Source organism: Oceanimonas sp. AH20CE76 (assembly GCF_039654065.1).
In the GTDB taxonomy this organism is placed as follows: Bacteria; Pseudomonadota; Gammaproteobacteria; order Enterobacterales; family Aeromonadaceae; genus Oceanimonas; species Oceanimonas smirnovii.
The window spans coordinates 75001-132671 of record NZ_CP155481.1 but is presented as its reverse complement, the minus strand read 5'-3'; the positions used below and the strand labels follow the sequence as shown (position 1 = coordinate 132671).

Below are 57671 nucleotides of genomic sequence, written 5' to 3'. Positions count from 1 at the left end.
GAAGAAATGAAGCTGAAATGGCAGGAGGCGCTGTCGGAATATCTGCAGCAACGGGACAGCCTCAAGGGGCTGGTGGTGCTGATGGATATTCGCCATCCGCTGAAAGACATCGATCAGCAGCTGCTGCAATGGGCCAGCGACTGCGAGCTGCCGGTACTGGCGCTGCTGACCAAGTGCGACAAGCTGAAATCCGGTGCCCGCAAGGCAGAAGTGCTCAGAGTGCGCGAAGCCGTGGCCATCTTTGGTGGCAGCATTCGGGTTGAAGCCTTCAGCTCGCTCAAGGGGCTGGGCGTGGATCAGGCCAAGGAAGTGCTCACCGAGTGGCTGACGCAGGATGATGACAACACCACTGAAGAAGAACCCGCCTGATGCGCCTGGATCGCTTTTTGTGTGAGGCCACCGGTCTGACCCGCTCTTTAGCCAAAAAAGCGCTGGCCCGGGGCGAGGTCACGGTGAACGGCGAGCTGGTTAAAAAGGGCGATATTAAAATCGACGCTCAGCAGGTGCACCTGGATGGCCGCCTGCTGAGCCTGCGGCCGCCCCGCTACCTTATGCTGCACAAGCCTGAGGGCTATATCAGCGCCACTCAGGACGAGGTACACCCCTGTGTGCTGCAGCTGCTGCCCCCTGAGCTGACCTCAGGCCTGCAATGCGCCGGCCGGCTGGACCTGGACACCACCGGCCTGCTGCTGCTGACCGATGACGGCCAGTGGTCTCACCGGCTGCGCTCGCCCAAACGGGCCTGCCACAAAACCTACCGGGCAGAGCTGGCCGAGCCCCTGGCCGCCGATGCTGCTGCACGCTTTGCCGAAGGCCTGCTGCTGCACGGTGAAGACAAGGCAACCCTGCCTGCCACCCTTGAAATCATCTCGTCCACCCAAGTGCTGCTGACCATACAGGAAGGCAAATACCATCAGGTAAAGCGCATGTTCGCCGCCGTTGGCAACCGGGTTACTTCCTTGCACCGGCTGCAAATTGGCGATATTAAGCTGGATGCCGCCCTCGCCGAGGGAGAGTGGCGGCACCTGACCGCCGAGGAAGTGGCGTCCGTCTAAAAGCAGCCGGAAGCTTTAAGCCTCCTAATACAACGTAATGCGAAGCATCAGTGCGGTTGCGCTCCGCCGACACGCTTCGAGCCCATCCATGGGACGCTCGGCAAATGTCATCCCTGACATTTGACGGTCGGCTTTGGCAATCCCCACTGGTGCTTCGAGCAGCATCGACGTTGTCTGTGGACTGGCCCGAGAAAAGTAGACACCTTCATTTAATGAGAAGGTGTTATGAAATACAAACCCCGCCGTCGCTTTAGCGACACATTCAAACGTGAGGCCGTCGAGGCCTCGCTGTCTACCACCGAGACACAAGCTCAGTTTGCTGACAAACTTGGTGTCCATCCATCCCAATTACAGCGCTGGCGTAGAGAGTGGATCATGGCCAAAAAAGCATCTGATAAAGCAGTTGAAAACACCGGACCAGAAAAAAGCTTGCAGGAGCTGGAGCGTGAAAATGCTCGACTGAAGAAGCTGCTTGAACGAAAAGAGCTGGAGAACGAAATCCTAAAAAAGGCGCAAGAGTACTTCGCCAAGCACAGCAAGTAAGGTTTGCCTTTATCGAGGCCCAACGAAGTCAACGCTGGCGGGTCTCGATAATGTGTGAAGTACTCAATGTGTCACGAGCGGGATATTATCGTTGGCGAGCACGTCAGCATACTCCGGGAGAGCGTGCCATCAAGCGACAAACTCTGAAAACCTTCCTGCTCGAGCGAGCCAGGCAACTGAAGAATGTGCCGGGATATCGGAAGCTATGGCTGGACGCGCGGGATGCCGGATTCTGTTGTGGTAAAAATCAGGTGCAGCGGTTGCTACGAGACGCTGGTTATCGTTCATGCACGGCTCCTAAAGCAGGATATCAAAAGCCAGCATCATCCTTGCCTGTGTTGCCGAATCTGCTGAATCGCCAGTTCTCGGTGGGGTCAGCGAACCGAGTTTGGGTATCAGATATCACCCAAATCCGGTGCAGTGAAGGCTGACTCTACATTGCTGCAGTCCTGGACCTGGGCACACGCCGCGTGGTGGGCCGAGCCATGGGTGCGATCAATAGCGCTCAGCTGGTGTTGGAGGCCCTTGAGCAGGCATGGCAACATCAGCTACCAGATGGGACACAGCTGTTGTTTCACTCGGACCAGGGGAGTCAGTATCGGAGCGAAGAGGTGATGAGATGGCTCAATACACGGGGAATCACCATCAGCATGTCACGCCGAGGTAACTGCTGGGACAACGCCTGTTCGGAAAGCTTCTTCGCGCTGCTCAAGAAGGAGTGGACTCGCCCTCTGGGAATGCTCGGAAGAGACGAAATGGCAGATGAAGTCCGGTATTATACGGACGAGTATTACCCGAAAGTGCGGCGCCACATGGCGCTGGGAGGAATAACTCCCAATGCCTACGCAGCTGCCGCTTAACTTAAGTGTCTACTTTATCGGGGCCACTCCACACTCCAACGATGCCACTTACAGCTTACGGCTTAAAGCTTTGTGTTACGGGGATTTCCAGCCAGAAGCAGGCACCTTCGCCTTCCGTTGAGTCAAACCCAACGTCGCCGTTCATGCGCTGCATCAGCTCACGGGTAATGGCCAGGCCCAGGCCGGTGCCACCTTTTTTGCGGGTGTCGGAGCTGTCAGCCTGAGCAAATTTTTCAAAAATACGCGGCTTAAACGCTTCCGGCACACCTTCGCCCTGGTCCTGCACTCGCAAACGAACCCGCTCATGGCCCGCCGGTATAATATCAATACTTACCTCGCCACCATCCGGAGAAAACTTCACTGCATTAGACAGTAAATTAGCCAGAGCCTGAAACAGTCTGTCTCTGTCTGCCAGTACGGTCACCTCTTGCGCCGGAGTGGTAAATACCAGTTGCACCCCCCGGCTCTGGCCCAGAGGTTTATGACTTTCCAGCGCGTCATGCACCAGCGCCACCAAAGCCACTGGCTGCAGCTCAAAATGCATTTTGCCCGCCACCAGCTTTTCCATATCCAGCAGATCGTTAATCAGCAGATTAAGCCGCCGGCTGTTGTTGTAGGCCACTGTTATCAGTTTGCTGATCTGCGGAGTCAGCTCGCCCATGGCCCCCTGTGCCAGCAACCCGAGCGATCCGGTAATGGCTGTCAGCGGAGTGCGCAGTTCGTGACTGACCACAGACACAAATTCCTTTTGCAGCTGCGCCACCTTTTTCAGCTCGGTAATATCTTCGGTCAGGGTCCAGCACAGTGAACGGCCACTGGCATCCTGCAACAACATAGCTTGCTGGCGCACCGGAAAACGGCTGCCGTCGCGCCGCTGCAGCTCTTTTTCAAAAGCGGTGCTGCGCCCCTGTGCCTGCAGCTGCTGCCGGGCCTGCTGATCGGCAGCGGCATGCTCCGCTGGCGTCAGTGCCGTCAGCGGCATTTGCTGCAGTTCGGCCTTGCTGTAGCCGGTGGCCTCCAGAAAAGCCGGATTAGCATCCAGAATATCGCCGCTGCCGGCATCACTTAACGTAATGCCGATGAAAGACAGCTCAAACAGCCCGCGCAGCCGTTGCTCGCTGGCGGCCAGCGCCAGCTCTGCCTGCTTCTCGTGCTCAATATTAGTGAGATAGCCATGCCAGATGGTGCTGCCGTCTTCCAGACGCTCCGGCCGAGCCCGATTTTCTACCCAATGAGTGCTGCCATCATGCTGCAATACGCGATATTGGGCGTGCCATTCCGACAGTGCCTGCTCGGAGCGGGTGATGCTGCGAACGACTTTTGGCAGGTCATCAGCATAAATGCGATCAAAAATAATGCCGGCGTCTTCCCGCACCACCTCGGGAGATACCCGGTAAATATGCTCAATACCGGCACTGCTGTAGGGAAAAGCACTGTGGCCGTCAGGCCAGCGGCGATACTGATAAATCATGCCCGGCAGCTGGTTGGCCAGCTTGTTCAGCCGCTCCTGATGTCGCTGCCGGCCCAGCAAGTCGCCAAGCCAGTGTGCCATCAATGACAGGAACATACGGTCGGTGTCATCAAACGGCCGGACTCGCGGCGTGACGGAAGAAAAGTTGAGCGTACCGCACAGCTCACCGTCCACCATCAGCCGGGTGGCAATGTAAGCTTCCAGCCCCATGGCCCGGTAGCAGTCGGCGTCGGCATAGTGCGACTGACCCATATGGTCAATGGCCAGCACGCCCCTTTGCTCCAGCATCAGCCGGCAATACGTCTGTGCCACTTCAAATTTCAGCCCGGGTGCTATGCCCGCCTCCACCGGGGCCGACACCCAGCGCACCACATAGACATTACCGATAATCTCGCTGGCAATGCCCTGGTCCAGCTGCAAAAACTCCTTACCCAGAGCCAGTGCCTGCGTAATACGTTCATGCACGGTGCCTTCCAGCTTAAATGCCATCTGGTTGAGCAGCGTCAGCGCCTGATTACGCCGTTCCAGCTGCTCCAGTGTTTCACGCTCATGGCTGATATCAATATGAGTGCCGTAAATCACATCGGGCCGTGTATCAAACTCGCCATTTAACCGCCGGCCCTGCGTGTGCACCCAAATCCAGTGGCCCGATTTATGACGCATTCTTACCCGGCATTCATATACCGGCTCCAGCCCCTTGATGTGCCGGTCAAGCATGGTTTCGGCCATGACCAGGTCTTCCGGGTGCACCAGGCTCTGCCAGGTAGCCAGGCTGGTGTTACCCAGCTCGCTAAGCTGATAACCCAGCATGCCCGCCCAGTTTTCGTTAAAGTGGCAGCGGCCTGTTTTAAGCTCACACTGCCAGGTACCGATGTTAGCGGCCTCAATCAGCATCTGTGCTCTGTACTCACTCTCTGCCAGACTGTTACGTAACCGCTCCTGCCGCTGATAGCCCAGCAGCTCTTCTACACAGTCAGCCAGCTCCCGCAGCAGGCTCTGCTGCTGCACGTCAAATTGCCGGGGCTGGCTATCAATCACGCACAGCGTGCCAATACGGTAGCCATCTTCAGTATGCAGTGGCGCGCCGGCATAAAAGCGTATATGTGGCTCGCCGGTGACCAGCGGATTATCGGCAAAGCGTTCATCTTCCAGGGCATTACTTACCACCAGTACACTGTTATCCAGAATGGCATGGCCACAGAAGGAAATATCTCTGCCGGTTTCACACACACCCAGCCCCTGAGCCGACTTGAACCACTGCCGGCTGTCATCCACCAGAGAGACCAGAGCGATATCTACCCTGAATAATCGCTGTGCCATGCCGGTAAGCCGGTCAAAACGGGCTTCTGCCGGTGTATCCAGCAAACCGGTATCCAGCAGCGCCTGCAGCCGCTGCAACTCATTAAATGGCAGAGGGGGTATTTTCATGGTTGTTCTCTCGTTGCAGATAGCCGGCCCTGACGGTTACATTAAACGAATGCTGGTTGTATAGCTGTTCACCATAGTGCGGCAAGACGTTATGAGCCGTGACCAGCACAATAAACGAGGTACCGGCAAACGTAAGCAGCGCCATTCGCTCTTTTCAGAGCAAGAACCCTGTCACGGATACCTTGCAGTTATGGCAACAAAACGACGACATAGACTTAAATAAAGCATTATCAGTATATGCCGGTCATGACATAACAAAAGCAAGATAAGCGCCTGGAGCCGAATATGTCCGAAACAACACAGCTCAATCAACAACTGGTGATGCTGCGGGAGCGCTTTATCAGCCGCACTGCCGGTGAGCTGACGGCAATACTGAACCGGCTTGATGCCCAACAGCAGGATGACTTGTTGCAGGACTGCCAGCAGCTGCTGCACCGGCTGGCCGGTTCATCAGGCACTTTTGGCCTGCGCACTCTGGGTGAGCAGGCCGCCCTGGCAGAGCAATGGCTGAAACAACAGCAGGCCGCCGGGCTGCCGTTCACCGCCCTGCAGGCAAAGCTCCGTGAACAGCTGTTGCAACTGACACAACATCTTACTCCCGAAGAGATGCCTGGCACTGCCGTTACCGTGCCGGCCCAGGCTCAGTGCGAGCTGCTGGTGGCAGGGCATGAACTGGCCGCTCTTGCCGAGGCACTCTCACACTACGGTTTTAAACTGCACCATGTAAATGAATGCACCAATCTGCCCGCCGGATTCTGGCATCCACAGCTGATGATATTGACCAGTGCCGGCCAGCTTGCCGCGGCCATCAGCTGGAATAAGGACTCGGCCGGCGATGCCCAGACCGCCACCCTGCTGTGTGCCACAACAGAAACCCGCTTTGAGCAACAATATCAGCTGGCAGAACAGGGAGTTGACGGCGTATTCACCCTGCCTGCAGATGTGCCTGAGCTGGCTGAACATATCGAGCGGCTGCGCAGTGAGCATCAGCAGATCAGCAAAGCCCGGGTACTTTTGCTGGACGATGATGAAGCACTGGCAGAGCACTACCGGCTGGTGCTGGCTGCTGCCGGCATACAGACGAAAGTGCTGATCCAACCCGATACCCTGATGGCCGCGCTGACCGAGTTCAGACCCGATATTCTGCTGATGGATATTCATATGCCGCCCTGGTCCGGCACCATTATTGCGCGTATGGTGCGGTTTCACCCTCAGTGGCTCAGTCTGCCCATTATTTATCTGTCATCAGAACAGGATCAGGATCGTCAGCTCAACGCTCTGGCACAGGGCGCGGATGAATTTATCTGTAAGCCCATTTCCGATGCCCGGCTGGTGCGTACCGTTGGCATTTTGTGCCGGCGGGCCCGCCAGTTATCACGGCTGGTTTCCAGTGACGGTCTGACCGGCCTGCTGAATCATCCTCATATCAAACAGGCACTGATTCATGAACACGGCATCTCCCGCCGGCTGGGCCATCAGGCCATGGTGGCCATGCTGGATCTGGATCACTTCAAAGCAGTGAATGATACCCATGGCCATGCCAGTGGCGATCAGGTGATCCGCACGCTTGCCCATTTGCTGAAACGACGACTGCGCAACACCGATTCGCTGGGCCGTTATGGCGGTGAGGAATTTGTCGTCGTGCTGCCGGGCTGTGACGCCGGCAAGGCAAGGGCTCTTTTTCAGAAACTGTGTCAGGACTTTGCCGAGCTCGATTTTCACGGCCCCTGTCGCACCTTCAGAGTGACGGTGAGTATCGGGCTGGCCACGCTCAATGAATTTGACCATGCAGAGCAGGCTCTCTATGCCGCAGACACGGCTCTTTATGCTCAGAAACAACGCGGACGAAACGGTGTCACTGACTATGCTGAACTCAGCTCGCCGGAAACAGACACACAGGTGACCGATTGAAGGTATTACTGCTTGAAGATGATGAACTGGTCGCCAGTCTGATAGAAGCCGTTCTCACCGGACTGGCGGCGGACATTCATGTCCACCATGCTGCCACTCTGACCGCTGCCCGTCATATCTGGCAGCGCCAGGGGGCCGATCTGGTATTGTGCGACTGGAACCTGCCCGACGGCTATGGCCTGGATCTGGTGCGAACCATTCGGCAGTCCAGCGAGCACACCCCAGTGATTATTGTCAGTGCCAGCTCCGATCGGGATAACGTAAAACGGGCGCTGCACCTGGGCGTGATCGACTTTATTGCCAAGCCTTTTGATGTCAGTACCCTGCACCAGCGATTATTGCCGGTGTTTGAACGCATTAATGCCGCCGAACTGTCTGACAGTCCCTCATTACCCCTTCTGGACTACTGGCTGGAGCAGGCACTGGGAGCAAAGCTGCAGCTGCCCGGCGAGCTTGGCGCAGAGACAATTACGCCACTGTTGAATCAGCCAGCCCCCTTAACGCCCACCGAACTGGCTGCCCGCTGGAAAAATGAAACAGCCCTTGTCACCCGGTTGCTGCAGCTGGCCAACAATATTTCCCTCAAGCGCAGCGGCAACGCCATCTCCCGGCCGGCAGACGCCATTTCCATTCTGGGGGTGGCCATGTCACTGAACTGTGCCATGGCCATGGCCCTGAACAGTGCCCGGGGGCTGAGCCATCCGGTGCTGAAGCAGCAGGCAGCCCTGTATCAGGCCCATGCCGAGCAGGTGGCGGCCATTGCCCGGGCCATGGCGCTGAGCATTGAGCTGGACGGTGCCAGCTGCCATGCCGCCGGCCTGCTGTGCCGCTGCGGTGAGCTGGCGCTGTTGCGCACGCTGCAGGACTATCTTGATCAGGGCGGCAAGATCGACGACCACAAGATTGAAGACATACTCAAACGGTGGGGGCCGCGCTATGGCAACCGGCTTAAAATTCAGTGGCAGTTGCCCATACCGCTAAGAGAGCTGATTGGCGCTGTCCATGTGCCGCCCACCCAGACTACCCGCAAGGCGCTGCTGGTGATGCATCTGGCAGGTCTGCGGGTTTCCTCCCGACTCCATGGTCCGGAAGCGGAGCGGTTATTGCGCCGGGCCGGACTGAATCCCGACAAATGGCTGAACAAAGCCTGACGCTTATCAGGAAGATCAATGAAAAATACAGGGATACTTGAACGCATCTTATATGTCGAAGACGACGAGGACATTGGCGACATTGCCCGGCTGACGCTGGAAATGGTGGGCGGTTTTACGGTGCTGCTGTGTGCCTCGGGTGAGCAGGCACTGGCCGAGGCTGCCGCTTTTGCGCCGGACATGATACTGCTGGATGTCATGATGCCGGGCATGGACGGCCCCGGCACCCTGGCGGCCCTGCGCCGGCAACCTGCGCTGGCACAGGTTCCCGCCGTTTTTATGACCGCCAAAATGCAGCCTCAGGAAATTGCCGCCTACAAGGCACTGGGTGCCGTTGATGTAATTGCCAAACCCTTTGATCCCATGGCACTGCCAGAGCAGATTCGGGCTATCTGGCGCGCTGCCGGGGCATAGATAACGGGCTAGTCGTCGTGCTTGCGCGCCGAGCTGCCGAGCTTGTGGGTTTTCAGATCGTAGCGCTCTTTAATCACGTCTTTTACCGTGCCTTCCCATAGTCTGATGCCCACAAAATAACCGGCCCGGGCCAGCACATGGGCGGCTACCGGAGCGGTCATAATCACAAACACCACCACCGCCAGCGCCCGCACCACCAGGCTGGCCTGAGGAAAATAGACCGCAAAGGCACAGGCCATCAGGCCCGCGCCCAGCGCACCGGCCTTACTGGTAGCATGCATGCGGGTAAGCAGATCGGGCATGCGCATGATGCCCACCCCCGCCAGCAGCATCAGAAAGGATCCCAGCAACAGCAAGGCACCGGTCATTATCTCAGTCATCATCACGCTGGCCTCCCCGCTCCAGATATCGTGCAAAGCCTACTGCCGCCATAAAGGAGGTCAGCGCCAGCACGATCACCACATCAATCAATACCGGCTCATCAAAGGCCACACTGTACAGCAGAATAAAACCAATGGTCATGGAAGCAATGACCTCCAGCGCCACCACCCGATCCGGCAGTGTGGGGCCAATCAGCAGTCGTGCCGTGGCCAGTACCAGACCCAGACTCAAAAACACAAACGACAGGGTAAGAGCAAGTTCAAACATGGCTTATCCCAGCAAATCAATAACACGGGCCTCAAGGGCCTTGAACTCCGCCAGCTGGCGGGACTCATCTTCCAGATACATCAGATGCACATACAGCACTCGGCGGTCACTGGAGACATCCAGCGCCAGCGAGCCCGGCGTGGCGGTGATCAGGTTGGCCAGAATGGTAATGCCCCCTTCATCTTTCAGATCCAGCGGAATGGCAATCACGCCCGGGCGCATTAAGTGGGTGGGCGTCAGCACATCGTAAGCCACGCGGGCGTTAGACTTTATCAGGTCCCAGATAAAGAAAAGCGCAAAGCTGATAATGCGTGGTGCCTTGCCGAAATAGCGGGCAAAGGTGGGTTTGTCCCGGCCCACATAGGCCAGCACCAGATAGCTGAGCAGCACTCCGATCACCAGATTGCTGATGGTGTAGTTACCGGACAGCGCAACCCAGGCCAGCGCCAGCAGCATATTCCATCCAAAGGCTTTCATTGGCTTCCTCCCAGCACGGCATTGATATAGACCGACGGTGACGTCAGTTGCTCCGCCGTGGCCATGGCCAGCTGCACAAACCACTCGGCACCAAAACCGATGGTCAGGGTCATCAGCGCCAGCACGGCAACAGGCGCATACAGCACATACAGATGCGGATCCCGCTCACCACGCAGTGGCTTGGCGTCATCGGGCAGTTTTTTCCAGAACGCTTCAGCCCAGATCTTGATCATGGAATACAGCGTCAGCAGACCCACTATCAGCGCCATGGTCACCATCAGCCAGTGGCCTTCAATCACACCGGCCTTGATCACGGTAAACTTGGCAAAAAAGCCCGACAGCGGCGGCAGCCCCGCCAGTGACATGGCCGGTACCAGAAACAGCGCCGCCAGCCAGGGAGCCGAGCGATACAGGCCCCCCAGATGAGCCAGATCATAACTGCCGTGATAGCGATACATAATGCCGCTGATCAGAAACAGATTGGTCTTCACTATGATGTGGTGAAAGATATAGAACACCCCGCCGGCAATGGCCAGCGGCGTGAACAGCGCCAGCCCCACCAGCATGTAACCAATCTGACTGATAATGTGAAACGAGAGAATGCGCCGCACTTCAAACTGGGCCGCCGCCCCCAGTACGCCGGTTACCATGGTGAAAATACCCATGGCCATCAGTACTGTGCCGTGGGTAAAGCCGGTATCCTGCACAAAAATCAGACTGAACACTCGATACAGCGCATACACCCCCACCTTGGTGAGCAGACCGGCAAACACCGCCGAAATGGCCACCGGTGGTGTGTGGTAGGACGCCGGCAGCCAGAAAAACAGCGGAAACGCCGCCGCCTTGATGCCAAAGGCCACCAGAAACAGCATGGCTATGACAGTCACCAGCCCGGTCTGATCGGCACCGTTCAGCTTTACTGCCAGATCCGCCATATTCAGGGTACCGGCATAGCCATAGAGCAGCCCGACTGCGGTAAGGAACATGGCCGAGGAAATCAGGTTCAGGGTCACATACTTGATGGCCCCTTCCATCTGGGCCCGCTCACCCCCCAGAATCATCAGACCAAAAGAGGCGATCAGCAGTATCTCGAACCACACATAAAGGTTGAAGATATCTCCGGTAAGAAAAGCCCCTACTACGCCTGCCAGCATCAGATGCAGCAGTGGATAGTAACCAAAGGCTTCGTGGCTGCGGGTCATGGTGGCCAGCGAATACACCGCCACTGCCAGACCGATAATACCGGTGACCACCACCATAATGGCACTGAGCAGATCGGCCACCAGACTGATGCCATAGGGGGCCGGCCAGCTACCCATATGGGCCACCTGAATGCCGTCTGTCTGTACCTTTTGCAGCAATACCACAGAGGCCACCAGCAAACCGGCACCGGAGAATACGGAAATCCAGCGCTGCACATTGCGCCAGCGCCAGCAGGTAAGACACAAGGCCCCTGCCAGCATGGGAATAAGGATGGGTATCACGACTTCTGGTTTCACGAATCGGTGCTCTTCATTTCGTTAACATCATCGGCGCCAATCACTTCATATGCCCGGTGGATCAACACCACGGCAAAGGCAAGCACCCCAAAACTGATCACAATGGCGGTCAGGATCAACGCCTGCGGCAGCGGATCGGCAATGGCTTTCACCGGTACGCTCAGCCCCTGCGGAATCAGAGGTGGCGCGCCCCGCACCAGACCGCCGCTGGTAAAGATCAGCAGGTTAGCGGCATTCGACAGAATAATAAGGCCGATCACCAGTTTCACTACGCTGCGTCGCAGCATCATATAAAGCGCGGTGGCATAAAGGCCGCCCACCACAAAGGCAAACAGGTTTTCCATTTATTCCTCCACCTTGGCCAGGGACAGAATAATGGTGGTCACCACACCGATAACCACCAAAAATACACCGATATCAAAAAACAGCGGCGTACTCAGCTTGAGATCACCAATGCCAGGCAGCCACACTGTCCACCACTGGCTGGACAAAAACGGCTGACCTTTCAGCACCATGCCCACCACACCGCTGGCCAGCGCCAGCAGCAGACCACACCCCATCAGCAGCTGGCTTTCCACTCCCATCAGCTTGCGGGTGCTGCTGGCATCAAAGGCAAACATATGCAGAGCAAAGGCCCCGGATGCCACCAGGCCGGCAATGAAGCCACCGCCGGGTTCGTTATGGCCGCGCAGCAGCAGATACACCGCAAACAGCAGCAATAACGGTACCAGAAAGCGGGTGGCGGTCTGTAATATCAGAGACGAGCCTATCATCAGCGGTGTTCCTCCCAACGAAAGCGGATCATGGCGTTCACACCGATGGCTGCCAGCGCCAGCACAAAAATTTCTCCAAGAGTATCCAGCGCCCGGTAGTCCACCAGGATCACGTTCACTATGTTGCGGCCATGGGCTATGTCATAGCTGTTAGCTATCAGGTAACTGCTGATGCCTTCGCCCAGCGAAGACTGGTTCACGGTTAACACCATCATGGTCACCAGCACACCAAATACACCGGCTACAGTCGCATCCCGCCAGCGGGTGCGCGTGCTGGAAAGATCCTGAAAACCGGGCAGACGGAACAGCACCAGTACCAGCAGAATGACCGTCAGGGTTTCTACCAATATCTGAGTAATAGCCAGATCCGGCGCACTGAAAAACACATAAATCAGCGCCATGGAAAAGCCCAGCACACTTACCGCGGCCACGGCTCCCAGACGCAGATGAGTGGAGCAGACATAAATGACCGCCACCATCATCAGCAGACTGATCACCACTTCGTAGAGATAAACCCCTTCAAACGACAGTGAGTAGATAAAGGCGTCATGCGCCCAGAAGGCATATATCAGCAGACCTATGGTAGTCAGCAGTATGGTCATGATGTAGTTGGTCATGTAGCCGTTCTGCAGTACATGGGTCTGCCAGCGGGCCAGCCGCACCAGGCCGTCCATCATATGCTCATAGCCCCGTTCCGGACCGTAGGCCAGTGGATACAGCACCTTGCCCAGCGGCTGATAAATACGGCTCCAGCGACGGTACAGCAAAGCACCGGCCACCAGCGCGGCAGCACTGAACAGCAGCGGCAGATTAATGCCGTGCCACAGCGCCAGATCCAGATTTCCCGCCGGGGCCCCGCTGATGGCAGTGACCGCCGCCGCCAGCAGCGGCTCAGCCAGGCCGGGCAACAACCCCAGCACCAGACTTAAGACTGCCAGCGCACTAAAGCCCAGACGCATGGCAAGGGGAGCTTCGTGAGGCGTTTTTGGAGTGGGTTTCAGCTTGCCGAAGAAAGGTTTGATGGCCACCAGAGCACTGGCAGCCACAATAGCCACAGCCGTGACCAATGCCAGCACCACCAGCAGCACAGACAGGGCGCGGGCACCCAAGGCCGCCTCAAACATCAGCTCTTTGGCAATAAAACCAAACAGCGGCGGTATACCCGCCAGTGACAAGGCCGCCACCCATAAAAACAGCGCCGTATGCGGCATATGGGCACGCAAGCCGCCCAGCTCGCGCACATCCTTGGTACCGGTGGCATGATCCAGGGTACCGGCAGCCATAAAGAGCGCGCCTTTGTACAACGCATGAGCCAGCAGAAAAATCATGGCCGCTTTCAGCGCCACCGGCGTGCCGATGCCAATCAGCATGGTCAGTGTGCCCAGCGCCATAATAGTGGAATAGGCCAGAATGCGTTTCAGATCTGTGCTGCATACCGACATGAGGGCACCCACCGTCATGGTAACAGCCCCCAATACCGACAGCGTCAGCATCCAGGCATCATGGCCCGCCATGACAGGCTGCAGCCGGGCCATCAGAAACACGCCCGCCTTAACCATGGTGGCGGAATGCAAATAGGCGCTGACCGGCGTGGGCGCGGCCATGGCATTGGGCAGCCAGAAGTGAAACGGGAACTGCGCCGACTTGGTGAAGGTGCCCGCCAGGATCAATATCATCATGGGCAAAAACAGCGGATGCTGTTGCAGTGCAGGGCCCTGCGCCAGCACCTCGGTCAGCTCATAGCTGCCGGCCATCCAGCCCAGCATGATCAGGCCTGTCATCAGTGCCAGGCCGCCACCCATGGTGACAAACAAGCCCTGCAGCGCCGCCTTGCGCGACTTTTCCTGCTCATGGTTAAAACCAATCAGCAGATAGGAAGTAATACTGGTCAGCTCCCAGAACACAAACAACCCGATCAAATTGCTACAGAGCACGACTCCCAGCATGGCGCTCATAAAGGCCAGCAGGTACATCAGCAGCTTGTGCCTGTCCTTGTTGCCCTCCAGATAGCGGCCGCCGTAGATCAGAATAAAGGTACCAATACCGGTGATCAGCAGCGCAAACATCAGGCTGAGGCCGTCGAGCAGAAAACTCAGGCCGATATCAAGACTGGGAATCCACTGATAGTGAAACTGAAGCGTCTCACCCGCGGTAATGAGAGGCCAGAAACCGGCAAAATAAACAAACAGACTCGCGGGTAATACCGCCAGAAACCAGCCAATATACTGGCCCAGCCGGGAGCTCAACATGGGCACCAGGGCGGCGAGAACAAAACCTGCCAAAACGGCAACAAGCATACGCAAGGCTCCTTTTCAGGCCCGTTCAGGGGCGTAAGGATCGGCAAATAGAAAGGAGAGACTTAGAATGCAGACTATAGCAGTGACTTATTTCGATTAACGATCAATGCGTTAATTCGTTGTTATTGATTATCATCGCAAGGAATACTACAAGCCGCCCCGGCCGGACGCAAGCGGGCCGGGACATTTGCACTGTGTTCAGCGGGCAAAAAAATGCTCCACCGGCCCCCGGCCCTGCCCTACTTTCAGACGAGCGCCGGCTTCAATGGCTCTTTCGATATAATGCTTGGCAGACGCTACCGCCAGCTCAAGCTCCAGGCCCTGAGCCAGATAGGACGCCAATGCGCCGGACAGGGTACAGCCGGTGCCATGGGTGTTGGCGGTAATCACGCGGGGAGTATCAAAACAGCGCACATCGGCACCGTTGATCAGCCAGTCGGGGCTGCGCGGCTCCTGCTGCAAAAAACCACCTTTCAGCAGCACAGCCCGGCACTCCAGCTCGATCAGGGCAGCGATCAGCGGCTCCACTTCCCGCAGTGACGCGGGTATGTCCCTGCCGGTAAGGCAGGCAGCCTCCGGCAGATTGGGGGTGATCACATCCGCCAGCGGCAACAGCCGCTGTTTGAGACTGTTCACTGCGTCAGGAGCCAGCAGCATATCGCCGTTGGCACTGACCATGACCGGGTCCACCACCAGGTGCTGAGGCCGGTAGGCCTCAAGCGCGTCAGCCACCGTATTAATGGTATCCGCATCACCCAGCATACCTACCTTGACCGCGGCTACCGGCAGATCACTGAATACCGCCTCCAGCTGGGCGCGAATCATATCCTGGGGAACCGGATGTACTGCCGAGACTTTTTGCGTGTTCTGAGCGGTAATGGCGGTAATCACCGAACAAGCGTAACCGCCAGTGGCGGAGATGGCTTTAATGTCGGCCTGAACGCCGGCACCGCCGCCGCTGTCGGAGCCGGCAATGGAAAGAATAATGGCTTTGCTGCTGTGCATGTCCTTATGGTCCTTTATCTGGGCGCGAAAACCATAAGGCCACAGCCATCGGTTCCCTACGCCAGTATGAGCTGGATCAGGTTCAACGGGTTCGGCAACAATTGCCATCTCGGCCTTTCGGCACCCCGACCAATGACAGAAATCATACCCAGCCCACCGTTTAATTGCCAGCCGGCAGAGTTGAAACACACCAACTGTAATTTAGTAACATAAATTTTTTGTTGTATACAAAAGAAGAGGTGGATTGCAGGCAAAAAAAACGCCCTCAGCTAAAAACGCTGAAGGCGGCCTGAGCAGCATATTAATAAAATGCAAAAAGCTTGGCAGCATGGACTACTGCCTCTGTACCTGCTGCCACTATAACGTAAGTTTATTTCACTATCGTTATTTTTTATCGCATTAGTGAGCCTGATCCCAGTTATCACCCACACCGGCTTCCACCAGCAGCGGCACATCCAGACTGGCCGCCTGCTGCATCAGTTCGCAAATTTTCTGCCGGTAATCTTCTGCCTTGTCTTCGCGAATTTCAAATACCAGTTCATCGTGAACCTGCATCAGCATACGCACATCGTCTTCGGGTAACTGTGTTATCCAGTCGTTTACCAGCACCATGGCTTTTTTAATGATATCGGCCGCCGTGCCCTGCATGGGAGCGTTGATAGCGGCGCGCTCAGCGCCCTTGCGCCGGGCACCATTTTTGGATTTGATCTCCGGCAGATACAGGCGACGGCCAAACAGGGTGGACACATAGCCCAGCTCGCTGGCCTGCTCGCGGGTTTCTTCCATATAGCGCAGCACACCCGGATAACGTTCAAAGTAGATATTCATGTATTCCTGGGCTTCATTCCGGCCAATGCCCAGCTGGCGGGCCAGACCAAAAGCGCTCATGCCGTAGATCAGGCCAAAGTTAATGGCTTTGGCCCGGCGGCGCTGTTCGCTGGTCACCGCTTCAAGATCCACACCAAACACCTCGGCGGCGGTGGCCCTGTGAATATCCTGACCTTCAGCAAAGGCCGTGAGCAGTCCCTTGTCCTGAGACAGATGCGCCATAATGCGCAGCTCTATCTGGGAGTAGTCTGCCGCTACCAGCTTGTAGCCCTTTTCAGCCACAAAGGCCTGGCGAATGCGGCGTCCTTCCGGTGTGCGGATGGGAATGTTCTGCAGGTTGGGATCTGACGACGACAACCGGCCGGTGGCAGTATTAGCCTGATGATAAGAGGTATGCACCCGGCCGCTGTGCTCATTCATCATCTGGGGCAGCTTGTCGGTATAAGTGGACTTGAGCTTGCTAAGTACCCGGTATTCCATCAGTAATTTGGGCAAGGGGTAATCCAGCGCCAGCTCCTGCAGTACTTCTTCGGCGGTAGAAGGCGCACCCTTGGGCGTTTTTTTGATCACCGGCAGTTCCAGCCTGGTGAACAGAATCTCGCCAAGCTGCTTGGGAGAGCTGAGATTAAAGGGCTCACCGGCGAGTTCGTGGGCTTCCAGCTCCAGCTCTTTCAGCCGTTTGGCAATTTCATCACTCTGAATGGCCAGCAGCTTGCCGTCGATGCGCACGCCTGTGTATTCCATTCCGGCAAGAATGGGTACCAGCGGCATTTCAATGTCATTAAATACGCTTTCAAGAGATGGCTCGGCAGCCAGTTTTTCCGCCAGGTGATGGTGCAGCCGCAGAGTAATGTCAGCATCTTCCGCCGCATAGGGCCCGGCCTGCTCCAGTGGGATCTGGTTAAAGGTCAGCTGCTTGGCTCCCTTGCCGGCAATGGCTTCAAACGGTGTGGTGCTGTGATTAAGGAAAAATGCCGCCAGGCTGTCCATATCGTGCCGGGTCTGCACCGAGTTGAGTGCATAAGACTCCAGCATGGTATCGAGCAGCGTGCCCTTCATGTGAATGCCGTGATTTTTCAGCACATTGATATCGTACTTCAGATTCTGACCCAGTTTGATGCGGCTCTCATCTTCCAGTAACGGCTTGAGCGCACCGAGCACGGTTTCTTCGCTCAGCTGCTCGGGTGCATCCAGATAATCGTGACCAAAAGGCACATAGGCCGCCTGTCCGGCTTCTACTGCAAATGATACCCCTACCACACGGGCATCCCGGTAGCTGAGACTGGTAGTCTCGGTATCAAAGGCAAACAGAGGCGCGGCTTCCAGCTTTTTAATCCACGCATTCAGCTGCGCCTGCTCGGTCACCAGCTGATAATCGGTTTCCATAGCCGCCGCCACTGGCGCTTCTTCCTGAGTGGCGGGATCCAGCTCAGCCAGCAGATTACGGAATTCAAACTCTTGATAAAGAGCGCGCAAGGCCTCGGTATCGGGCTCGCTTTGCTGCAGATCCGCCGGCCCCACGTCCAGCTCCACATCTGTCTTGATGGTAGCCAGGGTATAAGACAGCCGTACCTGCTGCTCGTGCTCGACGAACTTGGCGGCAAACGACTTGGATCCGCGAAAGCCCAGCTCGGCAATTTTGTCGGTATTGGCGGCAATGTCGTTGATGGAGCCCAGCCCCTGCAGCAGCGCCAGTGCCGTTTTCTCACCCACACCGGGCATGCCGGGAATGTTGTCTACCTTGTCGCCTACCAGCGCCAGCAGATCGATAATCAGCTCCGGCGGCACACCAAATTTTTCCACCACGCCGTCCCGATCGAGAAAGCTGTTTTTCATGGTATCCATCAGCAGCACATGATTCGATACCAGCTGGGCCATGTCCTTGTCACCGGTACTGATCACCACATCCAGCTGCTGCTCGGTGGCCTGCCGGGCCAGGGTGCCAATCACATCGTCTGCTTCCACTCCTTCTTCGATCAGCAGGGGCAATCCCATGGCACGGATAATGTCGTGAATGGGCTTAATTTGCTCACGCAGATCATCCGGCATGGACGGCCGGTGTGCCTTGTATTCCGAATAAATCTCATCGCGAAAGGTTTTGCCCTTGGCGTCGAATACCACTGCTACTCTTGAGTCAGGAAACTGCTTGTGCAGGCTGCGCAGCATATTGGTAACCACACGAATGGCACCGGTGGGTCGGCTATCGCTGGTGCGCAGATCCGCTTGCTGAGAAGCAAAATAGGCACGATAAAGATAAGAGGATCCATCAACCAGGATCAGGGGTTTGGCAGGAATGGCAACCATGGCGTCTTCTCGTTATTGCGTTGGCCGCTAGCATGCCACAGCAGGCCGCCGGACTCCACGGCAATGCCGGTTGATCCTGTGGATAACTCTGTGAAAGGATGATCCGATCTGGATCCGGGGGATTTAAATTAGTTGTTTTATTTCATAAACTTATATTGTTAAGCAGCGTATTGATAACAGATCCTGAATTGTGGAAAATCGACAGTAATGAAATATTGCATCAGGATTAAACGCAATAAGGCTAGCACAAGCCGGCGGTTTTGCTGCCGGCATCATTAATTTCACACCAGTAAGGAGCACAACATGAAAAAAGTTGCCGTAATTCTGAGCGGCTGCGGCGTGTATGACGGCGCAGAAATTCACGAGGCGGTACTGTGCCTGCTGCACCTGGCCCGCAATGGTGCCCGCTATCAGTGCTTTGCTCCCGACAAGCCTCAGCATCATGTGCTGAACCATGCTTCCGGTGAAGAAAGTAGTGAACAGCGCAATGTGCTGACCGAAGCCGCCCGCATCGCCCGGGGCGATATTCAGCCCCTGAGCGAACTCAATGCCGACGACTTTGATGCTCTGCTGCTGCCCGGTGGCTTTGGCGTAGCTAAAAATCTGTGTAATTTTGCCTTTAAAGGGGCGGAATGTGAGGTCGACAAGGAAGTACTGGCGGTATGCAAAGCCTTTGCTCGTGCCCGCAAGCCTGCCGGCTACTGCTGCATTGCTCCTGTGCTGATCCCAAAAGTGTATCCGGCCGGAGTAAAAGGAACGGCAGGCACAGATGCTGCCGTGGCAGACGCCTTTATGGCCATGGGCGGTGAGCATATCGGCTGTGCCGTGACGGATATGGTGGAAGACGAACGCCACAAGGTGATTTCCACCCCCGCCTATATGCTGGCAAAAAACATTACCGAAGCCGACACCGGCATTGGCAAACTGGTGAAGCGCCTTTTAGAAATGTAACCCCAGCCTCTTGCTCCAGTCCCGATTTGTCGGGACACCCGTATCGCCTGTTAGCCCGCTTGCCCGAATAAATTCGGGCCTACAACACAAAAAAGGGCCGGCAATAAGCCGGCCTAAATACTCTGGAAGCAATGTGAGCAATGTCGTGCCTTCAAAAACGGTCGCGCCCTACTGCTGAATGGGGCCTTGTTTGGAAAGCAAGTTAACGATAATCGTTATCATTAATTATTGCAACCCCTATTCCTGTATTCTTCTGCACAGTAATTAACGGCTGGTTTGCAGTGCCGCTTGGTCGTCGCCAAGAATGCGACGGCTCAGGTATTTCAGCAGCAGACCATAGGCGGGCACAAACAGTCCCAGGCTGAACACCAGTTTGAAGCCGTAGTCCACCCAGGCTATTTCTACCCAGTGCTCGGCCATAAAGGGATCCGGCGAGCGCCAGAATGCCAGGCTGAAAAAGGCCAGGGTATCAACCAGGTTACCGAAAATGGTGGAGCAGGTGGGGGCCACCCACCAGGCCTTGATTTGCCTCAACCGGTTAAACACCGACACATCCATAATCTGCCCCAGCACATAGGCCATAAAGCTGGCCAGGGCGATACGGGCCACAAACAGATTGAATTCTGTCAGCGATCCCAGGCCCTGATAGCTGGCCTCGAAAAACAGCACCGACAGCACATAAGAGCTGACCAGCGCCGGCAGCATGACCGCAAAAATAATACGCCGGGCCAGATCAGCACCAAAAATCCGCACCGTCAGATCCGTGGCCAGGTAAATAAAAGGAAAGCTGAGTGCGCCCCAGGTGGTATGAAAACCAAACAGGGTAAAGGGCAGCTGCACCAGATAGTTACTGGCAGCAATCACGGCAATATGGAACAAAGACAGGCGTATCAGCGCCGAGCGGTACTGTTGAGCGGAGATCATGTATCACCTTTTTGATAAATGGGGTTAGGGAACCCATTGCGGGTCAGCAATGAAAAACCGTCGCATTCTAGCGGTTTTTTAGCCACTTGTCTTCATTTGAAGTAAAAAGCTCGGCCTGATTACCTGCGGTTCCACTGTGCGGTGAGCCAGAGCGCCACGGCTTCATCCTGTGCATTTAATGCTTCCAGCCAGGCGCAATCGCTATAATGCTGAAAGCACAGAAACAGCCGGCTGCCTTCAAAATCCACCAGCCACTGGTGATAATCGGCACCTGCTTCCCGCTCCAGCACGATCAGCTCCAGTGCCCGGGCCAACGCATTGGCCCAGTCGGGAAAGGTTTCAATGCTTAAACTGGTATCGCTTTTTAATGGGTTCATCATCAGGAACTGCATGAAATACAAAGGGATGCCGCCCACTCCGGGGCCGGCTCGGCATAGTGCTCAAACCCCGGCTGCTCATCAAAGGGCGCGGCCAGCAGCTGCAACAGGGTATCGGCTTCGGCCATATCGCCCTGCTCCGCCTGCTCAATGGCGCGCTGAGCCAGATGGTTGCGCAACACGTATTTGGGGTTGACCGCGTCCATGGCTGCCCGGCGCTCGGCCTGAGTGAGGTTTTCCTGCGCCAGTCTTGCCCGGTAGCGGGCAAACCAGTCCTGCCAGGCATCAGGGGCGGGCAACAAGGCCAGCAAGCTTTTCGGCAGCTCGCCCTCGGATTCAAGCAGCGCCAGCCGCCGAAACCAGCAGCTGTAATCCACTTTATGTTCGGCCATCAGGCTGAACATGTCCCGGAACAGGGCCGGATCTTCTTCCCGCCATTGCTCAAGCCCCAGTTTTTGTCGCATCAGTTCAGAATAGCGGCTCAGCAAGGCATGCTCATATTTGCCCAGCGACTGCTGCAGGGTTTCCAGCTCAATATGGCCAGACAGCGCCTGGGCCAGCCGCTGCAAATTCCACAGCCCCACCGCCGGCTGCTGATCGTAGGCATAGCGGCCACCGTGATCGGAATGATTACAGATATGATCGGGATCATAGGCATCAAGAAAACCATAAGGGCCATAATCCAGAGTCAGGCCCAGCATCGACATATTGTCGGTATTCATTACCCCGTGGCAAAAGCCGGCCGCCTGCCACTGAGCAATCAGCCCGGCGGTGCGCATCACCACCCGCTCAAACAGCTCGGCGTAGCCTTGCGGGCTTTTGGCCAGATCCGGCCATTGAGTGTCTATCAGATAGTTCAGCAGCTCGGGAATACGCTCGGGCTGGCTGTTGTAATAAAAGTATTCAAAGTGGCCAAAGCGCAGATGGCTGGCCGCGGTACGCAACAGGGCAGCACCGGTTTCAGTCTGCTCTCTGTATACCGGCTCGTCACTGCCCACCAAAGACAGCGCCCGGGTGGTGGGAATGCCAAGATGGTGCATGGCTTCCGAGGCCAGATATTCCCTGAGCGAAGAACGCAGCACGGCACGACCGTCACCAAAGCGGGAATAAGGGGTTTTGCCTGCGCCTTTCAAATGCAGATCCCAGCGCTCACCGGCCGGCGTGATCACTTCCCCCAGCAGCAGGGCCCGCCCGTCTCCCAGCCGCGGGCTGAAACCGCCAAACTGGTGGCCGGCGTATACCTGAGCAAAAGGCACCATGCCCGGCAGCAGCTGCTGACCACTGGTCAGCTCCAGCCACTGCTGGTCGCTTAATGAAAGCCCCAGCTCATCAGCAAGGTCATAGTTAACCAGCAACAACCTGGCAGAATCCAGTGATGTGGGTGCAACTCTGGAGCCGGCCCACTCAAAACTTGCATATTGGTTGTCTATTAGCACATTATCACCTTGAGACTCGTCAAAGGGTTTCATTGTTCGCCTCAGCTTAACGTATACTGCCACTGCTCAAAAGCTGAGCCCGGAAGCAATTAGTGAATTAATAATAACGGAGTTCTATGATGAAGAAACTGATGACAGCTGCCGCTGTAATGGCCATGATCAGTGCCCCGGCCTTTGCCGCCGGTGATGCCGAAGCCGGCAAAGCCAAGTCTGCCGTCTGCGCAGCCTGCCACGGTGCCGAAGGTATTTCTCAGATGGATATCTACCCTAACCTGGCCGGTCAGAAAGCTGCTTATATCGTAAGCCAGCTGAAAGCATTCAAAAACGGTGAGCGTAATAACGCCATCATGGCACCCATGGCCATGCCACTGTCCGAGCAGGATATGGAAGATCTGGCGGCCTACTACGCCAGCCTGTAATCGCTCATTCTGCAAGGCGACAGGGTCCGCACATGCGGACCTTTATTTTTAGCCTCAGCCTTCCCGCCGCAGCAGCTCAAGAAACGCCTCACCAAAACGTTCCAGCTTGCGCACCCCCACACCGTTAATGCCCAGCAGTTCACTCTCGGTTTTAGGCCGGTAACGGGCCATATCAGTGAGCGTGGCGTCATTAAATACCACATAGGGCGGCACATCGGCTTCTTCTGCCAGCTGCTTGCGCAACTGTCTCAGTGCCTTGAACAGAGCCCTGTCTTCCGCCCGGGACAGACCGGCTTCGGCCTTGTCTTTCTGCTTCACCCGCACCAGCCGGGGCTCGGCCAGCTCAAGCCGCACCTCACCGCGCAGCACCGGTCTTGCAGCCTCGGTCAGCTGTAACACCATATTGCGGGTAATATTCTGAGTGAGCAGGCCGGAGTGAATAAGCTGGCGCAGCACGCTGACCCAGTGCTCCTGACTTTTATCCTTACCAATGCCGTAGGTCGATAGTTTATCGTGACCGTGTTCCCGCACCCGCTGAGTATCAGCACCGCGCAGCACTTCCACCACATAGAGCACGCCAAAGCGCTGGCCGGTGCGATAGACGCAGGACAGCGCCTTTTGCGCGTCTTCGGTGCCGTCGTAGCGTTTGGGCGGATCCAGACAAATATCGCAGTTGCCGCAGGGCTCGCGCTGATATTCACCAAAGTAGTTGAGCAGCACCTGACGCCGGCAGGTAAGCGACTCGGCAAAGGCCGCCATCACATTCAGCTTGTACAGCTCCACCTGCAATTGCTGTTCGTTGTCGCTGTTTTCCAGCAGCCGGCGCACCCGGCCCACATCGGCCGGATCGTACAGCAGCATGGCTTCCGACGGCAGACCATCGCGCCCGCCCCGGCCGGTTTCCTGATAGTAGGACTCGATATTTTTGGGAATGTCGTAGTGCACCACAAAGCGTACATTGGGCTTGTCGATGCCCATACCGAACGCCACCGTGGCTACCACTATGTCGAGATCGTCACGAATAAAACGCTCCTGCACCGACTGGCGCAGCTCCAGGGGCAGGCCGGCATGATAGCTGGCCGCCTTGTGACCCCGGGCCAGCAACCGTTCTGCCACTTCTTCCACCCGCTTGCGGCTGGAGCAATAGACTATGCCGCACTGACCACTTTGATCCGCCACATAGCGCACCAGTTGATCCAGCCCCTTGAATTTTTCCACCAGAGTGTAGCGAATATTGGGCCGGTCAAAGCTGGCAATGTGGATCAGCGGCTCGGTCAGGTTCAGCCGGCCCAGCATATCCTGACGGGTGGCTTCGTCGGCGGTGGCGGTGAGCGCCATAATGGGAATATGTGGAAACCACTGCTTAAGCCGGCCCAGCTCGGCATATTCGGGGCGAAAGTCGTGGCCCCACTGAGAAATGCAGTGCGCCTCATCGATGGCAAACATGGACAGCTCAAGCTCACCGAGGCGCTCCATAAATTCGTGCTGCAGCAACCGCTCCGGTGACACATACAGCAGCTTGATCTCGCCCCGGCGCAGAGCAGTAAAGTGGCGCAGCATGGTTTCCCGGCTCAGCGAGCTGTTGATATAGGCCGCCGCCACGCCGTTGGCTACCAGAGTATCTACCTGATCCTTCATCAGCGAGATCAGCGGTGATACTACCACCGTCAGCCCGGGGCGCAGCAACGCCGGGATCTGATAACACAACGACTTGCCGCCGCCGGTGGGCATAATCACCATGGCATCCCGCCCAGCCACCGCCGCTTCCACTATCTCCAGCTGACCTTTGCGAAAGTCCTGGTAGCCAAACACCTGCTGCAACACGCCATGGGGAGTGTCGGGAATGGGGACGGAAGCGGTGTCTTCGGTTTCGGGATTCATCTCGGTCAGCCGGGCACAAACGAACGAGCATTGTAAGACAGAGGGCGACAACAATAAACCGCAGGCCCGGATGACAAAGTTTCATTTGTTACTGGCTGACGGCCGCCCTTGTGGCTAAACTGCCTTTCCTCCTTTATTTGTTCGGTATTCCAGCATGGCGAAAGACCAGGCCGGCCAGGGCGCCCTGCTCGCCCTCGGCGCCTATTTTCTGTGGGGTATTGCCCCCATGTATTTCAAACAGCTGAGCGCGGTGCCGGCCGATGAAATTATCACCCACCGCATCATCTGGTCCTGGCTGTTGCTGGTGCTGCTGATCTCGGCCCTCGGTTATTGGCCCAGAGTTCGCGCCCTGCTTCGCACCCCTCGCCAGTTGCTGATGCTGGCACTGTCATCAGTTATTATCGGTGCCAACTGGCTGCTGTTTATCTGGGCGGTGAACAACGATCACATGCTGGATGCCAGCCTCGGTTACTACATCAATCCGCTGTTCAATATTGTGCTGGCCATGCTGTTTCTGGGAGAACGTTTTCGCCGCACCCAATGGCTGGCGGTAGGACTGGCCGGCACCGGTGTGGCCATTCAGATCCTGGTGTTCGGCAGCCTGCCCTGGATCGCCCTGGCTCTGGCCTTATCCTTTGGCTGCTACGGCCTGATCCGCAAAAAAGTGCCGGTAGATCCCTTTACCGGTCTGATGCTGGAAACTCTGGTGCTGCTGCCCCTGGCCCTGATTTATCTGTTAGGGATCGCCGACTCGGCCACCAGCCGGCTGGCCGACAACCCGCTCAACCTCAATCTATGGCTGATCGCCGCCGGCCTGGTGACCACGGTACCGCTGCTGCTGTTTGCCGGTGCCGCCCGCCGGCTGCGACTGTCGACCCTGGGATTCTTCCAGTATCTGGGCCCCAGCCTGATGTTTCTGCTGGCGGTGGGGCTGTATAACGAGCCCTTTACCCTGGACAAGGGTATCACCTTCGCGCTGATCTGGGGTGCCCTGGTGATCTACACCCTGGATGGCCTGCGCCACCGGCGCAATTCTTTACAAAACTCAGGCACCGTGAACCGCTAGAATGGGCGCATGAGCAGCGTAAAATACTGGAAAAGCAATGGCCTGAACGGCCTGGAGCTGTGCCTGGCGCATCACGCTGGCTTCAGTTACGGCCGGCACATCCATCTCGATTACCACTTGGGTCTGGTAGAAAGCGGAGCCCAGAAATTTATTCACAGAGGCAATTCGGCCCCTTTGGTACCGGGACAGCTGTCGTTACTCAATCCGGACGTGACCCATGACGGCGATTGCTTTGACGAAACGGGGTTTCGCGTTCGCGTCTTCTCTCTGTCACCCGAACTGGTCTCCGGGCTGGCCGACGAGCTGGAACAACCCCTGCCCTTCTTTGCACAACCGCTCACCCACCAGCCCGCCCTTTATCGCCGGGCCCTGACGCTGCACCGTCAACTGGAGCAGGCGAACACGAATCCCCGCTTTGCCGAAAGCCAATTACTGGCACTGCTGGCCGACTGTTTGCCGCTGCAGGATACCAGGCCGCTGGCCCAGCCTTTGCTGACCCGAGTGCGGGAGCGCCTGCTGGACAACCTGGATCAGCCCCATTCACTGGCCGAGCTGGCCGCCGAACTGGATCTTTCACGTTTTCAGTTTCTGCGCCAGTTCAAAGCAGGTCTGGACATGACACCCCACGCCTATCTCAAGCGATTGCGGCTGGAAGATGCCAAGAAACGGCTGGCCGCCGGTCATCCCGTGCTCGACACCGCACTGGCGGTGGGCTTTTTTGACCAGTCGCATTTTCATCGCGCCTTTGTTCACGCCTATCACATTACACCGGCTCGCTTTCACGCACAGATGCAATAACTTACAAGCCGGTAAAACGCCCGCCTTTTACACTGTGCATCCACCACAGACGGAGCACTTCATGAACGTTTCACTGCTGATTACCATAGGCGTTATTCACCTTATTGCGCTGGCGAGCCCGGGTCCGGATATTGCCCTGATGCTGCGCTTTTCGGCCCGGCGACGAGCCGCCCTGAGCGCGGCGCTGGGCATTACCACCGGCATTCTGGTGCACAGCATACTGAGCCTCACCGGCATCAGCCTGCTTATTCAGGCACACCCTTTGCTGTTTACCCTGGTGCGGCTGGCAGGTGCCGTTTATCTGGGCTGGATGGGGTGGTGCGCACTGCGGGCGGCCTTTGGGCCGGCGACAGAGCTCAGAGCCGCAAATGGCGCGGCAACGGAAAACGGATTCTGGACCGGGCTGAATACCAACCTGCTCAACCCCAAGGCGCTGGTGTTTTTTATCGGCCTGCTGGCCGCTCTGATTGGCCCCGAGGTCAACTGGCTGACCCGTACCGCCCTGGTGGTGGAGCTGTTTGTGCTGAGCCTTGTCTGGTTTGTGCTGCTGGCCTGGTGGCTGTCTTCGCCGCGGGTACAACTCAGGCTACAGGCCTGGAGCCGGCCGGTAAACGGCCTGTGCGGCCTGCTGTTCTGCTCGGTATCCGGCTCCATTCTGTGGCTGCTGGTTGGCTCACCATCGGTCTGATGGTCTCAGTCCGCTGTTATCAAATCGCTTCCAGCCGGGCGTAGGCGGTAACCAGCCACTTGGCACCGCCGTCGTCAAAGTTGACCTGCACCCGGCTCTGGGCACCGGCACCTTCATAGTTGAGCACCACTCCTTCGCCGAACTTGGGGTGCAGCACTCGCTGGCCCAGGCGAAAACCGGTCTGGTTAAAGGTGTCCTGCACTCGGTCCTGGCTGAAGCGGCCGTTGGGAATGGTGCGGGTCACCTTGGCCTTGAGCCGGATTTCTTCCAGGCAGTCGGCGGGCAGCTCCTTGATAAAACGGCTGGGGCGGTGAAACATTTCCCGGCCATAGAGGCGGCGACTTTCGGCATGGCTGATATAGAGCTTTTCCATGGCCCGGGTCATGCCCACATAGGCCAGCCGGCGCTCTTCCTCCAAGCGGCGGCTTTCTTCCGCCGACAGCTGGCTGGGGAACATACCCTCTTCCACCCCCACCATAAACACCAGCGGAAACTCCAGCCCCTTGGCGGAGTGCAGCGTCATCAGCTGCACGGCGTCGTCGAACTGATCCGCCTGGCCCTCGCCCGCCTCCAGCGCAGCATGGGACAAAAACGCCGACAGCGGCGACATGTCGTCTTCTTCCGACGGGGTAAACTGGCGAGTGGCGGTCACCAGCTCTTCCAGGTTTTCCACCCGGGACTGGGCCTTTTCGCCTTTTTCCGCCTGATACATGGCCTTGAGGCCCGACAGCTCAATCACCCTGTCGGTCTGCACATGCAGCGGCAGCTCGCGAGTGTCGTCTTCCAGCTGGTTGATCAGATTGATAAAGCGGCTCACCGCCGCAGCGGCCCGGCCGGTCAGCACCTTTTCCTCCACCAGCACCCAGGCCGCCCGCCACAGGGTCACTTCCCGATCCCGGGCCGCCTCGCGAATGAGCCCCAGCGTGCGCTCGCCAATGCCTCGTGTAGGCGTGTTGACGATGCGTTCAAACGAGGCCTCGTCGCCTCTGTTGTTAATCAGCCGCAGGTAGCCGAGGGCGTCCTTGATTTCCTGCCGTTCAAAAAAGCGCAGGCCGCCATAGATGCGGTAGGGAATACGCTCCTGAATAAGCGCCTCTTCCAACACTCGGGACTGGGCGTTGTTGCGGTAGAGAATGGCGCTGTCACTCAGGCTGCCATCCTGATTGCGCCACTGCTTGATGCGCTCCACCACAAAGCGGGCCTCGTCCACCTCGTTAAAGGCGCTGTACACGGCAATGGGCTCACCTTCGGTGCCCTCGGTCCACAGCTCCTTGCCCATGCGCTCGGCATTGTTGGCAATCAGCCGGTTGGCAGCCTTGAGAATGGTGCCGGTGGAGCGGTAGTTCTGCTCCAGCCGCACCGTCTCGGCACCGGGAAAGTCTTGCAGAAAACGGGAGATATTTTCCACCCGGGCACCGCGCCAGCCATAAATGGACTGATCGTCGTCCCCCACTATCATGACCCGGGCACTGTCGCCTGCCAGCATGCGCAACCAAGCATACTGAATATTGTTGGTATCCTGAAACTCGTCCACCAGAATGTGCTGAAAGCGCTGCTGGTAGTGCGCCAGAATGTGCGGCTTGTACAGCCACAGCTCATGGGCGCGCAGCAGCAACTCGGCAAAGTCGACCAAACCGGCCCGGTCACAGGTCTCCTGATACACCTGATAGATCTGGCGATAGGTCTTTTGCAGCGGGTCGTTGAGCACCTGAATATCGCCCGGGCGCAGACCTTCGTCCTTGCGGCCGTTGATGTAGCCAGCCACCTGACGCGGCGGCCACTGCTTTTCATCCAGGTTCAGGCTCTTGAGAATGCGCTTGAGCAGGCGCAGCTGATCGTCCGAGTCGAGGATCTGAAAATCCTGGGGCAGGTTGGCGTCCAGATGGTGCGCCCGCAGCAGCCGGTGCGCCAGACCGTGAAAGGTGCCCAGCCAGAGGCCGAACAGGCGGCCGCCCAGCAGTTGCTCCACCCGGCTGCGCATTTCGGCGGCGGCCTTGTTGGTAAAGGTGACCGCCAGTATGCCCGAGGCCGGCACCTGTTCCACCTGCATCAGCCAGGCAATGCGATGCACCAGCACCCGGGTCTTGCCGCTGCCGGCCCCGGCCAGCACCAGCATATTCTGGGAAGGGGCGGCCACCGCCTCTCTTTGCTTGTCGTTCATGCCGTCAAGCAGGCTGGATACATCCATCACAACTCCTGTCTTTCATTTGAAGGCAATACCGCGCAAGCCCGGAGAAGAAAGGGCAGCCAACGCCAACACGCAGCATAAATTGCCACCTTCACTTTTTGCCTGCTGCGAACTGTCATTTGAAGTTCGGTCAGACAAAAAGCTCGGTGCTAGCGAGCAAGCTCGCCCATGTATGCTCGACGATGGCATCCCTGCCATCGACGGTTGGCTAAGGCTACCCCTTCCCCTTCCCGAATATCGTGTATTGCTGTAAGCCGGCGATTATAACAGCTCGAGCAGATGCTCCAACCGCGTCAGGGCCACCTGGGGCAAACACTGCAGATCCGCTTCGGTGCGGCCGTTGTCGTTGAGCCACACCGCCTGACAGCCACTGTGCACGGCACCGGCCACATCGGTATTAATATGATCGCCGATATGCAGAATCTCGCCGTGGTCCACCCCGGCCTGCTGCGCCAGCCGGTCAAACAAGTCCGGTGCCGGCTTCATGCGACCATGGGGGCCGGCCTTGAGCACTATCTCGAAATAGGGTGCCAGCTCGGTATGCTCCAGCGGCATGTTGCCGTTGGTGATCACCGCCAGCCGGTACTTGTCCTTGAGCGCGGTCAGCACTCTGTGGGTGGCCTCGGGCACCACTATTTTGCCCCGCTCGGCGAGAAAGCCCTGATAAAAGGTCTCGGCCAGCTGTTCCGCTTTATCTTTTGGTAACCCCTGCTGACACAGACCTTCTGCCAGCACGCGCAGACGGCAGGCGCTGACATCGTGAGCCAGGGCCGGCTCTTCGGCAATCAGCCGGCGTTTGATCGCCGCCAGATTGTCCTTGCCCAGCAGAGTGGACTCCGGGTAATCGTTACGCAGCGCCTGCAGCAGCCAGTTCTCGGCTGCTGTCATTACCGGCACGTTGTCGTAGAGGGTGTCGTCCAGATCAAAGCTGAGCACCTTGACCGGTGCCATTCGTTTGTAAAAGCGCATGCATGAGTTCCGGTTTCAAAAGTCAGTGAAGGCATTCTAACCTGCTTTCGTCTTTCCCTTCACGCCTCGAAAACCGTCTGAGCGTCCTCGCCGGCGAAGCCGCAGCTGGGTTACCTCCGCCGACACGCTTCCAGCCCCTCCATGGGACGCTCGGCAAATGCCATCCCTGGCATTTGACGGTCGGCTTCACAATCCCAGCTGCGGCTTCGTTTGGCATTGGCGTCGGTTATCAGCGAGTCATTTGGCAACTCGGTGGTGAACAAGGAGGGCAAAGGGTGTCTGCTTCGCAGCGCCCTCTGCGCCAGGGATGGCGCAGCGGAGCCCCCATGGAGGGGTTCACGGCGTGCCGGAGAAGCAGTGCCCTTTGACCGACGTGATTGCACGGACTTAATGGCCGCCTTACTCCTCATCCTTACGACGTTTGGCGCGCGGGTGGGCCTGGTCGTAGGCGTTGGCCAGATGCTGAAAGTCGAGGTGGGTATAGATTTGCGTGGTGGCCAGATCGGCGTGGCCCAGCAGTTCCTGCACCGCGCGCAGGTCGCCGCTGGACTCAAGCATGTGGGTGGCAAAGGAGTGGCGCAGCTTGTGGGGGTGCACATGACCGGCCAGTGCCTGCTGCTGACCCCGCTTGGCCAGGCGCAGCTGCACACTGCGGTGGGTAATGCGCCGGCGCTGCTTGCTGACAAACAAGGCCGGCTCGTCGGGGCCGGCCAGCTCGGGGCGTACCGTCAGCCATTTTTGCAGCCAGTCCAGCGCCATGCGCCCCACCGGCAGAATGCGCTCCTTGTTGCCCTTGCCCGTGACTCTGACCTGACGTTCGGCAAACTGCACATCATTCAGATTAAGATCCACCAGCTCCGCCAGTCGCAGACCGGAAGAATACATCAGCTCCATGATGGCTCTGTCCCGCACCGCCAGCGCATCGGACTCGTCCAGGTTCATCAGCTGGTGCAGTTCATCCACATCCAGATTTTTAGGCAGGGGCCGGCCCTGCTTGGGCGCACTCACACCCTTGGCGGGATTGGCCACCAGCCGGCCGTTAAGCACCAGCCAGTCGCAAAAACTGCGCAGGGCGCTGAGTTTGGCGGCAATGGAACGGGGCGACAGCCCCTGCTTGTGCATGCGGGTGGCCAGCCCCCGGGCATGGGCCACCGACAGTTCGCTCCAGCCGGCAAGATGCAGCTCGGTCAGCTGTGCACTGATGGCAGTAAGGTGCCGGCGGTAGTTGTCCAGAGTGTGCGGGCTGAGCTGACGCTCCACCCGCAAATAATCGAGAAAGTCATCAATGGCTGAAGCCAGTTCAGGCGTGGCCATGTTCCACCATGCGCGGCAGCAGCAGCGCCAGAAAGCCGGCCAGCTGGCGAATAATCAGGGTATCCATGCCCGAGCGGTAGTGACTGCTGTCAGCACTGCCAAAGGCCAGCAGGCCCATTTCGCCCTGCTGACCAATGCGGATCAGGGCGCAGGAATTGACCAGAGAATCACCAAACAGCCGCTGTTTTTCTTCCCGGCCCAGCCGGCCCAGATACACGTCCTGCCCCGCCATGCGCTCGCGATAGAGCTTTTCCAGCTGCTCGCCGGGCCGGGCTTTGGGCAGATTGCACCAGCGGGCATCCGGCACCAGCCGCACCGCCGTAACACGAAGCCGCTCCCGCAAAGCATGGGCAATGCGCTGCTCCAGCTCCGCTGGGGTGCGGCAGTCAAACAGGCGGGGATACATGTCGAGGTAAACGCGAAAAATACGCTCGTTCTCGCCGGCCACCGACATCAGCTGAGTGATTTCTTCTTCCAGCTGATGAATACGCTGGCGCTGGCGCTCCATACGGGCTTCCACCAGCGACACACTGCCCCGCTGCTCGTGGGGCAGCCGCAGCTGCTCAAGCAGGCCGGGGTGGCGCACAAAAAAGTCCGGCTGGCTGGCCAGGTAATCGGCAATGTGGCTTTCATCGAGCCCCGCCTCGGCCAGGGCGCTTTTATCGGTCATAGGGAGATCTGTCCGTCAAACACATGAGTGGCCGGGCCTGTCATGAATACCGGCTTGCCCGGGCCCTGCCAGGCGATGGTGAGGCTGCCGCCGGGAAGCGCTACCTTTACCCGCTCCGACAACTTACCCCAGCTCATGCCCATGACCGCCGCCGCACAGGCACCGGTGCCGCAGGCCAGGGTTTCGCCGGCACCGCGCTCGTGCACCCTGAGCCTGATTTCACGGGCGTTGATAATTTGCATAAAGCCCACGTTCACCCGGGCCGGAAAGCGCTCGTGATTTTCCAGCACGGGCCCCAGGGTGGCTACCTGATCGGTGTTGATATCATCCACTTCCACCACGCAATGGGGGTTGCCCATGGACACGGCACCACAGAGCACAGTTTGGTCCTGGGCGCGCACCAGATAGGTTTTTTCCGCCTTCTGGGCCTTGAACGGAATATTGGCCGGATCAAACTCGGGCACCCCCATATTGACGGTGACCTGATTGTCCTTTTCCAGCTGCAGCACTATGTTGCCCTTTTGCGTGCTGACGGCAATGCGATCCTTGTTGGTCAGGCCCTTGAGCCGCACAAAACGGGCAAAGCAGCGGGCACCGTTGCCGCACTGCTCCACTTCGGAGCCATCGGCATTAAAGATGCGGTAGTGAAAGTCGAGCTCGGGATCATAGGGCGGTTCCACCAGCAGCAGCTGATCAAAACCCACCCCAAAATTGCGATCCGCCAGCTGGCGGATCACGTCAGGATTGAAAAAGACTTTCTGGGTGACGCCGTCCACCACCATAAAGTCGTTGCCCAGCCCCTGCATTTTGGAGAAATGAAGCGTGCTCATGGTTCAGGCCTCGGGCAGCAGGTGCTCGCCCCGCCACAAGTCCGCCAGCTGCTCGCGCTCACGCACCACAAAGGCCTGTTCACCGTCTACCATCACTTCAGCGGCCCGGGGACGGCTGTTGTAGTTGGAGGCCATCACAAAGCCGTAGGCACCGGCAGAGCGTACCGCCAGCAGATCCCCTTCGGTAATGGCCAGTTCGCGGTCTTTACCGATAAAGTCACCGGTCTCGCAGATGGGACCGACGATGTCATACACCGCAGACTGACGCTCCAGAGTGCTGTCTACCGGAATAATGGCCTGCCAGGCGCTGTACAGGGCCGGGCGGATCAGGTCGTTCATGGCCGCATCCACAATGGCGAAGTTCTTGGCTTCACCGGGCTTGAGGTGCTCCACTCTGGTCAGCAGCACACCGGCGTTGGCGGCAATGGCCCGGCCCGGCTCAAATACCAGGGTCAGATTGCGGCCCTGCAGGCGATTTTTCAGCTCTTCGGCGTAATGGCGCGGCTCCGGCGGCGTTTCGTTGTCGTAACGCACGCCCAGACCACCGCCCACATCCAGATGTTTAATGTGAATGCCGTCTTCGGCGAGATCGTCAATCAGCACCAGCAGCTTGTCGACCGCCTCCAGAAAAGGCGACAGCTCGGTCAGCTGAGAGCCGATATGGCAGTCTACGCCGTGAATATCGAGGTGACTCATGGCCGCGGCCTGGCGGTAGATGTCCCGCGCCAGCTCGATGGGAATACCGAACTTGTTTTCCTTCAGGCCGGTGGAAATATAGGGATGAGTGCCGGCGTCGATATCCGGATTTACCCGAATGGACACAGGGGCCTTTACCCCCATGGCAGCAGCCACACCGTTAATGCGCGCCAGCTCGGCTACCGACTCCACGTTAAAGCAGAAGATGCCTTTTTCCAGACCCAGACGAATTTCGTCTTCGCGCTTGCCCACCCCGGAAAACACCACTTTTTTCGGATCGCCGCCGGCGGCAATAACCCGGCTCAGCTCGCCACCGGAGACAATATCAAAGCCCGAACCCAGCCGTGCCAGCACGTTCAGCACCGCCAGGTTGGAGTTAGCCTTCACTGCATAGCACACCAGATGATCCACCTCGCCGGCGGCCTGATCAAAGGCGTTCCAGTGGCGCTCCAGAGTAGCGCGGGAATACACATAAAGCGGCGTGCCGTATTGCTCGGCCAGACGGGTGAGATCGCAGGCTTCACCGTAAAGGCGGCCATCATCCTGATAATTGAAATAATCCAAGGTTGTTTCCTTTACGACTGCTCAACCTGAGTGGGCTGCTGCTCGGTTTCGGGCAGGGTCAGCGGGCCTTTAAGGCCACATGCCGACAGGCCCAGAACCAGCGCAACCAGTGCGGTCAGCTTGAATTTGTTCATCGTATGACTGTGAATATGGTTCAGGGCTCTTATAATCGCATTCACATTCTCAAAAGCAATAGGAAGCGGGCAATGAACGATAGTGAATTTCATGCTCTGGCGGATGCCATTTATGAGCATATTGAGGCACGTATTGATGAAAGCGGTGAAGACATTGAATGTGAAACCGTGGGCGGCGTCATGAACCTGACCTTTGAGAACGGCGTCCAGTTTGTCATTAACCGGCAGGAGCCGCTGCATCAGATCTGGCTGGCCACCCGGGAAAACGGTCACCATTTTGCCCTGCAGGGCGACCAGTGGATAGATAACCGTCAGGGCCATGAGCTGCTGAGCTGGCTGACCCTGCAGGCCAAACGCCAGGGTGGCGTCGAACTGCCGCTGTAACAGCATCAATATAGCGCGGGCAGCAGTGGGGTTGCTGGTATCTCAGACCGGATCCGCCGGCAGCGGGTCCCGGTCGTCCTTGCTGGTGCGAAAGGTCAGCACCCGCACCTCGTCATTGGTGCGCACAATTTCATAATACTGGGGCAGGTTAAAGTGGCTGAAATGACTCTGCCCCTCTTTCTGCTCCTGGTTGGCGGTGTAGAGCCGGTTAATGCTCTGCACCAGCTCGTCTTTGCTGCCTGCCACCTGATGATAGACCTCGGTGCGGTTGGCCTCGTCAAGTATGTACAGGTTGTAGCCCTCACCGCTGCTTTCAAAGAAAAACTGCACCAGACCTTCACTGGCATAGGCATCCACCACCTCGGGCACCGGCTGACGCTGATGCTGATCCAGCCGCAGGGCATAGCTCAGTGCATTATTTCCTTGAGCATTCCCCTTGGTTGCGGGCACGCTGGTACGCTCTGGTTCCATGCGTTTCACACTCACACCCCGGCGCTCAAAGAAAATACCAAACTGCTCCAGCCCCAATTGTAACCGCTTGAGCCGATGACCGTTCACCGGACCCAGCCGTAATTCAATGCACTCCTGCACCAGCTGTTCAAAACGGGTGCGCAGCAAACTGCGCAAATGCCGGCTGTAGCAATACACATTCAGGGTTTCCGGCGGACTGGCACCCTGATGCATCTTGCCCAGCATGGCAGTCAGCGAGTCCACCACGGCGGTACTGCCGCCAAAATGCAGCGTACGCACCTCATCCCAGGAGTTGCGATAAATAATATCTACTGAGCCCGCCAGGTTTTCCTGCTGACGGCCAAAACTGAAAGGGTTACTGGTGCTGGCACCAAATTCCAGGGTTCTGTCCCGCCGGTGGACAGTAGGATCTTCTTCCAGATTAAGGAAGATAGCCAGGTGGCGCACTTCACAGGGCCGGCTCAGCGCCAGATTGCTCGGCTCCGGCAGCCGTGCCGGAAACAGGGCTGCGAGATCCCGGCTGAACTCCTGCAAATGCTGCAGATTCAGATCCGTACTCTGATTAAACAGGTGCCACCGGCTTTGCTCTGTCAGCAAACCGTTAAAATGCGCCCAGGCTACCAGCTTACTGGCATAGTCGCTGTGCTCTATGGCACTGCGGCCCAGAATATCGGCGGGGTTAAGGCCATATTTATATAAATACCAGCCGGCCTGATTGACCCGGCCCTGAGGCACCTGCACCAGACTGATATCGGGTTCGCTCAAATCCGGCGCAATACGCAGGTTAATCAGCTGCACCTTGCCCGGCAGGTTTTCAAAGGCAGCATAGAGCTTGCGCGACAAAATGCCGATATCTTCCGGGTTAATGGACTCACTGATGTTATTGCGCCGGGCAAACTGGATCAGACTGCGATAGCTCTGCATCAGGGCTTCCAGCAGTTCGCCGTAGGCAGCCTTGACCTCTTCTACCTTCCAGTTGGCCCTGTTATCGAGTCTGGCCAGTTTTTCTGCCGGCCAGCCCCACAAACCAATTAACCGGTCCATGATCTGTTGCCGCCAGGCCAGAGACTCATCGTTTTCCTGCTCCGGCATCAGGGCTTCCGACACTTTCAGATAAAAACAGCGACGCACCAGATCCAGGCGCTTTTCATCCCCGATGGATTTCAGATAATCGGTCACTTTTTCCAGCATCAGCACATAGTGATCCTGGGTTTCATCGAGTGTTTCAGCAGTCTGAAAGACCCCCTTCAGCTGACGGCATAACAGCTGAGTGTCGGGATATTCATGGGAATAGGCTTCCATCAGTACGGTTTTCAGCACCGCCTTGTAGGGGGAGTCGATGCTTTTGTAGAGCTGCCACAGCGCCGAGCCAAAATATTCTTCTGCAGGAATGCGCGCAAATCCGCCCAGGTCCAGCCACTCATCGTGGTTAAGGGTACCGCTGGCAAACTGCTCCGCCACAAACTGATCATAGCCAGGCCCCAGCTTGCCGGGGGCAAACATCCACACCAGCCGTTTGCCGGCAATGCGCAGGTGGCTGCGGTAAAACTCATCCAGCAGCAGCAGATGCTGAGCGCTGCCGCAGCTCTCCCCTTGTACCGACTGCTGATTGTCGGTGCGAAACTTGTTATCGGGAATGAGAAAAAAGTTCAGCTCAACTCCCCGCTGATCGGCCCATTTGGAGATCAACAGGCACTTATGCTGCAACAAGGCGGCCCGGGCCGGTGCCAGCGTGTGCGCATGACACACCCAGATATCCAGATCGGAGCGATGGCCCTGACCGATGGAAGAGGTGCTGCCCATGGAATAGAGACCCAGAATGTCACATTCGTGCTGCTCCAGGCCCTGATGTTCGTGGGCGGCACGGCACAGCTCGTCAATAAACTCCCGCTGACAGTCATTGGGCACAAACTGACAAATGCCTGCAGGCACGTCACCGGGAACATAGCCCGGCAGCAGAGCATGATGGTAGTGCAGCAATAAGGGCAACAGTTCAAATACCTGCTGGCCCTGACGATTCATCACCGCCGAGGCTCGAGTCAGCTTCTGCTGATTAAATTGCTCACACCGTTCAACGAGCTGATGAAAATTAGCGTGCAAAAGGTTCTGGCCTTCGTTGGACCGACATATAACCCGACACGGGTCAAAAGTGTGATCATGGTAACAATTAGTCAGTAAATGAACAATAACCGGCAAGACAGAGTCATGGCCCGCCGTTTAACCTTTGCTCTTTGCCTGAAACGCTCAGACAACAGTGATAACATCGGGCGCAATACTCACAAACAACGAGAGTTTTATGGCTAATCGCATCATTCGTATCGCCACCCGTAAAAGCCTGTTGGCTTTGTGGCAGGCTCATTATGTAAAGGAACGCCTGGAATCACTGCACAGCGACGTCACCGTTGAACTGGTCCCCATGACTACCAAAGGAGATGTGCTGCTCGATACTCCGCTGTCCAAAATTGGCGGCAAGGGGCTCTTTATCAAGGAGCTGGAGCAGGCCATGCTCGATGGCCGGGCCGATATTGCCGTGCACTCCATGAAAGACGTACCGGTGGAGTTTCCCGAAGGGCTGGGTCTGACGGTGATTTGCGAACGCGAAGATCCGCGGGATGCCTTTGTGTCCAACCATTATCAAACCCTGGCTGAGCTGCCTGCCGGTGCCGTTGTGGGCACCGCCAGTCTGCGCCGGGAGTGCCAGATCCGCGCCCGCTATCCGCACCTGGAAGTAAAAACCCTGCGCGGCAACGTGCAGACCCGGCTGCGTAAGCTGGATGACGGCGAGTATGATGCCATTATTCTGGCAGCAGCCGGCCTCAAGCGACTGGAACTGGACGACCGTATTGCCGGCTTGCTGAGCCCGGAAGACAGCCTGCCTGCCAACGGTCAGGGTGCCGTCGGCATCGAGTGCCGCCTGGACGATGCCGAGTTGCTGGAGCTGCTGGCACCGCTCAATGACCGCGACACTCAGCTGCGGGTAGAAGCAGAGCGAGCCATGAACCATGGCCTGCAAGGGGGTTGTCAGGTGCCTATCGGCTCTTATGCCCTGCTGGAAGGCGATCAGCTCTGGCTGCGGGGTCTGGTCGGCCGCCCCGATGGTACCAAAGTACTCTATGATGAGATTCGCGGCCCCGCCGAACAGGGCCGGACTCTGGGTGCCGAGCTTGCCAAACGTTTGCTGGCCGCCGGTGCTGACCAAATTCTGGCCGAGGTCTATTCGTCGTGATCCCGCTGGTGGTCCGGCCCGAGCCGCAAAACCACAGCTTGTGCGAGGCACTGCGCCGGGCCGGCCATCAGCCTGTGGCCACCCCGCTGCTGACCTTTGAATCCGGTGCTGAACTGAGCCGGGTGCCGGCGTTGCTTAGCGAGCTTGGCAGCAAGGATTATGTGATAGCGGTCAGCGTACAAGCGGTTAATTTCGCTGATAATGCACTGAAAAGTCAGAGTTCGGGCTGGCCTGACGTCACCTATGTGGCTGTGGGTGATGCTACCGGTAGGGCGTTTGCTGCCGCAGGTATAACCAATGCGCTGGTGCCCGACGATCCGCGTTCGGAAGGGATGATAAGTCTGCCCGAGCTGCAGCATCCCGATGGCTGCCGAGTCCTGATCCTGCGCGGCGATGGCGGTCGCCACATGATGGCCCCTGCTCTGGCAGCACGGGGGGCACAGGTCAGCTATTGTGAAGTGTATCGCCGCTGTTATCGCCAGGACACTGACGGAACTCTGGTGCAACGCTGGCAGCAGCAGGGCGTGGACAGTATTATCATCACCAGTGGTGGCCTGCTACAGCATCTGTTTATGCTTGCTGAGCACACTGCAAAAAACTGGCTGCTGAGCCGCATATTGATAGTGCCCAGCATTCGCGTGGTTGAGCAGGCGAAACAATTGGGCTTTACCCACATCATCAATGCAAAAGGTGCATCCAACACGGCGTTGATCGGCGCACTTGGATGAGAGGAAAAGGAATGACTGACAAAAAACAAGAGCAACAGGACGACAAACTGGTCGCTGATACCACACCGGCGTCCTCCTCTGCCGAGTCCAACCACGAAGACACCACTCAGACCGGGCAGTCCGGCAACACCCAGGCGGAGCAAGCGGCCAAAGAAAAACAGCCTTCATCGGGTAAAGGTCTGGCCACCGTTGCCATCGTGCTGGCAGTAGTACTGACCGGCGGCCTTTACTGGCACGGTCATCAGCAGGGTGAAAACCAGGCCGCACAGCTGGCTGCCATGGAAAGTCGCCTGGCCGAGCAACAAGCCACCATCAGCTCACTGAAAAGCCAGCAGAGCTCAGCCCTGAATGAAATTGAACGTGCTCAGAGCAGCGTTACCGAGCAGGTAGAAGGCCTGTCCCGCAAGGTGCTGGATCTGGATACCAAGCGCCCCAATGACTGGATACTGGCAGAAGCCGAATATCTGGTGCGCATGGCCGGCCGCAAACTGTGGCTGGAACAGGACGCCGTGTCTGCTGCCATGATGCTGGCCAATGCCGACGAGCGCCTGGCCGCTGTCAATGATCCCACTCTGGTACCGATACGAAAAGCACTGGCCGATGATATTGCCAGCATCAAATCAGTGAAAAAAGTCGATCGCGAAGGTCTGGTCATCAAGCTGAACAGCATTAACGATCAGGTCGACAAGCTCAAGCTGGCCGGCATTATTATGGCGCGGGCCGAAGAGCCCGATCTGACGCTGTCAGAGTCTGTAGATGACTGGCAGGAAAACCTGAAAAAGAGCTGGGCCAGCTTCAGCGAAAACTTTGTTACCGTCCGCCGCCGTGACGGTAATGTGGAAGCCCTGCTCTCTCCTCAGCAGCACTGGTATCTGAGTGAAAACCTCAAGGGCAAGTTGCTGCAGGCGCAGCTGGCAGTCTATCGCGAGCAGCAGGAAATTTACGACAGTGCTCTGGCCCAGTCCGAGCAGTGGCTGACCGACTATTTTGCCGACGACAGCGTGCGCCAGTTTATGCTGGAGCAGATTGGCCAGCTCAAGGGCCAGCAGATAAGCGTAGATTACCCCGAGCAGTTTGCCGCTCAGGAGCGTCTGCAGCAGCTGCTGGATGACCGGCTGCAACGCCTGCTCACCGGCCTTTAAGGAGGACTTATGATACGTCTTGCTGTTATTGTTGCCTTTCTGGCGGCCGGCTTGATCTATGGTCCTGCCTTTATGGGCAAGCAGGGTTATGTACTGTTCAGCCTGGGCCATTACACCATTGAAACCACCGTCACCGTATTTTTGGTGGCGGCAGTGCTGTTTTATGTGCTGCTGCTGTTTATTGAATGGCTGCTGGGCCGTATTTTTGGCATCAGCCACCGCACCAAGGGCTGGTTTATGGGCCGCCGCCGCCGCAAGGCCCTGAACTATACCCAGAGCGGCATGCAGGCACTGGTGGCGGAAGATTACGCCAATGCTGAAAAAATGCTGCTAAAAGGTACCAAGGGCAACGAGCTGGCGCTGCTTAACTACCTGAATGCAGCCAGTGCTGCTCAGGCTCAGGGTAATGACCAAAAGCGCGATGACTATCTGCAACAGGCCCGCGAGCAGCACCCCGCTGCCGGCCTGGCGGTGGGCATTACTCAGGCCCGGCTGCAATATCAGCAGGGAGAGTTTGAGCAGGCCCTGGCCGGTGTGCAGGAGCTGGAAAGCACTTATGGTCAGCAGCCGGCGCTGCTCAAACTGCAAAAAGATGTATATGTGGCTACCGGCCAGTGGCAGTCCCTGCTCGGTATTCTGGATGCTCTGGCCAACAAGAACCTGATTGACGCAGAAGAAAAAGAAGCGTTGCGTCATCAGTCCTGGCTGGGCCGTTTTGATCAGGCCGCTCACGATGAAGGCAGCAATGGCCTTATCAAGGTGTGGCAGGCACTGCCACGTAAAGACAAATACAATCCTGAGCTGCTGCTGCCCCTGTGTAACCGGCTTATCAGCCTCAAGGCCCACAAGGAAGCTCAGCAGCTGCTGCTGGAAGGTCTCGACAAGAAAACCGATGCCGGCCTGCTGCTGTGCGCGACTCATCTGCAACTTAGCGACTATCACCCGCTGCTTGCCGCGCTGGAAAAGAAAGCCAAAAAGGAAAACCTGCCTGAGCTGCATTCCGCCCTTGGCCGCCTTTATATCAAGGCCGGTAAAGATGAACAGGCCGAGCCGCACCTGCAGCAGGCAGTGGCACAAAAGCCCGATGCACAGGACTATATACTGCTGGCTGAGCTGGCAGAAAAGCGCAAGGATCTGACCCAGGCCAATGACTACTACAAACACAGTCTGGCCCTGGGCACGGCCTGAGCCACAGCCATAAACGCAAAAAGAGGAGCTTCGGCTCCTCTTTTTTGATCGTGCACTTTCGTCGGGCAAAGGGCACTGCTTCTTCGGCACGCCGTGAACCCATCCATAGGGGCTCCGCTGCACCATCCGTGGCGCAGAGGGCACGACGAAGCAGACACCCTTTGCCCTCCTGATCACGAACTGAATTGTCTATCAGTGACCAGCTAACGGAACCGATATTTCAGGAAGCAGCAGCAGGGTTTGCCGGAACCGACCGTCAAATGCCAAGGACGGCATTTGACGAACGCCCATGGGGTGAGCTTGCTCACCGTGACGAAGTAAAAAAGCCTGACCGAACATTGAATATGTTCGCAGCAGGCTTTTTTAATGAGTGGCATTCAATGCAGCGTGTCGGTGGAGGCAACCCTGCTGTTGCTTCACATTGCGGATCAGACGTCTTTATACAGCTTGATCAGGGTCGCCGGATCCCGCTCCAGAAAGCCCTTGCTGCCGTGCTGGCGCATCAGCTGGGCGGCCAGCCCGGACATGGGGGTAGCACTGCCGGCGCGCAGGCTTTGAGCTACTGCCATATCCAGATCTTTAAGCAAAGTGCGCACATGCCACTTGGGATCAGGATCGGACTCTTCCGCCATCAGGGGGCCGGTAATCTGCATGGGTTTGGAGTCGGCAAAACCACCGGCCAGGGCAGTGGGGATCTGCTCGGCATCAACGCCGCAGGCCTTGGCCAGCGCCATCATTTCTGCCAGCACCATCAGGTTACAGCCCACTATCATCTGGTTGCACACCTTGGTGACCTGGCCGGCACCCACGCCGCCCATACGGGTTACCCGCTGGGACAGCGGTGCCAGCACCGGGCGAATGTGCTCAATATCAGCTTCTTCGCCGCCACACATGATGGCCAGGGTGCCTGCCTCGGCACCGGCCACGCCGCCGGACACCGGTGAGTCAACCCAGCTCATGCCGCAGGCGTCTTGCAACCGCCTGGCATAGTCTTTGGTGGCCTCGGGATCGGAGCTGGAAAAGTCCACCAGCAGCTGGCCGGCCCGGCCATGCTCAGCCACGCCGCCCTCGCCAAACACCACGGCTTCCACCACAGCAGTATTGGCCAGACACAACATCACTACATCTACCCGCTCGGTCAGCTCACCAATGCTGGCAGCCACGTTGGCACCGGCGGCGGCCACCTCGGTCAGCTTGTCAGCACTGCGGTTCCATACAGTGACATCATGGCCGGCAGCCAGCAGCCGCTGAGTCATGGGGTTGCCCATCAGACCAATGCCGATAAATCCCAGTTTCATACCTTCTCCCTGTTTGTGGAATTTGCGCACCGGTAATAACACAGGCCTTTCTGCAATGCCAGGCACAGCCAGCAGCTGAGCACAAAAGGCATGGTCAGCATGGGCAGGCCAAGCTTGAGCATGACGGCGGTCATCAACCCGGCCAGAACCGGTGCCAGCAGCATCCAAATTTGTTTGTGGCCACCCCAGAACATGGCAATGGCGGCCAGTACACCGTTATAACCGGTAAGGCCAAAGTTGATATAGTCCGGGTTCACCAGCAACAGCAGTGCTGCACCACTGGACACCATGGCACCCACAAAGGCCCAGCCCAGCATCTCTATGCCAACCAGTAACAGAGCGACACAAATTAATACCGCCGGCACCGTATCTGGCAGAAAGATCACCTGGCCAATAGCCGACAGTGAAAAGTTGTAGCCCTGCGGTACTTCATCGGCCACCCGCTGCCCCACAAAATACAGCCAGGGCAGTACCACCAGGTTAAACGGCAGCGTATACCAGGGAATGGCGGCCAGCCGGCGCAGCCGGTAATACAGCCAGGCTGAAACCATGCCACCCAGTGCTGACATCATCAGCCAGAACGACGTGTGCTCGGCAAACAGGCCAAAGGCCAGCCCCACCAGGGCGGCGTTAAAGCCAAACAAGCCGTCGCGCCAGGCGTCCGGCTCCCACTTACAAACCAGCGCCAGCAAAGTGGCAGCCAGGGTCGCCAGCATCATGGTGGCGGCCATCCAGGGAGACACCCAGAGCACACCCGCCACTATCAGCGCACCGGCAAGGCGGTTGTTTATAAAATATATCTGGCCGATGGCGGCCAGCAGAGAAGACAACAGCGCCACGAAAGACACTCCTGTACCAAAAGGGAAGAAAACAGAGACGGCGCGATTAAAACAGCTGAACGAAAACTGGTCAATAAATAATTGTAAACAGTTTTGTATTAAAGGTTATGAGGGTTTCAACAGAAAACCTCATTGTTAGTAAAATGTAAAAAAAGCAGGCAGACAAACAAAAATGCCGGGAAAACCCCGGCATTAAAACAGAGCCTCAGCCTGTCAGCTGGCCAGAAAAAAGCGATAGGCGGGATCTTGAGTTACGTCGTACCAGGTGTAACCCAGCTCCGCCAGATGCTGCTCAAAAGATGCCATGTCGCTGTCGGGCAATTCAAAGCCGCACAGCACCCGGCCAAACTCGGCACCATGGTTACGATAATGGAACAGGCTGATGTTCCAGCGAGTGCCAAGGGTGTGCAAAAAGCGCATCAGGGCACCGGGCTGCTCAGGGAAACGAAAGCTGTACAGCCGCTCCTGCAGCGGCTTGGGCGTACGGCCACCGACCATATAGCGAACATGAGACTTGGCCAGATCATTGTCGGTCATATTGGCCACCGGATAACCGGCCTGCTCAAGCTCCGCCATGATCTGCGCCAGCTCCCGATCGCCGTCGGACAGCCGCACCGACACCAGCAATGCTGCCTTGTCGTCGGAAGAGTAACGGTAGTTGAACTCGGTCACCATGCGGTTGCCGAGCACCTCGCAGAACGCCAGAAACGAGCCTTTGCGCTCCGGAATCGTCACTGCCAGCACTCCTTCCCGCTTTTCTCCCAGCTCACATCGCTCGGACACATAACGCAGGGAATGGAAGTTGACGTTGGCACCACTCAGTACCGCCGCCATACGGGCATGAGAATAATCCCCGGCCTGGCTGTATTTCTTCAGACCTGCCAAAGACAATGCACCGGAAGGCTCGGCAATAGCGCGGGTATCTTCAAAGATATCCTTAAGGGCAGCACAGATCTCGTCGGTCGTAACCGTGATGACACCATCCAGAAATTCCCGGCACAGGCGAAAGGTCTCAGTGCCAATGCGCTTTACCGCCACGCCGTCGGCAAACAGGCTGACCCGGTCGAGAGTGACGATGTCACCGGCGTTGAGCGCCGCCTTGAGACAGGCGGAGCCCTCGGCTTCCACCCCTATCACCTTAACCTGGGGCAGCAACTGCTTGATGTATACCGCCACGCCGGCGGCCAGGCCGCCGCCGCCCACGGGCACAAACACATGGGTCAGGCGGGTATCCTGCTCCAGCAGCTCCCGGCCCACTGTGCCCTGACCGGCAATCACGTCTTCGTCATCAAAGGGCGGTATCAGGGTGGCACCGGTTTCCTGCATCAGCTCCAGACAACGGGCATAGGCTTCGTCGAAGTTGTTGCCGTGCAGCACTACCTTGCCGCCAAAGCGGCGCACCGACTCCACCTTGATGTCGGGGGTGACGGTGGGCATGACGATGGTGGCATCAATGCCCAGCTTGGCCGCCGACAGTGCCACACCCTGAGCGTGGTTGCCGGCAGAGGCGGCAATAACGCCGTGCTGCTGCTGCTCGGGGGTAAGCCCGGCAATTTTGTTGTAGGCACCCCGCAACTTGAAAGAATGCACCGGCTGCATGTCTTCCCGTTTGAGCGACACCGGGTGCCCCAGCCGCTCGGAAATCTTTTTGAGCGGGGTCAATGGTGTTACCCGGGCAGCCTCATACACCGGCGATAACAGAATGCGACGCAGATACTCGGTAGCCGAACGGGGCGTGCCTTTCTCTTCTTTCAATGCCGGTTGTGCCATGGATCAGCCTCCCAGTTTGCTGCGATCACGCACCGCGCCCTTGTCGGCGCTGGTAGCCAGCGACGCATAAGCGCGCAGGGCAAAAGAGACTTCCCGCTCACGATCTACCGGACGCCAGGCCTGTTCACCCTTGGCATCCATGGCTTCGCGGCGGGCCGCCAGCTCCTGCCCGGATACCGCCAGCTCGATTTTGCGGGCCGGAATGTCGATCTCGATAATATCGCCGGTCTGCACCAGACCGATGGTGCCGCCGTTGGCTGCTTCCGGAGAAACGTGACCGATGGACAGACCGGAAGTACCGCCGGAGAAACGACCATCGGTGATCAGAGCGCACTGAGTACCCAGTCCCATGGACTTGAGGTAGGTGGTGGGATACAGCATTTCCTGCATGCCCGGGCCGCCTTTAGGACCTTCGTAGCGAATCACCACCACCTCACCGGCCTTCACTTCGCCGCCGAGAATGCCGGCCACAGCGGTGTCCTGGCTTTCATACACCCGGGCCGGACCACGGAAGGTGAGGTTGTCGTCGGCCACGCCGGCGGTTTTGACGATACAGCCGTCAATGGCCAGGTTGCCGGCCAGCACGGCGAGACCGCCTTCCTGGCTGTAGGCGTTCTCAAAACTACGAATACAGCCCTCGGTACGGTCATCATCCAGGGTGTCCCAGCGGCAGTCCTGGCTGAAGGCCTTGGTGGTACGAATGCCTGCCGGGCCAGCACGGAACATGGTTTTCACCGCTTCATTACCGGTCACCATGATGTCGTATTCGGCCAGCTGCTCCGCCAGGGTCATGCCCAGCACGGTATTCACATTGGTGTTGAGCAGGCCGGCACGGGCCAGCTCGGCCAGAATGCCCATCACACCGCCGGCACGGTGCACGTCTTCCATGTGATACTTCTGAGTGGACGGGGCTACCTTGCACAGCTGAGGTACCTTGCGCGACAGGGCGTCGATATCGTCCATGGTGAAGTCTGTTTCCGCTTCCTGAGCAGCGGCCAGCAGATGCAGCACAGTATTGGTGGAGCCACCCATGGCGATATCCAGCACCATGGCGTTTTCAAACGCGGCCTTGGTGGCGATATTGCGCGGCAGCACGCTGGCGTCGTCACCTTCGTAATAACGCTTGGTCAGCTCCACAATGCGGTGACCGGCGGTCTTGAACAGCTGCTCACGATCGGCGTGAGTGGCCAGCAGGGAGCCGTTACCGGGCTGAGACAGACCCAGCGCTTCGGTCAGGCAGTTCATGGAATTGGCGGTAAACATGCCGGAGCAGGAACCACAGGTAGGGCAGGCGCTGCGTTCAACCTGTTCACTCTGGTCGTCAGAAACGGTGGGATCGGCCCCCTGAATCATGGCGTCCACCAGATCCAGCTTAATCAGCTGATCGGACAGCTTGGTCTTGCCCGCTTCCATGGGGCCACCAGAGACAAAGATCACCGGAATATTGATCCGCAGAGCGGCCATCAGCATGCCGGGAGTAATCTTGTCACAGTTGGAGATACACACCATGGCATCGGCGCAGTGGGCATTCACCATATATTCCACCGAATCGGCAATCAGCTCCCGGCTGGGCAGGGAATACAGCATGCCGCCATGACCCATGGCGATACCGTCATCCACCGCTATGGTGTTGAACTCCTTGGCCACACCGCCGGCGGCTTCAATTTCCCGGGCCACCAGCTGACCCATGTCCTTGAGGTGCACATGGCCGGGCACAAACTGGGTGAAGGAGTTCACCACGGCGATAATCGGCTTGCCGAAATCGTCTTCGGTCATGCCGGTGGCGCGCCACAGGGCGCGGGCGCCGGCCATGTTGCGGCCGTGGGTGGTGGTGGCTGAACGATACCTTGGCATTCCATTTACTCCTGATATTGCGTGAGAACAGCGGGGCTCGACGCCCCCTCTCGATACGTTAAATTAGTCTTTTACCGGGGTGAGCCAGCCCCATTTGTCCTGGGTGCTGCCGTCGAACAGGCCAAAAAACGCTTGCTGCAGTTCTTTGGTGATCGGGCCGCGTTTGCCTTCTCCCAGAGTGATGCCGTCCACGCTGCGCACCGGGGTCACCTCGGCGGCGGTGCCGGTCATGAACATTTCGTCGGCCAGATAGAGGGCTTCCCGGGCGATGGCTTCTTCCCGCACTTCGTAGCCCGCTTCCCGCGCCAGGGTCATCAGGGTATCACGGGTAATGCCCGGCAGTATGCAGGCGGTGACCGGCGGCGTGTAGAGCACACCGTTTTTGATAAGGAAGAGGTTTTCTCCGGCACCTTCACTGAGGTGGCCGTGTACGTCGAGGGAAATACCTTCGCTGTAGCCGTGGCGCTTGGCTTCACCGGAAATCAGCTGGGACGACAGATAGTTGCCCCCCGCCTTGGCACCGGTGGGCATGGTATTGGGGGCCAACCGGTTCCATGAGGTCACGCACACGTCCACGCCGTTTTCCAGCCCTTCTTCACCCAGATAGGCACCCCAGGGAATGGCGGCAATGATCACATCACAGGGCACGTCCTTGGGAGCATTCAGCCCCATGCCTACGTTGCCGATAAACACCAGCGGGCGCAGATAGGCGCTGTCGAGATCATTGTCGGCTACCGCTGCCCGGCAGGCATCCATCAGCTCCGCTTTGGTATAAGGGACTTTCATGCGATAAATTTTGGCGGAGTCGAACAGCCGCTGCACATGTTCTTCCAGCCGGAAAATCGCCGGCCCCCTGGGCGTGTTGTAAGCGCGAATGCCTTCAAACACTGACGAACCATAGTGCAGAGCATGGGTCATCACATGCACCTGGGCTTGATCCCAGGGCACCATCTTGCCGTTGAACCAGATATAGTTGGCGGTAGACATTATTGTTTTCCTCAGGCCGTTTGTTTCAGCGGTTGCTCCATGCAGAATGCTTCTACACGGGTCACGTTCATCAGCTTTTCAAGCTGGTTGCTCAGCAGCTGAATAGGACGCTCACTGCTGACAGTAACCCTGATGCTCAGGCTTTGACAATCGGCGGAGGTGGACATTTCCATGTCGTCCACCCGAAAGCCGCGGTGGCGGGTCATGCGCAGTACCCGCTCAAGCACTTCCGGACGAAACTGGGCTTCTATCTGCAAATTATGCTGGTTCATGCTTTTTTCTCCATCATCTGATCGTTGGCAACGCCCGGCGGCACCAGGGGCCAGACGTTCTCTTCCTCTGAAATCCGCACATGTAACAGATAGGCAGTGTCGGCCTGCAGCATGCGCGCGATAGCGGGCTGCACCTGCTCCTTGCGGGTTATGGTTTCGCCCGGAATGCCAAAGGCGGCAGCCATGGCCACAAAATCCGGGTTGTCGGTGAGAATGGTTTCACTGAAGCGGCCGTCAAAGAACAACTCCTGCCACTGGCGCACCATGCCCAGGCGCTGGTTGTCGAGCAGCACCATTTTTACCGGCAGCTGAGCACGCTTGAGGGTGCCCAGCTCCTGCACGTTCATCATGAAGGAGCCGTCGCCGGACACCAGTACCGACTCGTGCCCGGGGCGGGCCAGCTTGGCACCGATGGCCGCAGGCAGGCCAAAACCCATGGTGCCCAGGCCGGCACTGCTGAGGTGGTTGCGCGGGCTGGTAAAGCGCATGTGCTGAGCCACCCACATCTGGTGCTGACCCACGTCACAGCTGACCATGGCGGTGTCTTCCAGGGCATCACTCAGTTGCTTGAGCATGAGCGGCGCATAGATAGCCTCACCCGGATGATCGTAACGCCACTGATGCTCGGCCTTGAGTGCCTTGCAGTGTTCGCGCCAGGGATCGATGGCCAGGCGCTCACCGGTAAGCAGCGGCAGTACTTCTTTCAGCTCGGCGTTGATACCCACCTGAGCCTGACGCACCTTGCCGAACTCGGCGGCGTCTTTATCCAGATGAATCACCTTGGCGTTAACCGCAAAGGCATCCAGCTTACCGGTCACTCTGTCATCAAAACGGGCACCGACTACAATCAGCAGATCACTCTGCTGAACAGCCAGATTGGCTGCTTTTGTTCCGTGCATGCCCAGCATGCCCAAAAACTGCTCGTGGTCGGGATTCAGCGTGCCAATTCCCTTTAGGGTGGTTACCGCCGGAATACCGCTTTGCTCGGCAAAAGCACGTAATTCTGCCTCGGCATGTCCCATGCCAACGCCACCACCAACGTAAAGGACCGGCTGGCGTGCTTCGGCCAGCATGGCCCTGGCTTTGGTCAGCGCAGCCTCATCAAGAGCGTTGGGGGCTGTGGTGCAGGGTATGGTGGGACGCGGCTCAACCAGGGCAACTTGTACGTTTTTGGGCACATCAATCAATACCGGACCTGGCCGGCCGGAACGGGCCACTTCAAAGGCTTCGGCGATGATATCGCCCAGATCTTCCACGTTTTCCACCAGATAGGAATGTTTGGTGCAGGACAGTGACATGCCCAGCACATCCACTTCCTGAAAGGCATCAGTACCGATCGCCGCCATGGGCACCTGACCGGTAATGGCTACTACCGGAATGGAGTCAAGCATGGCGTCGGCCAGACCGGTGATCAGGTTGGTGGCGCCGGGACCGGAGGTGGCCATGCACACACCTACCTGACCACTGGCTCTGGCATAGCCCACAGCGCCCAGGGCGGCGGCCTGCTCATGCCGGCACAGCAGATGCTCCACGCCGCCGTCATAGAGGGCATCATAGAGCGGCATGATGGCCCCGCCGGGATAGCCGAAGATCTGGGTTACCCCTTGTTGTTTCAGTGCCTGGACAATGTACTGTGAGCCATTCATGTGATTTTCTGTCCCTGTATTACTGGTTGCTGCCAAAGTTTTTATAAAAAAAAACCCCCGAGCTTGCTCGAGGGTTTGTGTTTTCTGCTGGCCGGTTATCGGCTTTCGTCAGTCCACAGTGCCCCGAGCGGAGATTTAATAATCACCACTAGGACCACAATAATGCTGACAAAACGCACGATGGAATTCATAAAACCAACCTAAAATAATTGCTGCTTGCCGAGGCTCTCGGCGCGTTAGGCCTATAGAACTAGCATAGTGTTCTACACTACACAAGACTTTATTGAATAAGGATCACAAAAAATGCTGATTAAAGCTTCGTCATAACCAGTTTAAAAAACCATACATTAATTCAAAGGCAAAATATAAAACCAAGGAATTTGCCATGTCTCTTGCGGTTGTGTTTGCACGGGCCAGTTTGGGAGTATCCGCACCACTGGTTACGGTTGAAGCTCATTTGGCCAATGGTTTGCCGGCTTTCAACATAGTGGGCTTACCGGAAACCACGGTAAAGGAAGCCAGAGATCGTGTACGCAGTGCACTGATTAATGCTGGCTTTGAGTTCCCTGCCCGGCGTATTACCGTTAATCTGGCACCAGCAGACCTGCCCAAGGATGGTGGCCGTTTTGATCTGCCTATCGCCATGGCCATTCTCGCGGCCTCGGAGCAAATTCCCGATTCTTCCCTCGATGGTCTGGAATTTCTTGGTGAACTGGCACTGACCGGTGAATTACGTGGTATCAAGGGTGTCTTGCCTGCCGTACTGGCCGCCAGAGACAGTGACAGAAGACTGATCATTCCTGCAGCCAACGGTCCCGAAGCCGCCCTGCTTACTCCATGCCCAGCTTTGCTGGCAGGGCATCTGCTTAACATTACCGCCTGGCTGCAGCAGGAGGGAGAGCTGGTACATCCCGAGCCGGTTATCTGTACCGAACATGCCGGCAATACCTGTTTAAGTGATGTGATCGGCCAGGAAACAGGCAAACGGGCGCTGGAAATTGCTGCCGCCGGTGAGCACAACCTGTTATTTTTGGGGCCACCCGGCACCGGTAAAAGCATGCTTGCCAGCCGGTTATCAGATTTACTGCCCCCCATGACAGAAACCGAGGCGCTGGAAGCCGCCGCTGTTCGCTCCATCAGTGGTCAGCCACTGGATCCTGAACGCTGGCGGCAGCGGCCGTTTCGTCAGCCTCATCATTCTTCTTCAGCTGCAGCCCTGGTAGGCGGAGGCAGTTACCCAAAACCGGGAGAGATCTCTCTGGCCCACCATGGCGTGCTGTTTCTTGATGAGCTGACCGAGTTTGAACGCCGGGTGCTGGATGCGCTGCGCGAGCCATTGGAAACCGGCAATATCAGTATTTCCCGGGCTGCTCACAGTGTCACTTTTCCTGCTCGTTTTCAGTTGATTGGTGCCATGAATCCCAGCCCCTGCGGCCATTATCAGGACGGGCTGAGCCGCAGCTCACCGGAGCAGATTTTGCGCTATCTCGGCAAAATCTCCGGCCCCTTTGTTGATCGCTTTGATCTGTCGGTAGAGATCCCTCTGCTGCCACCCGGAGAGCTGAGCCGGCCCCGGCAAAAGTCAGAACGCTCAGCCAAGGTACGAGCTCGCGTGCTGGCGGCCCGAGAGCGGCAACAGCAAAGAGCGGGCAAACCCAATGCACGCCTGAGTGCCGCTGAACTGGACAAGCTGTGCCCATTAGCGGCCAGTGATGCAGAATTTCTGGAACAGGCACTGCAACACATGAAGCTGTCTATTCGCGCATGGCATAAGCTCATCAGGGTTGCCCGCACCATTGCCGATTTGGCCGGTGATAGCCATATTGGTCGAGAACACCTTATGGAAGCGCTGGGCTATCGTGCCATGGATCGGTTACTGACAAGACTTCGTCAGTAACCTCTGGTACAAAAACGGCCGGTAATAACCGGCCGCCGTTACTGAGTGATGGCAGTATCAGTCAGCGGAGAGCAGATATTCAACAACCCGGTAAAACCTGTCTTCCGAGCCAATCTCACTCATATTCAGCTGGTATTTGCCACGCACAATTAAGGTGGGAGTACCTCGAATATTAAACTGTTCCGTCTGCCGGTCGTATTTAGCAATCATGCCATTCAGGGCAAAGCTGTTAATAACACCGTCAAAATCCTTGGCATCTACGCCATTGGCCACGAATACCTCTTTTACATCATTGATGGAGCCGGGCACTTTTTTCTGGCGATGAATACGATCGAACATCACAGGAGTCAGCTTATCTTCCACCTTAAGCAGCTTGGCAGCTCCATAGGCACGCTGTAATACCGGTCCCAGTTCCTTTCCGAGAAAGCCTACTGGTACTTTATTTATTTCAGCTTCAGGTACCCGCTCTTCCAGTTGCTGCATCAATGGCTGAAAACTATAGCAGTGAGGACAGATATAAGAGAAAAACTCTGTCACTTCCCGCTTACTACTGGCGATTTCACTGACCACTGTGTACTCGACCCCTTCCTTAAATTCGGAAGCAGCCTGGGTCACGGGCACAAAAAACATGGCAATAAAGGCAAAAATCAACTTTTTCATCAGGTAGTCCTGTTTATGTCAGACAGCTTCAAGTTAAGTAATCAGTCCCACAAGGTCAAGGATAATGGCGGGGTCGTGAGACTTTCCGCTTGTTCATTAAGAGCTGTGATTTGCTGCTGCCAGTACTCTTCAGTATTAAACCAGGGAAAGGCTGCCGGAAATGCCGGGTCGCTCCAGCGTAACGCCAGCCAGGCCATATAATTAACCATACGCAACCCCCGTAGCGGCTCTATCAGGGCAAGTTCTGCAGATTTAAATGAACGTACTGTTTCATAACCGGCGAGCAGGGTGTCAAGCTGTAACAATTGCTCTTGTCTGTCCCCACTCAGCATCATCCATAAATCCTGCACTGCCGGGCCACGCCGGCAGTCATCAAAATCCAGCAGCCAAGGGCCGTTATTCCATAGCAAATTGCCGGCATGGCAGTCACCGTGCAGCCCTGTCAGCTCTTTGGGCTGATAATACTCAATAATTCCGCGGCCAAGAGACGTCAGCGCATCAAAGAAGCGATGCTGAAGGCGAGCAGGAATCACCGCATGCCGCTCCAGTATGTTGCAGGCTTTTGATAACTCTGCCTCTGGTGCGATACCAGGCCGCAGGCTTAAGGAATGGCTTTCTCCCACCAAATGCAGGCGAGCCAGCTGCTCTCCCAGGGCTTCCAGCTGATCCAGGCTATCCTGTTCAAAGGCACGGGCCGGTACCGACTTCCATACCGAAAACAAAAGACCACCAAACTCAAACAGGCACACTCCATTCCGTTGCAGCGGCTCTGCCACCTGAACACCTTGCGCTGCAGCGGCAGTAACAAAGTCGAGTTCCTGCTCAATCTGCTCACGGCTCCAGCGTTCAGGCCGATAGAACTTGGCCACCAGAATACCGTCGTTTTCCGACTGAAAACGATAAACCCGATTTTCATAACTGTTCAGTGCCATCAGGCCACGATCCACATAAATGCCTGCGCTCGCCAGCGCTTCATCTATTACATCCGGGGTCAGTTGGTAATAATCCATAATACTCCCATAAAAAAAGCCGCAGACCTGCTGCGGCTTACTCTAGCATGCATAAATCATCAGAACTCGTTAAAGAACTTACTCTCGGTGCGCACAGATGATTTGCTGTCACTTTCATCAGCATTTTTGCGACTCATCACAAAGGTAATGTCTCTCACCGGTGCGTCGAGCAGATAAGGGTCAACAGACAGGCTGACTGGCAGGCTCATCACTTCACCGCCTTCAATACTGACTTCAGTCGGGCCAATCCAGTCAATCTCGTCCATGCCTTCCACGCTAAGCTGATAAGTAGCAGGCTCAAGTGTCTTGTTGAGCAGTTTGAGCGTATAGGTGTTTTCAATCAGCCCTTCCGACGTTTCACGGTAAAGCTGATTTCGGTCACGAATCACTTCCAGCCCCATGGGCATGATGCGGGTAGCCATAAACGCAAAGGCAGAAAGCATGATAAGCATAACAACGCCGTAGCCAATCAGCTTGGGCCTGGCTACATGAGTTTCTTTATGCTTAAGCTTATGCTCTGTGGTGTAGCTGATAAGACCCGGTTCATAGCCCATCCGCTCCATGGTCTGATCACAAGCATCGATACAGGCACCACAGTTGATACATTCATATTGCAGGCCATCACGAATATCGATACCCGACGGACATACCTGCACACACATATCACAATCAATGCAGTCTCCCAGGCCCAGCTCTTTAGGATCCTTCTTGCGTGGACGCGGGCCCCGGTTTTCGCCACGTTCAGCATCATAGCTGACAATAAAGGTGTCTTTATCAAACATGGCTGACTGAAAACGAGCATACGGGCACATATGAGTACACATAATGGTGCGCATAAAGCCCGCATTACCATAGGTACAAAAAGCAAAGAACAGCACCCAGAATCCTACCCAAAAGCTGGCGGAAAAGGTGAGCAGCCCCCATGCCAGCTCCTGAGCCGGCACAAAGTAGGCAATAAAGGTGAAACCAGTAAGCAGCGATACTGCCAGCCAGCCAGTGTGTTTGGCAGCCTTGCGCCAGATTTTGTTAAAGCTCCAGGGTGCCTTGTCGAGCTGACGACGTTTATTGGCGCTGCCTTCAAACTTTTCTTCAAACCAGATAAAGATAAAAGTCCATACCGTTTGCGGACACAGATAACCGCACCAGACCCGGCCAAGAAAAGTAGTCATAAAGAACAAACCGAAGGCAGCTATCATAAACAGCAACGCCAACAGAGTGAGATCCTGCGGCCATAGCGTAGTTCCAAAAATATGGAATCGCTGCTGCTCTACATCCAGCAATATTGCCTGACTGCCATTCCACTGAATCCAGGGTCCTACCAGGAATACCAGCATCAACAGCCAGCCCATCTGCTTGCGCACACGCTGCCATTTACCGGTTTGTGCCCTGACATAAATATGACCGTCATCAGCTGGTCGGTGAGAACGTTTTTTGGGAGTGACGTCTTTAACGTCAATTCTGCTTTTTTTATCAGTCATTGCTGCTCACATCGTTGCTTCAGTTGTTGTCTGGATCTGCCACAAGATGTAACCCCTTGTTAACATGCAGATAAAATGCTACTTATGGCGCATTTTGCGTCAAAAACGAAGGCTAAAAGGTGACCGGGATCACTTTTCTATTGAACGGACTTCCTTGTATCCATCCAGTGCTTCCATGATAGGGCATTCTGGTTGCTGATCTCCATGACATTGATCAGCCAAACAGCGTAAACCCTGCAGAAGTTGTTGCATCTGAGCAATCCGCTGTTCAAGTTCAGCGATTTTAGCCAAGGTCAGCGCTTTTACCTCTGCGCTGGTTCTGCATTCATTATCATGCAGTATCAACAGTTCCCGGCACTCATCAAGGTTAAAACCGGCTTCCCGGGCATTTTTGATAAAACGAATACGACGCAGCAGGCTGTCGTTATAACTGCGATAACCGTTATCTGCCCGTTCCGGTTCAGGAATAAGACCAATGGATTCATAATAGCGAAGGGTTTTGGCAGTCAGGCCGGTTAACCTGGCGACCTTGCTGATATTCATGGCTGGCTCCGCAGACACTAAACATGTTTCAACCATAACCTTTCCCCTTGGGTAAAGGTCAAGCCAATTATCAGCCATAACGAAAAAAGCCCGATACATCAGTATCGGGCTTTTCGAATAGAGTGTTTGACTGTGACCTACTTTCACATGGCAGCTGCCACACTATCATCGGCGCGGTTGCGTTTCACTTCTGAGTTCGGCAAGGGATCAGGTGGTACCACAACGCTATGGCAGTCAAACAAATTTTGGTGCTGATACCCGGATTTGAACTGGGGACCTCACCCTTACCAAGGGTGCGCTCTACCGACTGAGCTATATCAGCAAAATTGGGTGCCTGGCAGTGACCTACTTTCACATGGCAGCTGCCACACTATCATCGGCGCGGTTGCGTTTCACTGCTGAGTTCGGCATGGAGTCAGGTGGTTCCACAACGCTATGGCCGCCAGGCATAAAATCGTAATTCGGAAAAAACTATTTCGATGAATAGGTTGTGCTCTTGAGCCTGCAAGGCCTCACACTTCTTGGGTGTTGTATGGTTAAGCCGCACGGGTCATTAGTACAGGTTAGCTGCACGCCTCACAGCGCTTCCACACCCTGCCTATCAACGTCCTGGTCTCGGACGGCCCTTTAGAGGTATCAAGTACCTGGGGATGACTCATCTCGAGGCTCGCTTCCCGCTTAGATGCTTTCAGCGGTTATCGATTCCGAACTTAGCTACCGGGCAGTGCCACTGGCGTGACAACCCGAACACCAGAGGTTCGTCCACTCCGGTCCTCTCGTACTAGGAGCAGCCCCTCTCAATCATCCAACGCCCACGGCAGATAGGGACCGAACTGTCTCACGACGTTCTGAACCCAGCTCGCGTACCACTTTAAATGGCGAACAGCCATACCCTTGGGACCGACTTCAGCCCCAGGATGTGATGAGCCGACATCGAGGTGCCAAACACCGCCGTCGATATGAACTCTTGGGCGGTATCAGCCTGTTATCCCCGGAGTACCTTTTATCCGTTGAGCGATGGCCCTTCCATTCAGAACCACCGGATCACTATGACCTGCTTTCGCACCTGCTCGACGTGTCTGTCTCGCAGTTAAGCTGGCTTATGCCATTGCACTAACCGTACGATGTCCGACCGTACTTAGCCAACCTTCGTGCTCCTCCGTTACGCTTTGGGAGGAGACCGCCCCAGTCAAACTACCCACCAGGCACTGTCCTCATCCCCGATAAGGGGACCAAGTTAGAACATCAAACATACAAGGGTGGTATTTCAAGGATGGCTCCACGGCAACTGGCGTCACCGCTTCACAGCCTCCCACCTATCCTACACATGTAGGGTCAATGTTCAGTGCCAAGCTATAGTAAAGGTTCACGGGGTCTTTCCGTCTAGCCGCGGGTACACCGCATCTTCACGGCGATTTCAATTTCACTGAGTCTCGGGTGGAGACAGCGTGGCCATGGTTACACCATTCGTGCAGGTCGGAACTTACCCGACAAGGAATTTCGCTACCTTAGGACCGTTATAGTTACGGCCGCCGTTTACCGGGGCTTCGATCAAGAGCTTCACCTTACGGCTAACCCCATCAATTAACCTTCCGGCACCGGGCAGGTGTCACACCCTATACGTCCTCTTGCGAGTTAGCAGAGTGCTGTGTTTTTGATAAACAGTCCCAGCCACCTGGTCACTGCGACTGGCTCAGGCTCCATCCGCG

General features: G+C 56.9%; 50 protein-coding genes, 1 tRNA gene, 3 rRNA genes, 1 pseudogene and 1 riboswitch (2 of these 56 only partly in view). Of the genes and pseudogenes, 17 read left to right on the top strand and 38 right to left on the bottom strand.

Annotated elements, in window-relative coordinates; translation table 11 throughout:
* From yihA to N2M06_RS00640, 3 genes and pseudogenes are all read left to right on the top strand, one after another.
* A protein-coding gene (yihA, locus tag N2M06_RS00650) for a ribosome biogenesis GTP-binding protein YihA/YsxC (RefSeq protein ID WP_019934674.1) crosses the window boundary here: on the top strand, window positions 1–369 show its 3' portion. 270 nt of this gene lie to the left of the window's left edge; only the last 369 of its 639 coding nucleotides appear in the window; the start codon falls outside the window, past its left edge; its stop codon occupies window positions 367–369.
* On the top strand, window positions 369–1055 hold the full coding sequence (gene rsuA / locus N2M06_RS00645; RefSeq protein WP_346351297.1) for a 16S rRNA pseudouridine(516) synthase RsuA: 687 nt from the start codon (window positions 369–371) through the stop codon (window positions 1053–1055). The genes yihA and rsuA overlap by 1 nt, the downstream gene beginning before the upstream one ends.
* A gap of 225 nt (window positions 1056–1280) precedes the next feature.
* Window positions 1281–2458: pseudogene (locus N2M06_RS00640) on the top strand (IS3 family transposase).
* 55 nt (window positions 2459–2513) lie between these two features.
* Here the strand turns inward: N2M06_RS00640 and N2M06_RS00635 are convergent.
* Window positions 2514–5357 (bottom strand): PAS domain-containing protein, encoded by a 2844-nt coding sequence (locus N2M06_RS00635; protein WP_346351296.1) that lies wholly within the window; start codon window positions 5355–5357, stop codon window positions 2514–2516.
* Window positions 5332–5502, bottom strand: coding sequence for a hypothetical protein (locus N2M06_RS00630; protein WP_019934671.1), 171 nt, complete (start codon window positions 5500–5502; stop codon window positions 5332–5334). Before N2M06_RS00630 ends, N2M06_RS00635 begins: the two co-directional genes overlap by 26 nt.
* Before the next feature lie 140 nt (window positions 5503–5642).
* On the opposite strand from N2M06_RS00630, the gene N2M06_RS00625 reads away from it, so the two are divergent.
* The 3 genes from N2M06_RS00625 to N2M06_RS00615 are packed head-to-tail and all read left to right on the top strand — an operon-like array spanning window position 5643 to window position 8833.
* Window positions 5643–7268 carry a diguanylate cyclase gene (locus N2M06_RS00625; protein WP_346351295.1) on the top strand — a complete coding sequence of 542 codons (1626 nt, stop codon included), beginning with the start codon at window positions 5643–5645 and terminating at the stop codon, window positions 7266–7268.
* Window positions 7265–8419, top strand: coding sequence for a response regulator (locus tag N2M06_RS00620; RefSeq protein WP_019934669.1), 1155 nt, complete (start codon window positions 7265–7267; stop codon window positions 8417–8419). The genes N2M06_RS00625 and N2M06_RS00620 overlap by 4 nt, the downstream gene beginning before the upstream one ends.
* Window positions 8420–8437: 18 nt before the next feature.
* Entirely contained in the window at window positions 8438–8833 is a 396-nt protein-coding gene (locus N2M06_RS00615; RefSeq protein WP_346351294.1) for a response regulator, read from the top strand.
* Between the two features lie 8 nt (window positions 8834–8841).
* Here N2M06_RS00615 and mnhG read toward each other — a convergent pair whose 3' ends face one another.
* The 9 genes from mnhG to polA all read right to left on the bottom strand — a co-directional run bounded on the left by mnhG (window position 8842) and on the right by polA (window position 18664).
* Window positions 8842–9216: a monovalent cation/H(+) antiporter subunit G gene (gene mnhG / locus N2M06_RS00610; RefSeq protein WP_211212434.1), complete on the bottom strand. Its 375-nt coding sequence runs from the start codon at window positions 9214–9216 to the stop codon at window positions 8842–8844.
* Window positions 9206–9481: a cation:proton antiporter gene (locus tag N2M06_RS00605; protein WP_019934666.1), complete on the bottom strand. Its 276-nt coding sequence runs from the start codon at window positions 9479–9481 to the stop codon at window positions 9206–9208. The genes mnhG and N2M06_RS00605 overlap by 11 nt, the downstream gene beginning before the upstream one ends.
* 3 nt (window positions 9482–9484) lie before the next feature.
* Window positions 9485–9958, bottom strand: a complete 474-nt coding sequence (locus N2M06_RS00600; RefSeq protein ID WP_019934665.1) for a Na+/H+ antiporter subunit E — start codon at window positions 9956–9958, stop codon at window positions 9485–9487.
* A complete protein-coding gene (locus tag N2M06_RS00595) occupies window positions 9955–11457 on the bottom strand; it encodes a Na+/H+ antiporter subunit D (protein WP_346351293.1) in 1503 nt (500 codons plus the stop codon). Before N2M06_RS00595 ends, N2M06_RS00600 begins: the two co-directional genes overlap by 4 nt.
* Window positions 11454–11801, bottom strand: a complete 348-nt coding sequence (locus N2M06_RS00590; protein ID WP_019934663.1) for a Na+/H+ antiporter subunit C — start codon at window positions 11799–11801, stop codon at window positions 11454–11456. The genes N2M06_RS00595 and N2M06_RS00590 overlap by 4 nt, the downstream gene beginning before the upstream one ends.
* Window positions 11802–12230: a Na+/H+ antiporter subunit B gene (locus tag N2M06_RS00585; protein WP_346351292.1), complete on the bottom strand. Its 429-nt coding sequence runs from the start codon at window positions 12228–12230 to the stop codon at window positions 11802–11804.
* Window positions 12230–14527 carry a putative monovalent cation/H+ antiporter subunit A gene (locus N2M06_RS00580; RefSeq protein ID WP_346351291.1) on the bottom strand — a complete coding sequence of 766 codons (2298 nt, stop codon included), beginning with the start codon at window positions 14525–14527 and terminating at the stop codon, window positions 12230–12232. Before N2M06_RS00580 ends, N2M06_RS00585 begins: the two co-directional genes overlap by 1 nt.
* A gap of 198 nt (window positions 14528–14725) precedes the next feature.
* Window positions 14726–15532: a bifunctional hydroxymethylpyrimidine kinase/phosphomethylpyrimidine kinase gene (thiD, locus tag N2M06_RS00575; protein ID WP_019934660.1), complete on the bottom strand. Its 807-nt coding sequence runs from the start codon at window positions 15530–15532 to the stop codon at window positions 14726–14728.
* A 36-nt stretch (window positions 15533–15568) separates the two neighbouring features.
* Window positions 15569–15670, bottom strand: a riboswitch (TPP riboswitch).
* 261 nt (window positions 15671–15931) lie between these two features.
* On the bottom strand, window positions 15932–18664 hold the full coding sequence (gene polA / locus N2M06_RS00570; RefSeq protein WP_346351290.1) for a DNA polymerase I: 2733 nt from the start codon (window positions 18662–18664) through the stop codon (window positions 15932–15934).
* Window positions 18665–18967: 303 nt separating this feature from the next.
* Between polA and elbB the strand changes: the two genes are divergently transcribed.
* Window positions 18968–19615: an isoprenoid biosynthesis glyoxalase ElbB gene (gene elbB, locus N2M06_RS00565; protein ID WP_019934658.1), complete on the top strand. Its 648-nt coding sequence runs from the start codon at window positions 18968–18970 to the stop codon at window positions 19613–19615.
* A 264-nt stretch (window positions 19616–19879) separates the two neighbouring features.
* On the opposite strand, the gene N2M06_RS00560 is transcribed toward elbB, so the two are convergent.
* From N2M06_RS00560 to N2M06_RS00550, 3 genes are all read right to left on the bottom strand, one after another.
* Window positions 19880–20539 (bottom strand): 7-cyano-7-deazaguanine/7-aminomethyl-7-deazaguanine transporter, encoded by a 660-nt coding sequence (locus tag N2M06_RS00560; protein WP_019934657.1) that lies wholly within the window; start codon window positions 20537–20539, stop codon window positions 19880–19882.
* 119 nt (window positions 20540–20658) lie between these two features.
* Window positions 20659–20919 (bottom strand): DUF3630 family protein, encoded by a 261-nt coding sequence (locus N2M06_RS00555; protein WP_317074075.1) that lies wholly within the window; start codon window positions 20917–20919, stop codon window positions 20659–20661.
* On the bottom strand, window positions 20919–22385 hold the full coding sequence (locus tag N2M06_RS00550; RefSeq protein WP_346351289.1) for a protein adenylyltransferase SelO: 1467 nt from the start codon (window positions 22383–22385) through the stop codon (window positions 20919–20921). Before N2M06_RS00550 ends, N2M06_RS00555 begins: the two co-directional genes overlap by 1 nt.
* A gap of 83 nt (window positions 22386–22468) precedes the next feature.
* Here N2M06_RS00550 and N2M06_RS00545 point away from each other — a divergent pair, with 83 nt between their 5' ends.
* Window positions 22469–22771 (top strand): cytochrome c, encoded by a 303-nt coding sequence (locus tag N2M06_RS00545; RefSeq protein WP_245541398.1) that lies wholly within the window; start codon window positions 22469–22471, stop codon window positions 22769–22771.
* 54 nt (window positions 22772–22825) lie between these two features.
* Here the strand turns inward: N2M06_RS00545 and recQ are convergent, their stop codons facing one another.
* Window positions 22826–24652 (bottom strand): DNA helicase RecQ, encoded by a 1827-nt coding sequence (gene recQ / locus N2M06_RS00540; RefSeq protein ID WP_317074077.1) that lies wholly within the window; start codon window positions 24650–24652, stop codon window positions 22826–22828.
* A 154-nt stretch (window positions 24653–24806) separates the two neighbouring features.
* Between recQ and rarD the strand changes: the two genes are divergently transcribed.
* The 3 genes from rarD (at window position 24807) to N2M06_RS00525 (ending at window position 27204) form a co-directional block, all read left to right on the top strand.
* Entirely contained in the window at window positions 24807–25718 is a 912-nt protein-coding gene (gene rarD / locus N2M06_RS00535; protein WP_317074078.1) for an EamA family transporter RarD, read from the top strand.
* A 9-nt stretch (window positions 25719–25727) separates the two neighbouring features.
* Window positions 25728–26516 carry an AraC family transcriptional regulator gene (locus N2M06_RS00530; RefSeq protein WP_346351288.1) on the top strand — a complete coding sequence of 263 codons (789 nt, stop codon included), beginning with the start codon at window positions 25728–25730 and terminating at the stop codon, window positions 26514–26516.
* Between the two features lie 61 nt (window positions 26517–26577).
* A complete protein-coding gene (locus N2M06_RS00525; protein WP_346351287.1) occupies window positions 26578–27204 on the top strand; it encodes a LysE family transporter in 627 nt (208 codons plus the stop codon).
* Between the two features lie 19 nt (window positions 27205–27223).
* Here the strand turns inward: N2M06_RS00525 and uvrD are convergent, their stop codons facing one another.
* The 7 genes from uvrD to N2M06_RS00490 all read right to left on the bottom strand — a co-directional run bounded on the left by uvrD (window position 27224) and on the right by N2M06_RS00490 (window position 34569).
* Window positions 27224–29392: a DNA helicase II gene (gene uvrD, locus N2M06_RS00520; RefSeq protein ID WP_346351286.1), complete on the bottom strand. Its 2169-nt coding sequence runs from the start codon at window positions 29390–29392 to the stop codon at window positions 27224–27226.
* Between the two features lie 261 nt (window positions 29393–29653).
* Window positions 29654–30361, bottom strand: a complete 708-nt coding sequence (locus N2M06_RS00515; protein ID WP_346351285.1) for an HAD-IA family hydrolase — start codon at window positions 30359–30361, stop codon at window positions 29654–29656.
* 399 nt (window positions 30362–30760) lie between these two features.
* A complete protein-coding gene (gene xerC, locus N2M06_RS00510; RefSeq protein ID WP_346351284.1) occupies window positions 30761–31675 on the bottom strand; it encodes a tyrosine recombinase XerC in 915 nt (304 codons plus the stop codon).
* Complete coding sequence (locus tag N2M06_RS00505) at window positions 31662–32345, bottom strand: DUF484 family protein (RefSeq protein ID WP_019934648.1); 684 nt, start codon at window positions 32343–32345, stop codon at window positions 31662–31664. The genes xerC and N2M06_RS00505 overlap by 14 nt, the downstream gene beginning before the upstream one ends.
* Window positions 32342–33175 (bottom strand): diaminopimelate epimerase, encoded by an 834-nt coding sequence (gene dapF, locus N2M06_RS00500; protein WP_346351283.1) that lies wholly within the window; start codon window positions 33173–33175, stop codon window positions 32342–32344. The genes N2M06_RS00505 and dapF overlap by 4 nt, the downstream gene beginning before the upstream one ends.
* Window positions 33176–33178: 3 nt before the next feature.
* Window positions 33179–34435, bottom strand: coding sequence for a diaminopimelate decarboxylase (lysA, locus tag N2M06_RS00495; protein WP_346351282.1), 1257 nt, complete (start codon window positions 34433–34435; stop codon window positions 33179–33181).
* 11 nt (window positions 34436–34446) lie between these two features.
* On the bottom strand, window positions 34447–34569 hold the full coding sequence (locus N2M06_RS00490) for a lipoprotein (RefSeq protein ID WP_019934645.1): 123 nt from the start codon (window positions 34567–34569) through the stop codon (window positions 34447–34449).
* A 72-nt stretch (window positions 34570–34641) separates the two neighbouring features.
* On the opposite strand from N2M06_RS00490, the gene cyaY reads away from it, so the two are divergent.
* The gene (cyaY, locus tag N2M06_RS00485; RefSeq protein ID WP_317074084.1) at window positions 34642–34953 is read left to right on the top strand and encodes an iron donor protein CyaY; all 312 of its coding nucleotides are present in this window, start codon (window positions 34642–34644) and stop codon (window positions 34951–34953) included.
* A gap of 42 nt (window positions 34954–34995) precedes the next feature.
* Here the strand turns inward: cyaY and N2M06_RS00480 are convergent, their stop codons facing one another.
* Window positions 34996–37524, bottom strand: coding sequence for a class I adenylate cyclase (locus N2M06_RS00480; protein WP_346351281.1), 2529 nt, complete (start codon window positions 37522–37524; stop codon window positions 34996–34998).
* Window positions 37525–37720: 196 nt separating this feature from the next.
* On the opposite strand from N2M06_RS00480, the gene hemC reads away from it, so the two are divergent.
* The 4 genes from hemC to N2M06_RS00460 are packed head-to-tail and all read left to right on the top strand — an operon-like array spanning window position 37721 to window position 41708.
* Window positions 37721–38650: a hydroxymethylbilane synthase gene (gene hemC, locus N2M06_RS00475; RefSeq protein WP_019934642.1), complete on the top strand. Its 930-nt coding sequence runs from the start codon at window positions 37721–37723 to the stop codon at window positions 38648–38650.
* On the top strand, window positions 38647–39378 hold the full coding sequence (locus N2M06_RS00470; RefSeq protein ID WP_346351280.1) for a uroporphyrinogen-III synthase: 732 nt from the start codon (window positions 38647–38649) through the stop codon (window positions 39376–39378). The genes hemC and N2M06_RS00470 overlap by 4 nt, the downstream gene beginning before the upstream one ends.
* 11 nt (window positions 39379–39389) lie before the next feature.
* On the top strand, window positions 39390–40520 hold the full coding sequence (locus tag N2M06_RS00465; protein WP_346351279.1) for a uroporphyrinogen-III C-methyltransferase: 1131 nt from the start codon (window positions 39390–39392) through the stop codon (window positions 40518–40520).
* 9 nt (window positions 40521–40529) lie between these two features.
* Complete coding sequence (locus N2M06_RS00460; RefSeq protein WP_346351278.1) at window positions 40530–41708, top strand: heme biosynthesis HemY N-terminal domain-containing protein; 1179 nt, start codon at window positions 40530–40532, stop codon at window positions 41706–41708.
* A 428-nt stretch (window positions 41709–42136) separates the two neighbouring features.
* Here the strand turns inward: N2M06_RS00460 and N2M06_RS00455 are convergent, their stop codons facing one another.
* The 7 genes from N2M06_RS00455 to ilvG all read right to left on the bottom strand — a co-directional run bounded on the left by N2M06_RS00455 (window position 42137) and on the right by ilvG (window position 50374).
* Window positions 42137–43006 (bottom strand): NAD(P)-dependent oxidoreductase, encoded by an 870-nt coding sequence (locus N2M06_RS00455; RefSeq protein WP_317074088.1) that lies wholly within the window; start codon window positions 43004–43006, stop codon window positions 42137–42139.
* On the bottom strand, window positions 43003–43845 hold the full coding sequence (locus N2M06_RS00450; protein WP_346351277.1) for an urea transporter: 843 nt from the start codon (window positions 43843–43845) through the stop codon (window positions 43003–43005). Before N2M06_RS00450 ends, N2M06_RS00455 begins: the two co-directional genes overlap by 4 nt.
* Window positions 43846–44058: 213 nt before the next feature.
* Window positions 44059–45615, bottom strand: a complete 1557-nt coding sequence (gene ilvA / locus N2M06_RS00445; RefSeq protein ID WP_019934636.1) for a threonine ammonia-lyase, biosynthetic — start codon at window positions 45613–45615, stop codon at window positions 44059–44061.
* Between the two features lie 3 nt (window positions 45616–45618).
* The gene (gene ilvD, locus N2M06_RS00440) at window positions 45619–47469 is read right to left on the bottom strand and encodes a dihydroxy-acid dehydratase (RefSeq protein WP_346351276.1); all 1851 of its coding nucleotides are present in this window, start codon (window positions 47467–47469) and stop codon (window positions 45619–45621) included.
* A 63-nt stretch (window positions 47470–47532) separates the two neighbouring features.
* Window positions 47533–48456 carry a branched-chain amino acid transaminase gene (locus N2M06_RS00435; protein WP_346351275.1) on the bottom strand — a complete coding sequence of 308 codons (924 nt, stop codon included), beginning with the start codon at window positions 48454–48456 and terminating at the stop codon, window positions 47533–47535.
* Between the two features lie 11 nt (window positions 48457–48467).
* The gene (ilvM, locus tag N2M06_RS00430; RefSeq protein WP_346351274.1) at window positions 48468–48728 is read right to left on the bottom strand and encodes an acetolactate synthase 2 small subunit; all 261 of its coding nucleotides are present in this window, start codon (window positions 48726–48728) and stop codon (window positions 48468–48470) included.
* Window positions 48725–50374 carry an acetolactate synthase 2 catalytic subunit gene (gene ilvG / locus N2M06_RS00425; protein ID WP_019934632.1) on the bottom strand — a complete coding sequence of 550 codons (1650 nt, stop codon included), beginning with the start codon at window positions 50372–50374 and terminating at the stop codon, window positions 48725–48727. Before ilvG ends, ilvM begins: the two co-directional genes overlap by 4 nt.
* Before the next feature lie 385 nt (window positions 50375–50759).
* Here ilvG and N2M06_RS00420 point away from each other — a divergent pair, with 385 nt between their 5' ends.
* The gene (locus tag N2M06_RS00420; RefSeq protein ID WP_317074093.1) at window positions 50760–52271 is read left to right on the top strand and encodes a YifB family Mg chelatase-like AAA ATPase; all 1512 of its coding nucleotides are present in this window, start codon (window positions 50760–50762) and stop codon (window positions 52269–52271) included.
* Between the two features lie 57 nt (window positions 52272–52328).
* On the opposite strand, the gene N2M06_RS00415 is transcribed toward N2M06_RS00420, so the two are convergent.
* The 8 genes from N2M06_RS00415 to N2M06_RS00380 form a co-directional block, all read right to left on the bottom strand.
* On the bottom strand, window positions 52329–52931 hold the full coding sequence (locus N2M06_RS00415) for a thiol:disulfide interchange protein DsbA/DsbL (protein WP_019934630.1): 603 nt from the start codon (window positions 52929–52931) through the stop codon (window positions 52329–52331).
* Window positions 52932–52972: 41 nt separating this feature from the next.
* Window positions 52973–53941 carry a serine/threonine protein kinase gene (locus tag N2M06_RS00410; protein WP_346351273.1) on the bottom strand — a complete coding sequence of 323 codons (969 nt, stop codon included), beginning with the start codon at window positions 53939–53941 and terminating at the stop codon, window positions 52973–52975.
* A 59-nt stretch (window positions 53942–54000) separates the two neighbouring features.
* Entirely contained in the window at window positions 54001–55419 is a 1419-nt protein-coding gene (gene ccoG / locus N2M06_RS00405; RefSeq protein WP_019934628.1) for a cytochrome c oxidase accessory protein CcoG, read from the bottom strand.
* Between the two features lie 129 nt (window positions 55420–55548).
* Window positions 55549–55962 carry a Cu(I)-responsive transcriptional regulator gene (cueR, locus tag N2M06_RS00400; protein ID WP_019934627.1) on the bottom strand — a complete coding sequence of 138 codons (414 nt, stop codon included), beginning with the start codon at window positions 55960–55962 and terminating at the stop codon, window positions 55549–55551.
* Window positions 55963–56086: 124 nt separating this feature from the next.
* Window positions 56087–56201: ribosomal RNA gene (rrf, locus tag N2M06_RS00395) — 5S ribosomal RNA — on the bottom strand.
* A 7-nt stretch (window positions 56202–56208) separates the two neighbouring features.
* Window positions 56209–56284 (bottom strand) — tRNA-Thr (locus tag N2M06_RS00390).
* A 10-nt stretch (window positions 56285–56294) separates the two neighbouring features.
* Window positions 56295–56409: ribosomal RNA gene (gene rrf, locus N2M06_RS00385) — 5S ribosomal RNA — on the bottom strand.
* A gap of 85 nt (window positions 56410–56494) precedes the next feature.
* Window positions 56495–57671: ribosomal RNA gene (locus N2M06_RS00380) — 23S ribosomal RNA — on the bottom strand; it runs 1711 nt beyond the window's last position.

Excerpts from the sequence above, each read along its gene's own strand:
- rsuA (WP_346351297.1), top strand. The coding sequence starts at position 369 with ATGCGCCTGGATCGCTTTTTGTGTGAGGCCACCGGTCTGACCCGCTCT.
- N2M06_RS00635 (WP_346351296.1), bottom strand. The coding sequence starts at position 5,357 with ATGAAAATACCCCCTCTGCCATTTAATGAGTTGCAGCGGCTGCAGGCG.
- N2M06_RS00630 (WP_019934671.1), bottom strand. The coding sequence starts at position 5,502 with ATGGCGCTGCTTACGTTTGCCGGTACCTCGTTTATTGTGCTGGTCACG.
- N2M06_RS00625 (WP_346351295.1), top strand. The coding sequence starts at position 5,643 with ATGTCCGAAACAACACAGCTCAATCAACAACTGGTGATGCTGCGGGAG.
- N2M06_RS00615 (WP_346351294.1), top strand. The coding sequence starts at position 8,438 with ATGAAAAATACAGGGATACTTGAACGCATCTTATATGTCGAAGACGAC.
- mnhG (WP_211212434.1), bottom strand. The coding sequence starts at position 9,216 with ATGATGACTGAGATAATGACCGGTGCCTTGCTGTTGCTGGGATCCTTT.
- N2M06_RS00605 (WP_019934666.1), bottom strand. The coding sequence starts at position 9,481 with ATGTTTGAACTTGCTCTTACCCTGTCGTTTGTGTTTTTGAGTCTGGGT.
- N2M06_RS00600 (WP_019934665.1), bottom strand. The coding sequence starts at position 9,958 with ATGAAAGCCTTTGGATGGAATATGCTGCTGGCGCTGGCCTGGGTTGCG.
- N2M06_RS00590 (WP_019934663.1), bottom strand. The coding sequence starts at position 11,801 with ATGGAAAACCTGTTTGCCTTTGTGGTGGGCGGCCTTTATGCCACCGCG.
- N2M06_RS00585 (WP_346351292.1), bottom strand. The coding sequence starts at position 12,230 with ATGATAGGCTCGTCTCTGATATTACAGACCGCCACCCGCTTTCTGGTA.
- N2M06_RS00580 (WP_346351291.1), bottom strand. The coding sequence starts at position 14,527 with ATGCTTGTTGCCGTTTTGGCAGGTTTTGTTCTCGCCGCCCTGGTGCCC.
- thiD (WP_019934660.1), bottom strand. The coding sequence starts at position 15,532 with ATGCACAGCAGCAAAGCCATTATTCTTTCCATTGCCGGCTCCGACAGC.
- polA (WP_346351290.1), bottom strand. The coding sequence starts at position 18,664 with ATGGTTGCCATTCCTGCCAAACCCCTGATCCTGGTTGATGGATCCTCT.
- elbB (WP_019934658.1), top strand. The coding sequence starts at position 18,968 with ATGAAAAAAGTTGCCGTAATTCTGAGCGGCTGCGGCGTGTATGACGGC.
- N2M06_RS00560 (WP_019934657.1), bottom strand. The coding sequence starts at position 20,539 with ATGATCTCCGCTCAACAGTACCGCTCGGCGCTGATACGCCTGTCTTTG.
- N2M06_RS00555 (WP_317074075.1), bottom strand. The coding sequence starts at position 20,919 with ATGATGAACCCATTAAAAAGCGATACCAGTTTAAGCATTGAAACCTTT.
- N2M06_RS00550 (WP_346351289.1), bottom strand. The coding sequence starts at position 22,385 with ATGAAACCCTTTGACGAGTCTCAAGGTGATAATGTGCTAATAGACAAC.
- N2M06_RS00545 (WP_245541398.1), top strand. The coding sequence starts at position 22,469 with ATGATGAAGAAACTGATGACAGCTGCCGCTGTAATGGCCATGATCAGT.
- recQ (WP_317074077.1), bottom strand. The coding sequence starts at position 24,652 with ATGAATCCCGAAACCGAAGACACCGCTTCCGTCCCCATTCCCGACACT.
- rarD (WP_317074078.1), top strand. The coding sequence starts at position 24,807 with ATGGCGAAAGACCAGGCCGGCCAGGGCGCCCTGCTCGCCCTCGGCGCC.
- N2M06_RS00530 (WP_346351288.1), top strand. The coding sequence starts at position 25,728 with ATGAGCAGCGTAAAATACTGGAAAAGCAATGGCCTGAACGGCCTGGAG.
- N2M06_RS00525 (WP_346351287.1), top strand. The coding sequence starts at position 26,578 with ATGAACGTTTCACTGCTGATTACCATAGGCGTTATTCACCTTATTGCG.
- uvrD (WP_346351286.1), bottom strand. The coding sequence starts at position 29,392 with ATGGATGTATCCAGCCTGCTTGACGGCATGAACGACAAGCAAAGAGAG.
- N2M06_RS00515 (WP_346351285.1), bottom strand. The coding sequence starts at position 30,361 with ATGCGCTTTTACAAACGAATGGCACCGGTCAAGGTGCTCAGCTTTGAT.
- xerC (WP_346351284.1), bottom strand. The coding sequence starts at position 31,675 with ATGGCCACGCCTGAACTGGCTTCAGCCATTGATGACTTTCTCGATTAT.
- N2M06_RS00505 (WP_019934648.1), bottom strand. The coding sequence starts at position 32,345 with ATGACCGATAAAAGCGCCCTGGCCGAGGCGGGGCTCGATGAAAGCCAC.
- dapF (WP_346351283.1), bottom strand. The coding sequence starts at position 33,175 with ATGAGCACGCTTCATTTCTCCAAAATGCAGGGGCTGGGCAACGACTTT.
- N2M06_RS00490 (WP_019934645.1), bottom strand. The coding sequence starts at position 34,569 with ATGAACAAATTCAAGCTGACCGCACTGGTTGCGCTGGTTCTGGGCCTG.
- cyaY (WP_317074084.1), top strand. The coding sequence starts at position 34,642 with ATGAACGATAGTGAATTTCATGCTCTGGCGGATGCCATTTATGAGCAT.
- hemC (WP_019934642.1), top strand. The coding sequence starts at position 37,721 with ATGGCTAATCGCATCATTCGTATCGCCACCCGTAAAAGCCTGTTGGCT.
- N2M06_RS00465 (WP_346351279.1), top strand. The coding sequence starts at position 39,390 with ATGACTGACAAAAAACAAGAGCAACAGGACGACAAACTGGTCGCTGAT.
- N2M06_RS00460 (WP_346351278.1), top strand. The coding sequence starts at position 40,530 with ATGATACGTCTTGCTGTTATTGTTGCCTTTCTGGCGGCCGGCTTGATC.
- N2M06_RS00455 (WP_317074088.1), bottom strand. The coding sequence starts at position 43,006 with ATGAAACTGGGATTTATCGGCATTGGTCTGATGGGCAACCCCATGACT.
- ilvA (WP_019934636.1), bottom strand. The coding sequence starts at position 45,615 with ATGGCACAACCGGCATTGAAAGAAGAGAAAGGCACGCCCCGTTCGGCT.
- ilvD (WP_346351276.1), bottom strand. The coding sequence starts at position 47,469 with ATGCCAAGGTATCGTTCAGCCACCACCACCCACGGCCGCAACATGGCC.
- N2M06_RS00435 (WP_346351275.1), bottom strand. The coding sequence starts at position 48,456 with ATGTCTACCGCCAACTATATCTGGTTCAACGGCAAGATGGTGCCCTGG.
- ilvM (WP_346351274.1), bottom strand. The coding sequence starts at position 48,728 with ATGAACCAGCATAATTTGCAGATAGAAGCCCAGTTTCGTCCGGAAGTG.
- ilvG (WP_019934632.1), bottom strand. The coding sequence starts at position 50,374 with ATGAATGGCTCACAGTACATTGTCCAGGCACTGAAACAACAAGGGGTA.
- N2M06_RS00420 (WP_317074093.1), top strand. The coding sequence starts at position 50,760 with ATGTCTCTTGCGGTTGTGTTTGCACGGGCCAGTTTGGGAGTATCCGCA.
- N2M06_RS00415 (WP_019934630.1), bottom strand. The coding sequence starts at position 52,931 with ATGAAAAAGTTGATTTTTGCCTTTATTGCCATGTTTTTTGTGCCCGTG.
- N2M06_RS00410 (WP_346351273.1), bottom strand. The coding sequence starts at position 53,941 with ATGGATTATTACCAACTGACCCCGGATGTAATAGATGAAGCGCTGGCG.
- ccoG (WP_019934628.1), bottom strand. The coding sequence starts at position 55,419 with ATGACTGATAAAAAAAGCAGAATTGACGTTAAAGACGTCACTCCCAAA.
- cueR (WP_019934627.1), bottom strand. The coding sequence starts at position 55,962 with ATGAATATCAGCAAGGTCGCCAGGTTAACCGGCCTGACTGCCAAAACC.